Raw genomic sequence first — 56,548 nt, forward strand, 5'->3', positions numbered from 1 at the left:
ACGCCGCAGGCCGGCTAAATCCTGGAACGGTTAGACCGTTTATGCGCAAAAGGCAGGTAACCATGCCTTAAGGGCATATCCATGACGTCGCTATTGCCGGCAACGCCGCTCAAAAGTCTGCAATCGCAGCGCCAGGGTCGTCATGGCGTGATATCGGCCTGTCAAAGCCCCTGTTTACGAGGCCAATGTAGTGTTCCAGGCTGCAACGCCGGCGGCTTGTGCAATCGCGCCCGGACTCTAGAATCGGCGCCATCAAGCAGTTACCCCGCCTTTCGATAATGGAGTTTCGATCATGATGAATGCCATGCAGATGCAGATGCCGATGAACAGCCAGATGCCGATGATGCCGATGATGGGCATGCCGATGATGATGGCGACCATGGAATGCGAAATGATGGCCGACGCCATGATGTGCACCATGAAGCCTGCGGCCGGCATGGACATGGCCATGTTCAGGAACAACGCCGAAATGATGGCGATGATGATGAACTGCGGCATGCCGATGATGATGCATTGCGCCAACATGTCGATCATGTGCATGTCCGAGAGCGGCATGGCGATGATGAACATGATGGGCGGCATGAACATGCCCATGATGATGCCGATGGGCATGCCCATGCCCATGATGAAGTGCATGGTGACCTGCACCGTCGAAGCCGATTGCATGAAGTGCATGATGATGCCGATGCCGGGCATGACCATGGACATGATGAACAACGCCTGCATGCTGCTGATGAAAATGATGAACGACTGCAGCATGCCGATGATGATGAGCTGCAACGGCATGCCGATGATGTGCTGCACCTGCTGATTGCACGCTGAGCAATACCAGAACCCCGCCGGTGCAGACCGCCGGGGTTTTTTCAGTCCAGGCGCTCGGGGTGGGTGATCACCAGGTACGCCACCGCCTCGCTGTCGGCCGGGTTGTAATAGCGGTGCGGCTGGTCGGCGTAGAACAGGATCGAGTCGCCCGGAGACAGCAGATAGCGTGCCTCGTTGACGCTGATCTGCAGCACACCCTGGGCCACGACCAGATTTTCCTGCACGCCGGCAGCATGCCCCTGAGAGACTTCCTCGCTCAGGCCGCGCAGGCGGATTTCATAGAATTCGCTCTGGCGCGAACGGTCGAACGGAAACAGCGCACGGCTGACAAAACTGCCATCAGGACTGACCAGGCGCTTGCTCTGTTGCGCCGGCAGCAGTTCCACGCCTTCGAAGGCACGGGTCTCCAGAAAAGCGGCCACCGAAACCTTCAGCCCCTTGGCAATCTTGCACAGCACCTTGATCGACGGCACGCTGCGTCCGGATTCGATCTGCGCCAGCATGGCCCGGCTGACCCCGCTCACGCGGGCCAGGGCATCCAGCGACAGGTAGCGCTTGCTGCGCAGACGCTGCAGGTTCTGGGCAACGCGCTCACCGATCAGGTCATCGTCAGCGGTTGCGCACTCGCTTGCCGGCGGCGTTTCGAGCGGCGCCGCCATGGCCCTGCGCAGCAGGCTCATGGCCAGACCTTGGCAACATCCGGGCAGGGATCGGCGTGCATCGCCGCCCACGTGACAAGGTTAGCCCGGGCGCTGTACATCGCCCACATCAGCTCGGCCTGACGCTGTGCTTCACGGCGTTTGCGGTAGCGGGTGAGGTCGAGAATACGGGCAGTGGCTTGCATGGCAGTCGCTCGGTGCGGGGTAAGTGACCTCACAGTAGCGATTTACCGATAGTCCTAGAAATACTGAATTAACATTTGGTAATTCCATTAAGGAATTAAAGCCGTCTGACGCTTTTCCCGGCAGGACGGGTCGGGCAGCGATCCACTGCAATCGGGAAATACGCCTTCGTGCCCTGATCTTGCACAAGGCGGCTGAACAGAAATCAGGCTTATGCTTATGCGATAAAGTTATTTATTTTTATATATATAACTTCATTAGGCTATATGCAACCGGCCAAAAGCCATCCTTCGCATGCCTGCCAAGCCTTTGTAATGACTCTTGATTATCCGTTTATCCTCAGCACTCTCCCGGCCTTTGTAAAAGCCGTCGGTGTTACCTTGCAAGTGGGTCTGATCGCGATCTGTACCTCCTTGCTGGTTGCGCTGCTCAATAACGTCATTCTGATGTTTCGCACCCCGGTGCTGTATCGCCTGATCGGCCTGTATGTCGAACTGGCGCGCAACACCCCCTTGCTGATCCAGCTGTTCTTCATCTATTTCGCGCTGCCGACCCTGGGTATCAAGGTTTCAGGCTTCAGCGCCGCGATCATTACCATGACTTTTCTGGGCGGTGCCTACCTGACCGAGGTCCTGCGCGCCGGAATCGAGGCGGTGCCTGCAGCGCAGCTGGAGTCGGGCCGGTCCATCGGCCTGTCGGACTGGCAACTGCTGCGTCATGTGATCCTGCCCCAGGCCGGCCTGCTCAGCCTGCCGGCCTTGTTTGCCAACTTTATCTTCCTGCTCAAGGAAACCACGGTGGTCTCGGCCGTGGCGGTGCCGGAGATTCTCTACACGACCAAGAGCTACATCGCCCTGTACTACAAGACCTACGAGATGCTCACGGTGCTGACCCTGATCTGCGTATTGCTGTTTCTGCCCTTGTCGCTGCTGCTCAGCCGCCTGGAACGGAGGTTGCAACATGGCCAGTTCGGGTCTTGAGCTGCTCTGGGTCTCGCTGCCACTGCTGGCAGAAGGCGCGGCCCGGACCTTGTCGATTTCGGCGCTGGGCATTGTGTTCAGCACCGCCGGCGGGCTGCTGTATGGCTCACTGAGCACCCTGGGCATCACCTGGCTCAACGCTGTGCTGAGGGTGTACCTAGAGCTGTTTCGAGCCATTCCGGTGCTGGTATGGCTGTACCTGCTGTTTTTCGGCCTGCCGATTTTCTTTGGCTTGAGCATCCCCAGCTTCTGGTGCGCGGTGCTGGTGCTGAGCCTGTGGGGCGCCAGCGAAGTGGGCGAGGTGGCCCGTGGTGCGCTCAAGTCATTGCCCCGTGGTCAGCGTGAGGCCGGGCTGTCGATCGGCCTGTCGGCGGTGCAGCTGTATGGCCATGTACTGGTACCCCAGGCGCTCAAGCGCATGACGCCGCCGACCATCAATATCTACACGCGCATCATCAAGACCAGCTCACTGGCCGTGCTGATCGGGGTGGTGGACGTGATCAAGGTCGGCCAGCAGATCATCGAGCGCACCTACGAATCGGTGCTGATCTACGGCGCTCTGTTCCTGTTTTTCTTTTTTATCTGCTACCCGCTGTCGCTCGCCTCGCGCGTGCTGGAGCGGCGCTGGACACAAGCATGAGCGCATTGATCGAGTTCAAGGGTTTCAACAAGTTTTTCGGCAGCCATCAGGTGCTCAAAGAGGTCGACCTGCAGGTCGCGACCGGCGAAGTCATCGTAGTCCTGGGCCCCAGCGGTTGCGGCAAGAGCACGTTGCTGCGTTGCCTCAATGGCCTGGAGCAGGCCCAGGGCGGCGAGCTGTATTTTGCCGGACGGCAACTGCTGGCTCCCGGCACTGACTGGCGCAAGGTCCGCCAGGACATTGGCATGGTGTTCCAGAGCTACCACCTGTTTCCACACATGACCGTGCTTGACAACATCCTGCTCGGCCCGCTGAAAGTACAGCGCCGCTCGCGCCAGGAAGCTTTGGCCCAGGCCGAGGCATTGTTGGCGCGGGTCGGTCTGGCGGACAAACGCGATGCCTTTCCCCGGCAGTTGTCAGGCGGCCAGCAGCAACGTATCGCCATCGTCCGTTCGTTGTGCATGAATCCCAAGGTCATGTTGTTCGATGAAGTCACCGCCGCCCTTGACCCGGAGATGGTCAAGGAAGTACTGGAGGTGATCCTCGACCTGGCCCGGGGCGGCATGACCATGCTCATCGTCACCCATGAAATGGGCTTTGCCCGCGCCGTGGCCGACTGCATCGTGTTCATGGAAGCCGGCCGCATCCTTGAACAACGCGACCCCGAGTCTTTCTTCACCCATCCTTCGAGCGCACGTGCGCAGCAGTTTCTGGAGAAGTTCTCTTACGTTGAAAACCTGCCGGGCAAGCACACCGCGCCCAGGACAGCTGTCAATTGAAAGCCCCCAGAGCCCAAGGAAATCGCATGACCACTGCCATGTTTAAAACCGCTCGATCCCTGTTCCTGTTGCCCCTTTTCGGACTTGGCCTGCTGGCCGGCTGCGGCAATGGCGAGCCGCCAGCCAAACCGGCGGCGACCACGCCCGTCGCCGCAGTGGCACCGGCCAGCTACCTGGACAAGATCAAGGCCCGCGACAAACTGATCGTTGGCGTGTTTACCGACAAGCCGCCCTTTGGCTTTGTCGATGAGAAAGGCCAATACGCCGGGTTCGATACCGACATTGGCCGTGAATTGGCCAGGTCGTTGCTGGGCGACGCCAGCAAGGTCGAATTCGTCGCGGTGGAGCCGGCCAGCCGCATTCCGTTCCTGCAAAGCGACAAGGTCGATATTATTCTGGCCAACATGACCGTGACCCCCGAGCGCAAGGAAGCGGTGGACTTTACCAACCCCAATCTGAAAGTCGCCGTCCAGGCTTTGGTGCCGGACAACAGCCCGGTGCAAAAGCTCGATGACCTGGCCGACAAGACCATTATCGTCACGACCGGCACCACCGCTGATGTGTGGCTGACCAAAAACCACCCGGACTGGAAGCTGCTCAAGTTCGAGAAGAACTCCGAGTCTCTTCAAGCCCTGGCCAACGGTCGTGGCGATGCCTACGCCCAGGACAATCTGGTGCTTTTCAGCTGGGCCAAACAGAACCCCGGCTACCGCACCCTGCCAGAGAAACTCGGTGGCGAGGCCCCGATTGCTCCGGCGGTAAAGAAAGGCAACATCGAACTGCGCGACTGGGTCAATGGCGAACTGGCCAGGCTCGGCCAGGATAAATACCTGCTCAAGCTCTACGACCAGTATGTGCGCAAGGAACTGGCCGCTGACACCAGACCTGAAGATGTGATTGTCGAGGGTGGTAACTGGAAAGGTTGATAATCAGGTCGGTCAATGCGGTGTGAGGGCCGCTTTAGCCGGGCGAGGGTGCCAGCACCCTTTCGTGCGCACCCGGCTTTCCAGCCAAAGCGGCTCGCCACCCGACCGGTCCGCTACGGCAATACCCCAAGCACCGACCAGATGCGCCTTGTGTCGACATCGGCATTGACCAGTTCACCCAGCAGCTCGCGCAGCGGTTTGTTACCCCATTCGATGCCACGGTCGATCAGATAAGGCACCGGGCTGTGCGGCTCGATCCTGGCCAGGTAAGCGGAAATTACCTTCAACTGCTGATAGGCCGCTTCGCGTGATTGCGGTGTGCCGGCCGGCAAGGGTGCAGGTGCAGCCGCTGCGGGTGCGGCGACGCTGGCCGGCACTGGCACGGCGACAGGCACCGGCTCGGGTTCCGGGACGGGTTCGGGGTGCATGGACAAGAATTCCTGTTGGGCCTGGCGCTGAAGCTCCAGGGCGTGCTGCAAGGCAATGAAACTGGGGGCATCCTCGCCCAGATGCTGGTCGCTCCAGCGGTTGAGACGCTCCAGGTTGACCAGGCAAATGGTCAGCATCTGGATCTGTTGGGCAATGTCGCGCGCAGGCACTTGCAGTACCGCCTCGGCCCATTGGCGCAAGAGGTCTTCGGCTTGCTTGGCTTCGGCCTGGATGCGCTTGTTTTCACTGGTGTTGCGCCGCAGCTTTTGCGCATGTGTCCACTGCGCCAGGGTCAGGCCTTCGACATCGCGGGCCTGGATCACCAGCATGGGCATGCGCACATTGAGGACTTCACTGTAATTGCGTGCAGCCCACGCCAGCGGCGGCGCGAGCCAGCTGGGGTCTGCATCTTCCGAGCGGGGATACAGGTGGCCGCCGTAGCGCTCGCCCAGTTCGACAAGCAACTCCAGCGCCACGCACAGGCCCGTCAGCCGGTAACGCTGCAGCCAGGCTTCGCCCAGCCACACCGCGACCATCAGGTCTTTGCTGCGCCGGCGCAGCAGTTCGCTGGCCAGCAGTTCGACCTTGGGCCAGTTGCTGCGCTTGAGATCATGCTCCCACACGCCTCGTGGCAGGCTGGCGTCGTCTTCACGGCGCGCCTCGCGCAACCGATCGACTTCATTGGAGTCCTTGAGGCTGTGCCCGGCGGGTTCATCGCCGGGAATGGCCGCGAGCAGGTCCGGCAGCGCCTCGCGCAGGCTGTCAAGGGAAAGGGCGTCGGTCATGGTGTGAACTCGGCAGTGGTGGTCGTCAGGGCAGGCAACGGGTCGATGGTCGGGTAGGGCGAAGGTGGTATGCGCACCGGCAATTCACTCAAGGTCAACGGCTGTTTGCCGCCGATGGCCTTGAGCGAAAAGCGCATGAACATCAGGGCGCCGGCGTTACGGCCCGACGTCTGCAGCGGCAGTTGCAGGGCCAGCGGCCGGTCGCCATCACCTTGTGAGGTAAAGTGGTTGATCGCCTGATTGGCGCGAATCATGCGCAGCAGCGCCCAAGGCCCCTCATAAGACCAGCGGGCGCTCAGATCGGTGACCGCCAGGGCCGTCTGGCGTGGGTCATCCTGCGGGCGCTGATTGCTGCCCTGGGCCCAGCGCAGGGTCAGGCTTACCGGCTCGCCGACCGTCCAGTTGGCGTGACTGATCGCTTCGGCCGGGTAGCTGACCAGGCGCGGGCCGGTTTCCAGGCTCCAGTCGATGATCTGGTCGGCGCCACGTTCTTCTTCACGGTCGCTGCGCCAACGCACCTCCAGGTCCATGCCGCGCAAGCCTTCCTTGTCGCGAATCAGCAGCGGTCCCAGCCAGGCGCGTGCTTTTTGCAGGTTGAATAGAAACTCGGCTGCAGCACCACTGTTGCTCGACAGGCTGTCGGGCAGGCCCTTGTAGGCATCGGGCAGGTACTTGTCCGTCAGCTCGAGGAACTCGCGCACCCGGTCGGGGTTGGCATCCACCAAGCTTTCCTTGTTGCTGAACGGAAAGCGTCCGGCCAGGTAGGTGGTGAAATACACCGACAGCTGTTGCCAGGCCACCGCCGAGGTGTAGTTTTGCAGGGCCGAGCAGCGCAGGCGGGCCTGATCCCAGGAGGTGCGGGCCAGCACCGAGAAACGCCCGGTTTCCTGAGGTAGCAACGAGGTGGTGAGCAGCGTGCTGCAGTTGCTCATGTCCATTTCGTTGAATTCGTGGGTCACCAGTTGCTGGTACATCAAGGCCGGGCTGGTAGGGTTTTGCTCGCTGAATTTTTTCATCGAGCGCACGGTGTCGCCGATGCTGTCGACCAGGTCCAGATCACTGCCCGACAGAAACTCGCGTTGGCTGGCAAGCCATTCGATGGACGGGTTGATCTGGCTCAGCGCATCGATGATCAGGGTGTACTGGCGACTCATGGATTGTTTGAGCGACGCCACGTCCGGTTCGCGGTAACTGCGCAGGGCCAGGTTGCGTGTGCCGTCCCAGCGGCTGAAGTCGATGGGCGAACGCAATACCGGCAGGTTCTGCAGATCCTCGACAGTGCGCCTCAACTCATTGAGGGCACGGGTGTTGAACTCCTGGCGCAGCAGTTCGACCTGGCGGTTATCACCGACATCGGCCACCGCCTGCAGCAGTTGCAAGGCTTTGTCCAGGGGCAGGTCGAAGCTCTGGCCGATGCTGCTACTCCAGTTGCGTGTCGTGTCGGCACGGGTCGTCAAGCGTTGCCACATGGCCACATCCACAGCCCAGCGTGCCGAGGCCAGCAGGCCCTTGCGATACACCGGTGGCAACTCGGTTATTTGTTGATTGATAAAGTTCTGGTAGCTGGCGTAGTACTGCAAGACCGCTGCCACGCCATTGCTGTCGATATTGCGCAGACCCTCCGCAGATTTGATCTGCGGGTTGGTCTGACTCATCGCCGCCTGGATGAAATCCTCGCGCATCAGGATCTGGATGCTCTGGTCGAGTTTCTCCAGGTTGGTTTGCAGCTCCAGGCTGCCACTGCTCTGCTGGCGCAGAATGCCTTGTTGCTGATCGCCGCGTTCCAGCCAGCGGTCATAAAAGGTTCGCTTGGTGACCTTGGCGTAGTTTTCGACCTGATCGACCGCTGCCGGGCCGATCAGGCTGCTTTGCCGGGCACGCTGCATGACTTCCTTGTAGCCGGAGGTCAACTCCACCGAACCGTTCTGGCTCCAGGCGGCGCTGGTCTGGGTCAACAACAGGCGCAGGCGGTCGATGGACGCATCGATTTCTTCCAGTTCAGCCAGGCTGGCGCGCTGGCCGGCTTGCAGCTTGCCCAGGTTGTTGGTGAGCACCTTGGCCAGTTGGCCGAAGTCGGCACTGGCAAACAGCGTGTCGAGCCATACGCGCATGGCGTCCTGGTAGCGGCGGGCGACCTGGTTCTTGATCGGTGTCAGGTCCAGTGGTGTGGCCAGGGGGCGCTCGGGTTCGTTGAGTATGCGCTGGTATTGGCTGTCCAGCGCCAGGTTGCGCGGTTGCAGGGCCATGCCGAACAGTTCGTTGGCCAGCAGGCTGGCTTCGTCCAGCGGCCGCTCGCTCAGCTCGAGGCCTTGATTGAACAGGTTGCTGCGTCGCTCCAGATTCTGCGCGTCATCGACGAGACGTGTTGCTTGCAGCCAGGCATCGTCACTGTTGCCCGTGTTGTTGGGGGCAATGCCCTGAGGCATCCCGAGCTGATTCAGGTCGTTTTGCAGGCGCTGGCGAAGGGGGCCGAACAATTGTTCCCGGGCGCGCTCTTGCAGGGTCTGCTCCAGGCGCAGGTCCAGGCCGTAGAAGCGCGAGCCGGGCAGTACGGCTGTGCTCAATTGCCAGCGTGGTGTCGCCTCGAGCAGGTGCCAGAACCCCTTGATGCGCTGGCGTGCGACTTCGTCGTCCTGGCCTTGTGCGACCAGTCCACGATTCTCATCGAGCATCCGGGCCAGGCGCTCGGCATCGTTGCTGCGCACATTCCACATCCAGGCCATGCCCAGCAACCAGATCACCCCGAGCACCAGCGCACTGGCGCCCAGCACGCGCTGCCAGCGTTCACGCAATTGCAGGATGCGGCTGATCGGCTGCGCCAGGCCTTGTTCGGCAACGATACGCTGGCGCCATAGACGTCGGGTGAACAGGGGAGGCTCGGCAGTGCGCTCGTTTTCATCGGCAAACGGATCGGTTTCATCCGGACGCTGGGCGTGCGCCACGGCATTGCCGGCCACACAGAAATAAATCCCTCGCAGGCAGGGTGCCTCGCCCAGGGCATTGCCCTGAAAAACCGGATCGCACAGGGTTTGCAGAGGGTCGTGCAGGTCCTGCAGGTGCTGCGGCAGCCGGTAAAGATCCGGATTGATCTCGCCGCGCAGGGTGCCCAGTTCGACGATCAGGCTTTCCAGCGTGTGCTGCATCTGGCCGACCGCCTGGGTGATCCAGTTCGGGTGCCAGGCGGTCTGCACGCTGTGGGGCGAGGTCCAGCCCAGCGGCAGGTCGTGGGTGCTGGTGGGCAGCACATTGATCAGGTTCACCAGCCCGTGCACCGCTTCGCCGCCACCAAACACCATGTACACCGGCAGACTCAGCCCGAGGCGCTGTTGCAGGTCGATGAATTTGCGCCGCGCCGCCTGGGCAATGTTGACGCTGTGCTGATCGTCGAGCAGGCGTTCTACATCGCTGAGCCAGATCAGTGCATCCAGCGGGCGTCGCGCCCGGCTTTGCAGTAACAGGCCGACCAACTGACGCCACAGCTTGAGTTGCACGCTGGCGTTTTCGCCATGATTGAACAGGGCGGCGGGGACCACCAGCACCGCACCGTCGGGACCGTACCACCAGCGCCCGAACCAGGCCGGGCGCGCCGTGCTTTGCAGGCCCCAGCCTTGCAGCAGGGGGGTGGCCAGCTCGTCATCGCCGACCATCAGCAGCCAGGGCGTTTCGTAGCGGTCATTGACGCCCAGGTTGAGTTCCCATTCGCGCACGGCCTGGTAAAAGCTGCGGCTGGCGCCGCTCAGGTGCACGGCGCAGAACCGCCAGACGAAGAACGCCACGATGGCCAGCAGCACCAGGCCGGCCACGATCAGGTCCATGTAGTTGATCAAAGGCTCTGCTCCGTCGCAGGCGGGGTCAGCCTGAGCGTCAGGCTGGGGTCGACGCGCTGTTCGATGTTCCACCACATGCCTTGACCCAAAAGGATCAGCAGGATCAGTCCCAGGCTCAAGGCCAGCGCCAGCCGGTAGCCGTCGGGCAGGCTGCTGCGTTGTGGCAATTGCTGGGCAGGGCGTGCACCCAGTTGCTCCATCTGCGCCTGGACGTCATCAAGTGACGGCGGGCGCTGGTAGATGAACGTGAACAGGGCACGACGCCATTTCTCATGCAGGCCCTGGCCGTTGCCACTGCGCAACCGGCCCTGGAAGCCCAGGTTCAGGCACAACAGGTAGACCCGGGCCAGGTCACGCTGGGCCGGGTCGCGGGTGTCGAGCAGCTTCTTGATTTTAACGGGGACATGATCGCCGGCCATGCGGGTCTTGAACAGCCGGCTCTCCATCGGCTGCTCGATCCACAGCGATTGCCCGGCCCATGAGTTGAACAGCAGGAACTCATCGACCAGTGCCACGAAGGCCGACAGCGTGTCCTTGGCCTGGTCGCCATGGGCTTCGCCGACGGCCGCATAACTGTTACGCCACAGGCGGCGCGAGATCAGGCTCAATTGCTCGGCCACACGAGCGACCTGGTCTTCGACTGCCAGGGTGTCAGGCAGGTCCTGCCAGAACACCAGCCACTCGATCCAGGCCTTGTTGAGTGCCGCGCTCAACGGTGCGCTGTCGTAGGGAGTGCCGTGCAGCGATGCGTCATTCTCAAACATGTGCGGTCAATCCCTGAGGCAGTTCAGTCCGGTTGGCTTTTGTCGAGCATGACGATTTCAACGGGCGCGACCTTGGTGCCGTTCGGCGGCATGTACAGGCACAGCTCATGATCGGGGCGAAACCATTGGCCCTGGGCATCCACGGTGAACAACTGGATGTTTTCGTCGACCCCATAGGCCACCTGGTCCTGGCGCTGCAAGGGCCGGAACGCCAGGCCGCCGCCGCGCTGGCGCTGCAGCACGGGCAGGTGTTCGCGCGAGGCAATGTTGGCCTGTTCCAGCCATTCGCGCGCCGCCTGAGGGGCCGAGCCGGACGGCATGCGCAGGCCCATGACCAGGTGCTGGGCCGCTTTGCGGGTGTCGGTGAGGGTGATGAAAAAGACATTCTGGGTCTTGCTGAACGGACGCCGGTCATAGCCGCTGCGGATGATCTGCACATGTGACTCCAGCCATTGCAGCACTTCGTCGAAACCGGCCTGCAGGTCTTCGAAGTCCAGCGGTGCGAAGGCACGTACGCCCAGTTCCGGTTGCAGGCTGGCCACGGCACCGGCCATGCCGGTCAGTTGCAGGTACAAGGAGGCCGGTGTGGCAACGCCGGTTTCCAGATTGGCCTGCAACTCCGGCAGGCGTGCCCATAGCGCGGTCATCTGCAGGCGCAGTTCGGCACTGTCGTTATGCTTGCCGAGTTCATGGGCCTGGCGCCAGCGACCGCTGAGGAACTCGCATTTGCGCCGCACCAACTGGCACAGCTCGGCGATGCGCGTGCCAATGGGGGAGTCAGGCAGCAATAACGGGCAGGGCGGCGTGTAGGGCAACAGGCTGATGGTGTTGTCTTCGCAGCCCAGGCGCAGCAGCGGCAGGCACACCGAGTCCGAACGCCCGGCGGCCAGCACCAGGCGCAAGTGCGGGCGCCAGACCGTGACATTTTCAGGGTGCAGACCGCAGCTCAGGTCGAGTACGCCTGCGGTGTTGTCCGACCGCAGGCGGCCTGCCAGCGAAACCAGTTGGCCTGCGCTCCACAGGGGATCTACGGCCAGGTACACCAGCAGTTGGCGCTGGTCACCGAAATCCTGCGGGGTGATTTTCAGTTGCGGAGCAAAACCCTTGTCCTTCACCGGGTCGAAATCCACCAGCAAGCCATCGGGCAACACCGCGTTGAGCGCCTTGATCTGTACGGTGCCGGTGCCGAGCGCCAGGCTGTCGATCTGCAGGTGCCGCACGCCCCAGTACCAGGGGCGGGCATTTTCTGCCAGTTGGGCACTCAGGCCTTCGGCGCGCAAGCTCTGCAACTGGAAATGCTGGGGCAGCAAGTGCATGCCATCGCTCCAGCAAACTGCATCCGGGGTACTGCGCATCCTTGACTCCTGGTGAAAATAAACGGCGTTATTGCCCCTTGGCATCCAGCAGCCGCATCTCGCGGTTGCCCAGTTTCAGCCAGATGCTGTGTTGCGCCTGCAGCAGCAAACGGTGCGCACCCGGTGTGCTGTAGCGGGCAAAAATCAACACCCCCTCGGCCTTGCGGCCGTGCAGCGGGATGTTGCTCACATCCAGCAACTGCCCCGGCACCACCTCCAGGCTCCAGATCCGCACACCGCCCGGGTAATCGCGTTGCAGTTGCTGGCGTTGTTCGAACCATTGGCTGGCCGTGGTGGCCTTGAGGCGTTCAAGCATGAGCGCATCGCTGGCGGCTACAAAGTCCAATGCCACCGGGGTGTCATTGTTGGCCTTGAGTTCGACATCGATGCGCACGGTATTTAACTGGACACTGGGCGCAAACAGGCTGCAACCGTTTATCAGAAAAGCGGCCGTTATCACAAGCACTCTTTTCATTGTCAGGAACTTTATTAAATACATACGATTCCAATACAAGTTTTGTAAGAAATGTCTTGCATTCTTATAGCCTTCTTCTAATGTTTTGCACAGCCAGCTTTCCTACGGGATTTCCGCCTGGCAGTCAGAAATTGTCGACAGTGTGTGCCTGGCGCCGACCGGCGAGGCCACCAAAGGAGTAAGGCATGGCAGCGAAACAGGAAAGCAAACAGCATTATCTGGGCCGTAACCGCCCGCCGCGAGTGCAGATTACCTACGACGTTGAAATTGGCAACGCTCTTGAGAACAAAGAGTTGCCATTGGTTGTTGGAATTATTTCCGACCTGTCTGGCGACATTCCAGCCGACAGGGCTTCGCTGGATAAACGCAGCTTCGTCGACATTGATCGCGACAGTTTCGACACTGTTCTGGCAAAGATTCAGCCTTCCTTGAGTTTCAAACTTGACCCTTCGGACAGCGCGGTCATCAAACTGCAATTCAATAGTATCGATGACTTCAGCCCGGAGCGCATTGTCGGTCAGGTCGATGACCTGAAGCACCTGTTCGAGAAGCGTCGCATTCTTCAGGACCTGCTGATCAAGCTCGACGGCAACGAAGCGCTGGACAAGAGCCTGGGGCTTGGCCTGTCGAGCAAAAAGAACATTGCTCAGTTCCAGAGCGAACTCAAGGGCAAACTGCCCGCTCCCAAGGACACGCCGGACACCTCTGCCAGTGGCGCGGACGACAGCAGCGACACGCCTGACAAACAGTCCTAATCCCGATCTGCGCCCATCCACGGAGGAATAATCCATGGCTAATGAGTCCACCGCTTCATCCGAAACCACCCAGACGCAGAACGATCTGTTGCTCGATCGCATCGTCTCCAACATGACCATGGCCGCTGATACCCACCAGCGCCAGGCCGAAGAGTCCCAGGCCCGCGAGATGCTGGAAGTGCTGGCCGATCAGGTCGAAAACAGGCAGCCAGAACCGGGCCAGGACCCACGTCACTACATCAGTGAGCGGATCAAGGAACTCGACGATCAGATCAGCGCCAAGCTCAACCGCATCCTGCATGCCAGGCCGCTGCAAAAGCTTGAAGCGTCCTGGCGTGGTCTGCACCAACTGGTGTCCAACACCGAGACCGGCACCTCGCTCAAGCTGCGCCTGCTCAACGCCACCAAGGAGGAGCTGGCCAAGGACCTGGAAAAGGCCATCGAATTCGACCAGAGCGCTCTGTTCAAGAAAGTCTACGAAGAAGAGTACGGCACCTTTGGCGGCAACCCGTTCAGCGTGCTGATGGGTGACTACGAGTTCGGCCGCAGCGTGCCGGACATCAAGCTGTTGACCAAACTGTCGAATGTCGCCGCTGCCGCGCATGCGCCGCTGATCACCGCCGCCAGCCCGCTGTTGTTCGACCTCAAGAGCTTTGCCGACCTGGGCGTACCGCGTGATCTGGCCAAGGTCTTCGAAAGCACCGCGCTGATCGAGTGGAACAAGTTCCGCGAGACCGAAGATTCGCGCTATGTCTCGATGGTGCTGCCACACTACCTGGCACGCCAGCCCTACGACCCGATCAATGCACCGGTACCGGGCCTGGCCAGCTTCACCGAAAACGTGCACCTGGGTGACGACGCGGTGACCCGTGACGACAAAGGCAATGCCATCAAGTTTGCCGACATCGGCGAGAACAAGACCGACCCGGACAAATTCCTGTGGGGCAATGCGGCCTGGCTGCTGACCCAGCGCATCACTGATGCATTCGCTCATTACCGCTGGTGCGCCGCGATTCGCGGCCCTGAAGGCGGTGGCGTGGTGGCCGGCCTGCCGCTGTATCAGTTCCTGACCACCGCAGGCGACCAGGCGATCAATTGCCCGACCGAAGTGGCGATCACCGACCGCCGCGAGAAAGAACTCGACAGCCTGGGTTTCATTGCCCTGTGTCACCGCAAGAACAGCAACGATGCGGTGTTCTTCGGTGGCCAGACCACCAACAAGCCACAGGCCTACAAGACTTTCGAGGCCAACGCCAACGCGCGCGTGTCGAGCATGTTGCCGTATGTGCTGGCCGCTTCGCGCTTTGCCCATTACCTCAAGGTCATCATGCGCGACAAGGTCGGCAGCTTCTCGACCCGCGACAATGTCCAGAGCTACCTGAACAACTGGATTGCCGACTACGTGCTGATCAACGACAACGCGCCGCAGGACATCAAGGCGCAGTACCCGCTGCGCGAAGCGCGTGTCGACGTCACCGAGGTGCCTGGCCGTCCGGGCAGCTACCGCGCCACGGTTTTCCTGCGTCCGCACTTCCAGCTTGAAGAGCTGACCGCCTCGATCCGCCTGGTCGCCGCGCTGCCGCCATCGGCTGCTGCCTGATTGCGCAGGCCCGCCGATCGTGGCGGGCCATCAACCTCTCTATGCCGTACTAAGGAATACACCCGATGGATGCAATCATTCTGGACCTGGGCAGTACGATCAAAGGCGACTCGCTGATCGAAGGCTACGTCGACAAGATCGAAATCATGTCCTACAGCCATAACGTGGCCATGCAGGTTACCAACGACGTCAGTAACTCGGAGCGTACCTCGGGCAAGCCGCACATCGGTGAGTTCGTGCTGACCAAGTTCATCGACTCTTCCACGCCTGACCTCAACAGCTATTGCTGCTCGGGCAAGCCGATCCCTGAAGCCAAGATCACTATCGGTCGCAACGCTTCGGAAGAGAACGGGCAGATCATGCCGTTCATCGTCTACACCCTGACCAACGTGGTCATTTCCAACGTCAGCGTCAGCGGCGGCACCGGTGGCAAGCCGGTGGAAACCCTGTCGCTGAACTTCACCAAGATCAAGTGGGAGCTGACCACCCAGAAAGACGACGGCACCAAGGAAGGCACGGCAGCCACCACCTGGGACCTGGCGTCCAACAAAATCATCAAGTCCTGACGGCTTGATCGCCTGGCGCCGGCTGGAGTGTTTGCATGCGTGTTGCCCTTTTCGACCTTCTGGCCGGTGGTCAGGCCGCAGATTTCGACGCCAGCGATGCGCGCCGGATCGGCGAATCGGTGCGTCGGGAGCTTGAGCGCCTGCTCAACACCCGTCGCACCGAGCGTGTTCATCGCATCACGCCCAGCGTGATCGATTACGGCATCGCCGACTGGAGCACGCTGTATGCCGACCGCGAGCAGGATCACCGGCAACTGATTCGTGAAGTGCGCAATGCCATCGTGCATTTCGAGCCGCGGCTGGTGCTCGACAGCGTCGATGTGCAGGCTATTCCAGGCCAGCGAACCCGCATGACGGTACGCGCGATCGGGCATGTTCGTGGCCTGGAATCGGCGCCAAGCATGGCGTTTGTGATGAATCTGGGCGACGGTGGCTTCGAGGTCAGGCATGAGCGATTCGATTGATGCCGAACTGCTGGACTATTACCAGCGTGAATTGACCTGGCTGCACCGTGCCGGGGTGGATTTTGCCGCCAGCCATCCGGCCCTGGCCGGCAACCTCAAACTGTCCGCCGCCGGCTCCCAGGACCCGCATGTCGAGCGTCTGCTTGAAAGCTTTGCGCTGCTGACTGCCCGCCTGCAACGGCGTCTGGACGACGGTTACGCCGATTTCAGCAATGCCTTGCTCGAACAGCTCTACCCCTTGGCGCTGCGGCCGATGCCTTCGTGCGCCATCGGCCATTTCGTGCCCGACACCGCCCAGGGCAACATTGCCAACGGTTACCCGCTGGCCCGTGGCACCTCGGTGTTCAGGGCGCCGGACAAGAAACACACCGAGAGCATCTACTTTCGCACCAGCGCCAGCGTGATGCTCTGGCCGATCGTGGTCGATGAGGTGACCCTGCTCGATGCCGATCGCACCCAGTTTCTGACCGGTATCAGCGAAGCGCATTCCTCCTTGTGCCTGCAACTGAGCTGCAGCGGCGAAACCCAGTGGTCACAACTGCCCGGCACCCTGACGCACCTGCGTATTCATTTGTCCGGCTCGCCGATTCACCGGGCCATGCTCTACGACCTGCTCGCCGCCCACAGCATCAAGGTGGTGTGCGCCGTGCCCGGCGGGCCGCCGCTGGTCTTGCCCGAGCATCGGCTGCCCGAGGCGGTGGGGTTTGCCGAGCACGAAAGCCTGTTGCCCGAAGAGGACGGTGTGCACCCGGCGCTGCGGCTGCTGGTGGAATATTTCACCTTTGCCGAAAAATTCGCCTTTTTCGATATTCCGCTGCAGATCCCGGTGCAGACCGGCGAGCGCCTGCTGGTGTACGTCGCGTTCAACAAGCCGCCTGATCGCCGGGTCAGCCTGCAGCGCGAGGACATTGCTCTGGGCTGTGCACCGCTGATCAATCTGTTTGCGCGCACTGCCGAGACGCTGCGCCCGGACGGCACCCACAGCGAGCACTTGCTGGTGGCTGACTCACACCGTGACGACAGCCTGGAAATCCACAGCATCAAGCGCCTGGTGTCCAGCGGGGCCGACGGCATCAAGCCGGTGGCGCCGTATTACGGCGACCAGCACCGTGCCGCGCGCAACGGTCTGTTCTGGCATGCGCGGCGCATCAATGGCCTGCGCGCCAACCGGCCCGGCACCGACCTGATGATCAGCCTGGTCGACAGCCAGTTCCAGCCGGCCCGCGAACTGCCCGGGCGCAGTTTCACGGCCACCGTGCTGTGCACCAACCGTCACCTGGCCGAGACCTTGCCGCCACTGACCCGCCTGCAGTTCGAGAGCAGCGGGCCGGTGGCCGATATCCTGCTGCTCAAGAGTCCCACGCGCCAGTCGATGCCGGACCTGGACGGCGGAGCGCGCTGGCGCCTGGTGTCGCAGCTCAACCTCAACCACACCTCTCTGGTCGAAGGCCCCAGGGCGCTGGCGTCGCTCAAGGAAATGCTGACCCTGCACAACCTGCGTGACGACCCGGCGATCAGCCAGTTGATCAAGAGCATCACCGACCTGCAGACCACACGTGTCGTCGACCGTGTCGGCCCTGATGCCTGGCGCGGCTGGCGCAATGGCCTGGAGGTGCGCCTGACGCTCGATGCCCGGCACGCTGCCGGTCACAGCCGGGTGATGTTCTGCGCGGTGCTGGCCCATTTTTTCGCGCTGTACGCCAATGCCAACTGCTTTGTGCGTACGGTGCTGGTCGAAGGCGATGAGGTAATCAAGACATGGCTGCCCGACAGCGTCCCGACATTGGCACTCTAGGCGCGCTGCTGCGGCAGGTGCCGCAGCGCTTCGAGTTGCTCCAGGCCTTGCAGATTCTCGAGCGCGAGCAGCCGCAGCTGCCGCCGCTGGGCTGCAGCAACGACCCGCAACAGGAAGTGGTGCGCCTGCGCGGGCCCTTGTTGCCGGTCTTTTCGGCCAGCCAGATCACCAGCCTGCGCCTGTTGCCGCGCCTGATCGGTCCCCTGGTGCCGGTGCGTGCACCGTTGTTGCCTCATAACCGTCACCGCCCGCCACGGCTGACCTTGCACACCCCGGTGTTTGGTCTCGGCGGCCCGGACGGTCCCTTGCCCTATGCCTACCAGGAGTGGCTGCAGCAACGGGCACGGGTCAAGGACCGCGGCACCATGGCGTTTCTGGACCTGTTTCAGCACCGGCTGCTGAGCCTGCTGTATCGGGTACAACTCAAGCAGCGCATTGCCTTGCCCTACAGCCGTGGCGAGAATAGCCCGGTGTACCAGCAGTTGCAGGCGCTGTGCGGCCTGGTGCGCCAGCCTGCAGGGATGAAGCCGGTAGTGCCGGAAAAAGCGCTGATTTCCCGCACCGGTCTGCTGGCCAATGGTCGCCGCTCGCTGGCCGGCCTGCAAAGTCTGCTCAGCCATCATTTCGAGATGCGCATTCGTGTCGAAGGCTTTCAGGGGGGCTGGCGCGAGATTCCCGACGCCAAGCAAACCGTACTGGGCCTGGGCGGACGCAATCTGGCCCTGGGCCGCACCGCCTTGTGTGGTTCCCGCGCCTGGGACCAACAGCGCGGCGTGCGCCTGGACATCGGCCCGCTGGAACCTGAGCGGCTCGACAGTTTCATGCCGCACGGCGCTGCCCATCGGGAACTGGCGGCGCTGGTGACCTTCTACCTGGCCGCCGACCTGCATTGCAGCTTGCGCCTGCATGTCCAGCACAGCGGGCGCCTGTACCTGGGGCGTGCGCACGGGCCACAACCGGGGCTGGGGCTGGGCAGCCGGCTGAACCGCGAGCCCCGTCATGGCGCCTACAGTATCGATCTGGACCTGAACGGCGAGGGTGCCTGACATGGACATCGCCACGCTGGTCGCGCAGCTCAATACACATTGCCACCAGGCCCTGGAGCGCGCTGCGCAGCGGGCCTGGCAAAGCAACCAGGCGGTGGTCGAGGTCGAGCACCTGCTGCTCGAGCTGCTGGACATGCCCGGCGGCGACCTGAGTTTCGTGCTGCCGGTGCTGGGTGTGGCCCGCGAGCCGTTGCGGGCTGAAATCCAGCGCACGCTGGAGCGCTTCAAGGATGGCCATCACGCCAGTCCGGTGCTGTCGCAGCCGCTGCTGGGCCTGATCGAGGCCGCCGATCTTGAGGCGCGTACGTTCGGTTTTGCGCGTGTGCGCTCGGCCTTGCTGCTGCTGGCCTTGCTGGATCGTGACGAACAGCGGGTGCTATTGCCCGCCAGCATGCCGTCGCTGCTCAACGTGTCGGTGCATGCGTTGCGCCAGCAGTTGCCGGCCTGCCTTGAACCGTCGGTCGAGTCGGCTGTGCCGGGCCGGGACCTGCCAGGTGCAGGGGCTGCCGATGGCGCCTGGCACGGCTCGGTGCTTGAGCAGTACACCCACGATCTGACCGCCGATGCCCGCGCCGGGCGTCTCGACCCGATCATTGGCCGCGATGGCGAGATCCGTCAGTGCATCGATATCCTGCTGCGTCGCCGCCAGAACAACCCCATCCTGGTCGGGGCTCCGGGGGTGGGCAAGACCGCCGTGGTCGAGGGGCTGGCGCTGCGCATCGCCTGCGGTGACGTACCGCCGCTGTTGCAGGGCGTCATCCTGCGCACGCTGGACCTGGGCCTGCTGCAGGCCGGTGCGGGGGTCAAGGGCGAGTTCGAGAAACGCCTCAAGGGCGTGATCGAAGGCGTGCGCCAGGCCGCCGGCAAAGTGCTGCTGTTCATCGACGAGGCCCATACCCTGATCGGTGCCGGTGCCGCCGAAGGCCAGAGCGACGCGGCTAACCTGCTCAAGCCGGCCCTGGCCCGCGGTGAGCTGCACACCCTGGCGGCCACGACCTGGCTGGAATACAAGAAGTACGTCGAAAAGGACCCGGCCCTGGCCCGGCGCTTCCAGCTTGTGCACGTTGAAGAGCCCGATGAGCACACCGCCGTGCAGATGCTGCGCGCGGTCACCGCCCGGCTGGAACAGCACCACGGTGTCGAGGTGCTCGACAGTGCCATTGTCGATGCGGTCAAGCTCAGCATGCGCTACATCTCGGGCAGGCAACTGCCGGACAAGGCCATCAGCGTACTGGACACCGCCTGCGCGCGGGTTTCGCTGGCCCAGCACGATGTGCCACCGGCCCTGGAAGCCTTGCGCCACCGCCAGACCGCGGCCCTTGATGAACTGCAGCGCCTGCGCCGTGAGCAGGTCACCGGCCAGGACCACCGCCTGCGTATCGAGGCGCTGGAGCGTGAAGAACACGACAGCGGTCTGGCCGTCCTGGAGCTGGAAACCCGCTGGCACCAGGAGCGCAGTGCCGTGCGCGAGCGCGCCGGTATCCGCGAGCAATTGCTGGCCCTGAATGACACGCTCGACCCGGGCCTGATCGATGTCGAACTGGACCTGCGCCTCGATGAACTGGCCGCTCGCCTGGAGCATCTGGACAGTGGCCTGTCGGTGATTCGCCAGGACGACCCGCTGGTGCCCGAGCAGGTGGACTCCAGGACCGTGGCGGCGGTGATCGCCGGCTGGACCGGCATTCCGCTGGGCAAGATGCTCGCTGACGAAGCCTACGCCTTGCGTACGCTGGCGCAGCGTCTGGGACAGCGGGTCATGGGGCAGGGCGTGGCCCTGGCGGCCATCGCCCAACGCTTGCAGGCCTACCGCGCCGGCCTCACCGATCCGCACAAGCCGGTCGGGGTGTTTCTGCTGTCCGGCCCTACCGGTGTCGGCAAGACCGAAACCGCCTACGCGCTGGCCGATGCCCTGTATGGCGGTGAGCGCAACCTGATCAGCATCAACCTCTCCGAATACCAGGAAGCGCACACCGTCAGCCAGCTCAAGGGCGCACCGCCCGGCTACGTCGGCTACGGCCACGGTGGAGTGCTCACCGAAGCGGTCAGGCGCAAGCCCTACAGCGTGGTGCTGCTGGACGAAATCGAAAAGGCCCACCCCGATGTGCTTGAGGCTTTCTATAACGTTTTCGACAAGGGCGTGATGGAGGATGGCACCGGCCTGGTGGTGGACTTCAGGAACACCGTGATCCTGGCCACCAGCAATGCCGGCGCCGAATTGATTCTCGACACACCTGCGACCGAGCTGGACAGCGATGGCTTTCATCTGCGCCTGCATCAGGTCTTGCTGCACACCTTTCGCCCGGCCTTTCTGGCGCGCCTGACCGTGGTGCCTTATCGCCCGCTCGATGAGGCGACGTTGCAAGCCATCGTGCTGGCCGGGCTGGAAAAGCTGCAGGCCCGCTACACGGCCGCGACCGGTAAAGCGTTCAAGGTTGAGCCGCGCATCGTCCATGCGGTGCTTTTGCAGTGCCAGGGCGCAGGGGCACGGGATATCGAGAATGTGTTGATGCGTGAGGTGACAGGCCAGTTGGCGCAGTGGGTGCTGGAGTGACAGCGCATTTTCAGATCGGATCGACAAGGATTGATCATGCATAGCGACTATGAGCAGTTTTACAAAATCGGCAAGAGCCTCAGAGGCTTCAAGGCCGAGCAAGCCAGGTTTGGCGCCTTCCCGCTGCCGACAGACAACACGTTGCTGGCAGCCGAGCTACTGTGCCGCGCCTTCATTGAAAACGATGTGCCCAGGCATTTGGGCGCCATTTGTATTGTCGAGTTGCGCACGCCTTCTGCCATCACCTTTGTCGTGACCGCCTCCGGCGGTGCCAATATCCCTGACAACGCCATTGATCAGTTGCAGTTGTCCTTGCAGGAAGCCATCGGCAGCACCTTTTGCCGAGTAGCCTGTGTGACCTTTGACACAGCGGCTGTTTTTTATTCGCCGTCGCATATCGATACACGCAACTACGTTCTTAATGCCTTTGTGCCACCCAAGGCTACGCCGGAGCTGGCGGACCTGAATGCTGCCATTGATGAAATCAAGCGGCTGCCTAACGGCCTGTTTGGCAGGGACGTCCACGGCAAGCCTATCGGCGGCAGCTTCGATTCGGCAGTCCTGCCGATTCGCCGGTTGCTGGGGTGCGCCGTGGCCTTGCGCTGTGACCTGTTTCCAAAGGCGCAGCAGACCATGGCCAGGCAGAGCATCAAGAGTTTCTGTCAATGGGCAAGCCGTCAGCCGTATGGCGACAGGTGCAACCTGGGTGTTCATGTCGAGGCGTTGTGCATCATGGGCGGCAACCCGAACCAGTATATGTATCGGGATAACCCCAATGTGCCGGTTTCCACCGAAGCTGCCATTCAGAAGCACGTCAACAGTGCCTGGCAATGTGCTGATTCAAGCCGCTTCTGTGCAGAGCCCAAGGCGTTCAACCTGATCGAGGTCCGAGGCCTGAAAGGTGATCTGGCCGGGCAGCTCGCCATGTGGTGGGATGCACGACCCAACCGCTTTTGTACCCCCAATCTTGAAGGCGGTCCCTACACCCAGTTCATGTTGCCTTGTACTTCCTGCCATGCCCGGTCGGCGCAAATGGTAGCAGGGCTTGCGGTGTTCGCCAGTGCAACGGTGACTCGGGACGAACCGATGCAAACCCAGGCCAGCACGGCAACCCGCTTGCGCCGGGGGTCTATCTGAACCTTTCCGGGCTGGATCGACGTGGCGGGTCATCCGCAAGCAGCGCCTGCACCTGCATTCATTGATGGAGACATTGCCATGTCACGCTGGACCAACCAAAACGGCAACACGGCGCCCGACCAGACGGTCTTCACCATGGAGGCCGATCTTTACGGTCCACTTTACGCCGTCCATGGCAAAACCATGGGCGCGACCTGGGCGCATTGCGTACTGGGCCCGGACATTGCGGCACCCGGTGGCGTACAGGTCAATAATCAACCCAGTGTCGGTGGTGAAGGCTGGAGCACTCCCTGGGTCGGCATGGGGTTTCCGGGTCACACCTTCTTGCAGGACGTCGTCAGCTGGAAACGGGGGCACCTGATCAACGGTGAATGGGGCGGTCCGGGCAATGACTGGCGTAACCTGACGATTCTCAGTGCCCAGGCCAACCGTTGGCACACCGGTATCGAAAATCACATTCGCTACTTTCTGGGCGCCTGTCGCAACTATGACCTGAATAACCCGATGCCCAATCATTGGATCGGTGTGGAATATCAGGTGGTCAGATCGATCGATACGTTTGCGATTCCGCCCTCCCATGCCAATGACCTCTACACCTTTGTTCCATCACACATGGTGGTGAGATGGCGAGCCATTACGTTGCCGAAGATTGCCGGAGCCATTCATGTGGTGATTGCACATGCCGTCGCCAATCGGGCGGCATTGCCTGTATTGCCAATCAATTTTGGTCTGTTTGCTCCTTATAATGTGCCTGGCGCGTTGGCGGGTCATCAGGGGGCCGGTAACTACATTGCCGGTGCGCCCTTGTTACACGGGCCCAACGCCAATAATTTCGACCAGGATGTTGAAATCCATAATGTCTGACGCCGGGGTGTTGCCTGCCAGTGCGTCACCAGGCCCCGCACGCTGCGCTCATTGCGTGCCACCCTTATTGCCCGGGATTACCTGATGCCCCGTTTCACCGACACCAACACCAGCCTGTCGTTGACGGCTTCGGCCCTGGCCGCGCTCTATCCAGAGTCGGTCAGTGGCGATGAAGCGCTCAATTCGACGGGGTCGCTGACGCTGCACGGCCAGTGCGATACGCCGTTGACGCTTGCTTCGGCGATTGCCAGCCATGTGACCCTGACCCTGCATAACGATGCCCTGCAGCGACCGCTGGACCTGCTGGTGGCGCAGATCCGCCAGTTGCCTGCCGATGCCACGGCCGACCGCTATCAGGTGGTCCTGCGCCCGTGGTTGTGGTGGCTGACCCTGGCGAGCAATAACCGGGTGTTCCAGAACCTGGCGACCTCGGACATCGTCACCACGATTTTCAAGGCCCACGGCTTTACCGCGTTCAAGCTGTCGCTGACGGCCAGCTACAGCCCGCGCGAATACTGCGTGCAGTACGGCGAGACCGACTTTGCCTTTGTGTCGCGCCTGCTCGAAGAAGAGGGCATCTTCTGGTTTTTCACTCATGAATCGGGGGTTCACACGCTGGTGCTGGGCGACAGCAACGATGCCTTTGTGCAAATCCCCAACGGGCCTGCCGTCAAGTACCTGGGCCAAGGAACGGGCCTGCGCGAACTGCACGGCATTCGCTCCGGGCAGCAGGTGCTGCAGGCGGTGTCCGGGGTGTTCAGCACCACCGACTATGCCTTTGCCACCCCGAGCACCTCGCTGTACAGCCAGGCCCAGGCCAGTGCCGGCCCCTTGGTGATGTACGAACATCCCGGAGGCTATGGCACCAAGGCCCGTGGCGATGCGTTGACCAAACAGCGCATCGACGCCTTGCGCACTCAGCAACAACGCTTTGTCGGTGAAAGCGACTGTCGCTGGCTGGTGCCGGGGCACTGGTTCACCCTGAGCGGGCATGACGACAGCAGCCTGAACATCGACTGGGTGGTCACCTCGGTGGCGCAGGACATCAGCCACGAGCGTTACCTTAACCGGTTCGAAGCCATCCCCAAAAGCGTCAATTATCGTCCGCCACGCCTGACGCCCAAACCGGTGATGCACACCCAGATTGCCAAGGTCGTGGGCAAGGCCGGCGAAGAGATCTGGACCGACGCGAACGGGCGCATCAAGATCCAGTTCCCCTGGGACCGCGACGGTGCGTCCGACGAAAACAGCTCGTGCTGGGTGCGCGTGGCCCAGGGCTGGACCGGCAAGGGCTTTGGCATGCAGTTCATTCCGCGCATTGGCCAGGAAGTGGTGGTCACTTTCATCGATGGTGACCCGGACCGGCCGCTGGTGACCGGCTGTCTTTACAACGGCGACAATGCGCTGCCGTATGCCTTGCCGGCCAACCAGACCCAGTCCGGCCTCAAGACCCAGTCGTCCAAAGGCGGTGCAGGCTTCAACGAACTGCGTTTCGAAGACAAGAAGGACGCCGAGCAGGTGTTTCTGCAGGCCCAGAAAGACCTGGCCATCAACGTCCTCAACGACACCAGCGCCACGGTCGGCCACGATGAAACCCTTACCGTGCAGAACGACCGCACCCGCACGGTGAAGGAGGGCAACGAGACGGTCACGCTGGAGCAGGGCAACCGCAGCGTGACCCTGCAAGCGGGCAGCGACACCCTGGACGTGACAGCCAACCGCACGCTCAAGGTTGGCGGCAACCAGACCCACACCACCAAAGGCAACTACAGCCACACCGTGTCGGGCAATTATTCACTGACCGTCGAGGGCAACCTGACCATCAAGGTCACCGGCACCCTGACCCTGCAAAGCGACGGTGACCTGACTGCCAAGAGCAGTGCCAGCGTCACCCACCAGGCCGGCACTTCGCTGACCAACAAAGCCGGCACCAGCCTCACCAATCAGGGCGGCACCACCTTGACCAACAAGGCCGGCACCAGCCTGACCAATGACGCCGGCGTCAGCCTGACCAACAAGGGCGGCGCCGAGCAGACCGTCGATGGCGGCGCGATGCTGACCATCAAGGGCGGCCTGGTGAAAGTCAATTGAGGGCTGTGTGATGGACAACGTCGTCAAGGTCGACCTCAAGCGCGCCGAAAGCCACCTGCGCACCGCACTGCTTGACGGGCGCCTGGAAGGCCCGGCGCACATCACCGAAACCGGCCGTCCGCAAGCGGCGCTGACCTACCGCAACGGCCAGCTTGACGGGCCGATGGTGCTGTACCACAGCAACGGCGTGGTCAGCGCACGGTTGCATTACCGCCTGGACAAACTGCACGGCCCGGCGCAGTTCTACAGCCCGCAGGGGCCGCTGATCCGCGAGGCGAATTACCAGGCCGGCCTGCTGCATGGCGTAACCAACACTTACTTCGAAGACGGCAGCCTGGCCGCACGCGAGCACTTTCGGCTGGGGCAGATGCACGGCATCAGCCAGCGTTTTCACAGCAACGGCAATGTGGCAGCGCGAATGGAATATGAACGGGGCAAGTTGTTGCAGCGTGCCTGTGAGTTCAGCCGCGACGGACGGCCGCTGGATGCCTACGGCCGGCCCTTGAGGCGCTGGAAGGCCTGGTGGGTGAAGTGGCAGCAGGGACCGCAGTGAAACGGCCCGCTACGGAATCAGCAGCTGGACCTGCCCTGCAAACGCGACCTTGATCACCCCGGCCCACATGCACATCAATGTGCTGTTGGCATCCAGCGCCGGCATCGAGCCCAGCAACATCGTCGGCGCGCCGGTAATCCACGGTGCCACTGTCGCCGGGATGCAGGGCATGGGGGTCGGCACCCCCAGTGCGGCGGCCGTGGCCGCAATCACCATCGGGTTGGCCATGCTCTGGCACATGCCGAACGGCAGGATATTGAGCAGCGGAATGTTGTCCATGATGTTGGCGGCCGGCATGTTGGACACCAGCATGCGGTTGATCGGCAACACCATCAGCATCGAGGGCGCTACACCGAAACTGCATTGCAGCGTGGCGCCGGAACAAACGTGTGGACAGCCCATGGCAGACATTCCCTGTGAACAAAGCCGTGCCGTCATTCTAAGCCGGCCCCGTATCACTCTGCCACGGCAGATTGCCACCCAGGAGAAGAGCGTATGTTCAGTCACATTCAGATCGGCGCCCGTGACCTTGAGCGCCAGATTGCTTTCTACGATGCCGTACTGGCGCCGCTGGGCCTGGTGCGCATGGACGCAGAATCCGACGGCGGTCCCGCCGGGGCCGGCTGGCACACGCCAGGCACGCAGTACCCGCTGTTCTATGTGCAACTGCCTTTCAACGGCTTACCGGCGACCTGGGGCAATGGTGTGCAGGTCAGCTTTGCCGCCGGCTCCCAGGAGCAGGTGCGTGCGGCCTGGCAGGCGGCTATCGAGCAGGGCGGCAGTGATGAAGGCGAGCCAGGGATCCGCGAGCATTATTCGCCGGACTACTACGGCGCATATTGCCGGGATCCTGAAGGGAACAAGCTGTGTTTTGTGCACCGGGACGGGATGTAGCGCCGGATTCCGGACCTGAAATCCGGCTGCAGGAGCGACCCGCGGTCGCGAAAGCCCCTGCATCATTCATGGGCAGATTCGCGACCGTTGGTCGCTCCTAAATGTTTTCGATGCGCGTCAGCCTTGCTTGCCCCTTACCCCGACCACATACACCACCAGTCCCAGCACGGCCATCGCGGCCCCCACATACCCGGTCGAGGTCCAGCCCCAGCCTGCGGCAATGGCCATCCCGCCCAGCCAGGGTCCCAGCGCGTTGGCCAGGTTGAAGGCCGCATGATTGGACGCCGCCGCCAGGGTCTGTGCACCCTTGGCGATGTCCATCAGGCGGGTTTGCAGCACCGGGCCCAGGGCGATCATGGTGCCGACGCAGCCGATGGCCGGCAACAGGGTCCAGATCGAATGCGCCGCAAAGGGAAAGGCCAGCAGCACGACGATTGACCACGCCAGCACGATGCCGATGGCCCGGGCGCCGAAACGGTCGAACAGACGGCCGCCGACGATGTTGCCGATCACCGCGCCGCCGCCAAAGCAGGCCAGGGCGAAGGGGATCCAGCTTTGCGCGGCACCGGCCACCTGCAGCAGGGTCGGGGCCAGGTAGCTGAACACGCAGAACATGCCGGCAAAACCAATGGCGGCAATCAACAACAGCAGGCCGATCTGCGGCTGGCAGAAGGCTTTGAGCTCGTGACGGACACTGCTGGCCTGAGGCTTGTCGCCGGCCGGCAGCAGGCACTGCACCAGGATGCAGGTCAGGCCGGCGAGAATGGCCACGACCACGAACGCATAACGCCAGTCGAGCAACTGGCCCAGCCAGGTGGCCAGCGGGTTGCCGATCAGCATGGCCACGGTCAGGCCCATCAGAACGGTGCTCACCGCCGCGCCGCGCTTGTGCAGCGGGCTGATCGAGGCAGCGGCCAGGGCCGCGACGCCAAAGTAGGCGCCGTGCGGCAGGCCGCTGACAAAGCGCGCGAGCATGGCTCCGTGGTAGTCAGTGACCAGGGCGCTGGCCAGGTTGGCGCTGGCGTAGAACAGCATCAGCGCGACCAGCAGGGTCTTGCGTCGCAATTTGCTGCCCAGCATGGCCAGCACCGGTGCGCCGACAACCACGCCCAGTGCATAGGCGCTGATCAGGTGGCCGACTTGCTGTTCGTTGACCTCAAGCCCGCGGGCGATTTCGGGCAGCAGGCCCATGATGACGAATTCACTGGTGCCGATGGCAAAGCTGCCCATCGACAGGGCCAGCAGAATCCAGAAACGCAGTCCGGCGCTGGGCGCGGTGTTGTTGCCTGTTGACACGAATCGACCTCATTGATAACGGTTAAAAGGCGCTTGTAGGAGCGCGCTTGCCCGCGACCGGCTGCGTTAGCAGCCGTAAACCCTCAGCGTTTCGCAGATTTACAGCCGTAAATCCTCAGCGTTTCGCAGATTTACAGCCGTAAATCCTCAGCGTTTCCGAGATTTCTGCGAGCGCTACGCACTCGGTCGCGGGCAAGCGCGCTCCTGCGACGGCAAAGGTGGGGTTCGGTCACTCATCAGCCTTCTGTAAGGATGCAACCCACCTTTTCCAGCAGTTCATTGATCTGGAACGGCTTGACCAGCATGTCCATGCGCTCGCCCAGAAACATCTGCCGGTTGAGGGCGCCGGCTGCATAGCCGGTCATGAACAGGATCGGCAGGTGCGGGCGCCAGACACGTGCCCGTTCGGCCAGTTCGCGGCCGTTCATGCGCGGCAGGCCGACATCGGTGAGCAGCAGGTCGATCGAGGGATCATGCTGCAGGTGTTGCAATGCGCTCTCGATATCGCCGCACGGTGTACAGCGGTAACCGGCGTCGGCCAGTACTTCGGTGACGAACAGGCGAACCGGAGCGACGTCCTCGACGATCAGCACATGCTCGCCAGCACTTTGGCGAATGGCTGGTTGCGGCACGCGCGTGATGCTTTCAGGCTCTTCGCTGGCCGGCAGCATGATGGTGACTTCAGTGCCACGCCCGGACACGCTGCGAATGCTCGCATTGCCGGCCGACTGGCGGGCGAAACCGTAGATGCTCGACAGCCCGAGCCCGGTGCCCTGGCCCAGCGGTTTGGTGGTAAAGAACGGGTCGAACACCTTGTCGATCAGGGTATGGTCGATGCCGGTGCCGTCATCACGCACGCTCAGGGCCACGTAGGCGCCATCGGCCAGGTTCGGGTCGCCGCTGGAGTGGGCCATGTAGGTGGCGATCCAGATATTGCCTCCCATGGGCAAGGCATCGCGGGCGTTGATCACCAGATTGAGCACGGCACTTTCGAGCTGGCTGGGGTCGACCAGAGCCACAGCGGCATGGGGACTCAGCTCCAATTGCAGGGCGATGCGCTCACCGATGGTGCGCTGCAGCAGCTCTTCAAGCGAGCGCACGCGTTCATTGACGTTGACCGGGCGGGTATCGAGCGGTTGCTTGCGGGCAAAGGCCAGCAAGCGGTGGGTCAGGGACGCGGCGCTCATGGCCGAGCTCAGGGCGGCCTCGGCATAGATTTGCACCTTGTCGAGCCGCGCGTCGGCAACGCGTTTCTGGATCAGTTCCAGGCTGGTGATGATGCCGGTCAACAGGTTATTGAAGTCATGGGCGATGCCGCCGGTGAGGTTGCCCAGGGCGTCCATCTTCTGCACTTGCAGCAATTGCGCCTCGGTGCGGGCACGTTCGGCCACCTCGATCGCCAGTTGGGTGTTGGCGGTGTCCAGTTGTGCAAGGTGCGAGCGTTCACGGTGGCGATGCTCGGTCACGTCCTCGATGAACACCAGGCTCAGGCCCGGCGTGCGATAGGGTGACAGTTGCCATTCGGTTTCGCGCAACTGGCCCTGCACGCGCAGGGTCAGCGAGCCTTGCCAGCGTTCGCCGTCGGCCAGGCGCAGGCGCAGTTCATCAAGCAGCGCGCTCTGGCCGGCGGCAAAACATTCCTCCAGGCCCACGGGGTTGCGATTGTCCTGGATCAACTGGCTGAAGGCGCGGTTGCATTCATGCACCTTCAGTTGCGCGTCCAGCACGGCAATGGGCGCCGACACATTGACGAATATTTCCCGAAAGCGCGCCTCGCTTTCACGCAAGGCATATTCGGTGTCGCGCACCCGTAACAGCGTGCGCAGGGTCGCCAGCAGCACATCCGGGTCGACCGGGTGAATCAGGTAGGCGTCGGCGCCGGCGTTCAGGCCGGTGATGATGTCGCCGGTCTGGATCGAGGCGGCCGAGACATGGATCACCGGCAGCAGGGCGGTGAACGGGTCGGCGCGCAGGCGCCGCACAATGTCGAAGCCGCTCATGTCCGGCAGGTTGACGTCCAGGATCAGCGCATCGGGCTGCTCGGTGTCAATCAGCTCAAGGCCTTCGCCACCGGTGCCGGCTTCCTTGACCAGGTAACCGTGCTTTTCCAGGCGCCGGCGCAGGGCATAGCGGGTGGCGACATTGTCGTCAACGATCAGCAGGCGCGTATCACGCTTCATCGGCGCCATCCTCATCGAGCGCCAGCGGAATGCTCACAAAGAACGTCGACCCGACCCCCGGGGTGCTCTCGACGCCGACCCGGCCGCCAAGCAACGTCGCAAAGCGCTTGCACAGCGACAGGCCCAGCCCGGTGCCGCGCAGGCGCTTCTGCAGCGGCGAGTCGACCTGGGAGAAGTCTTCGAAGAGCGTGTCGTGCAACTCGGACGCGATGCCGATACCGGTGTCGCTGACCGCAAAGCGGATCTGGTTTGCGCCCTCCAGCCTTGCCGAAACCCGCACTTCGCCCTGGGAGGTGAACTTGAGTGAGTTGGCAATGAAGTTGCGCAGGATCTGCGCCAGCTTCTTGTCGTCGGTAAACAGCTGTGGCAAGCCTTTGGGTTCTTCGAAGATCAGGTCGACGTTACCGGTGTCGACGATGGGGCGGAACATGCCGCGCAGGGCCGCGAACAGGTCGAGCATGTCGAACCAGTCCGGGGAAATCGTGATGCGCCCGGCCTCGATCTTGGCCAGGTCCAGCAGGTCGTCGACCATGTTGCTCAGTTCGCGGGTGGCGGTGCTGATGAACGCCACTTGTTTGTGCTGCTCCACGCCCAGCGGGCCGTCGAGTTCATCGCTCAACAGGCTGGTGATGCTCAGGATCGAGCCCAGCGGCGTGCGGAACTCATGGCTCATGTACGACAGGAAGCGGCTCTTGAGGTCCGACGCCTGGCGCAACTGGTCAGCCTGATTGTCGAGTTCCGAATACAGCGCCAGTACACCCTGGTTGGTCTCATCCAGTTCGGCGCGCAGGGCGTCGTTTTCAGCTTGCAGTCGCTTGATCAACGCGGCCTGGTCATTGGCAAGGTCAGTCATGCTGCGTCTCCAGTTTCAGCGCGATGACCGTCACATCGTCGCGGCCGCGGCAGTAGTCGCGGTGCAGGACGGCGGCGATCACCGCAGGGTGGCGATGTACCAGGCCCGGGTAATCGCTCAGGTTCCAGCGTGACTGCAAGCCATCGCTGTACAGAATCAAAAGGTGTTCGCCCACGTGCGGGAAATCGAACGATTGCGCCTTGCGGTACTGCACGCCCACGATGCCCGGGTGCGAGGCCAGGCCCCGGGCACGCTCGGCATTGATCAGGCTGGCACCGATATTGCCGATGCCGGTAAACCTCAGGTGTCCGTCAGCGGCCTGGTATTGCGCGATCGCCACCGCGCCGCCCCGGGTACCGCCCATGGCATGGTGCAGATCGTCCATCAGCAGGGTCGGTGCCGCGAAGGGTGCCTGGGCAAAGGCTGACTCGCCGGCCCGACCGGCCAGTTCGGCGTCGGGCCCGTGGCCGAGCCCGTCGATGACCAGCACGCTGAGGTCGCCACCCTTGAGACTCAGGTGCCAGACATCACCACAGGCCGGATCGTTGTGCAGCGAGTGCTGGCTGACGCCGAAGGCCAGGTCGCGGGCCTTGTCGTCACGTCGGTACAGGCGCGCAAGCACCACCGCACCACGCGCGTCGGCATGCACATCGAACACGTCGGCCAGGCGCGACACCGCGCCCAGGCCGATGCCTTGGGTACCACCGGTGGAGAAGCCATCGGTCAGGCAGGCCGGCAGGTCAAAGCCCTGGCCGCGGTCCACGGCCAGCAGTTCGATGCCGAAACCATTGAAGCGCGGCAAGACGCGCAGGTGCAGCTCGCCACGGGCTGCGTGCTTGAGCAGGTTGCTGGTCAGTTCCGTGGCCACCAGTGCCACACGGCCGGCGTCGGTCTCGTTGAAGCCATGCTCCTGGGCGAGGGCCTGGGCGCTGCGCCTTGCATGGCCGACCTGGCTGCTGTCATCAATCGGCAGGACCCAGGTCAGGGTGCCGCTGAGGGTCATGTCCATCGGGTAATCGTTATGCGGGTGCCCTGGCCGGGTGCGGTGTCCAGTTCGAATTCATCCACCAGCCGCCGGGCACCGGTCAGGCCCAGGCCCAGGCCGCCGCCGGAGGTCCAGCCGTCGGTGAGGGCCAGCTTGAGGTCGGGAATGCCGGGGCCTTCGTCACGAAAGGTCAGGCGCAGGCCGACCCGGGTGCTGTCGTCGAGGATCTGCCAGTCCATGTCGCCACCGCCGCCGTACACCACGGTATTGCGCGCCAGTTCGCTGACAGCGGTGACCATCTTGGTCAGGTCGACCAGGCGCATGCCGCATTCGGTGGCCAGCTTGCGCGCGGTCTGGCGGGCCAGGACCACGTCCTGCTCGACGGCAATCGGCTGGGTACCGCTGCTGCGCTCGATCATCGAAGATTCACTCGCTCGCGCAACCGTTGCATGCCGCGCTCGACGTTCAGCGCAGTGCTGACGCCGGGCAGGTCCATGCCCAGCTCGACCAGGGTGATCGCCACGGCCGGCTGCATGCCGACCAGCATGGTCTCGGCGTCCATGATCCGCGACAGGCCGGCGATGGTGCCGATCATGCGGCCGATGAAGGAGTCGACCATGTCCAGTGCCGAGATGTCGATCAGCACGCCACGCGCCGAAGTCTTGCTGATCAATTCGGCCAGGTCGTCTTGCAGCGCCATGGCCAGTTGGTCATGCATGTCGACCTGAATGGTCACCAGCAGAAACTCGCCCATGCGCAGGATCGGGATCTTGTCCATGGTCAGACTGCTTTGTTGAGATTGATGCCCAGGCGGGTCAACGCCAGCTTCAGGGCATCGGACAGATTGGCCTTGGTCACCACGCCCTGCAGGTCAAGGCCCAGGTGCACGATGGTCTGGGCAATTTGCGGGCGCACGCCACTGATGATGCAGTCGGCGCCCATCAGGCGGATGGCCGTGACAGTCTTGAGCAGGTGCTGGGCGACCAGGGTGTCGACGGTGGGCACGCCGGTGATGTCGATGATGGCGATTTCCGAGCCGGTGTCGACGATGCGTTGCAGCAACGACTCCATGACCATCTGCGTGCGTTGCGAGTCCAGGGTGCCGATCATGGGCAGGGCCAGCACGCCGTCCCACAGCTTGACCACCGGGGTCGACAGCTCCAGCAGTTCTTCCTGCTGACGCTTGATCACCGCTTCCCGGGATTTCTGGAAGGTGGCGATGGTGTGCATCCCCAGGGCATCGAACAGCTCGGAGATTTCCAGAAGCTGCTCGGTCAATTGCGCCGGGTCGTTGCGGTAATGGTCTTGCAGCACACTGAACAGCGGGCCCTTGAGCGCAAAGATGAAATTGGCCGTCTGTTGCGAGTCCATGCCCAGCAGGGCACGGCTGGCCGACAGCTTTTCCAGGAACTGACGGGTGTCAGCCCAACCGGTGGCGGCTGTCTGCGTGCCATGGCCGTCTTGCAGGCCGCTGATCACCAGCTGCAGGAACTCTGCGGTCTGCTGCTGCAGATCCTGTTCCTTGACATTGCGCGTGGCGCCCTTGGCTTGCAGGCCTTTGCGCCAGGCGTCCAGAAGCTGCGGCTGGTTATTCTTGATCGCCTCGATCGTGCCGAGTTGCAGTACTGCCATGAAAGATGCTCCCGAAAAATAAACGCCGACTTTCCCGGAGTAATCGGCGTATGAAACTGACATTGCAGGCTCAGGATAGTTGAGCCCACCGTGCAGCCTGCATGGAAAAATAGCGGCTGTGCTGACTTGTATCAATACGTTGCAGAGTAATTGAATCTGCAGGTCGAGAGAATAGACCTGTCAGGGCGGTCGCGTATTTAAATCAGTAAGTTATAAATGATCCACCGCGCCATTTTATTCAACGGGTCAAGACCTTGTACACCGGACGGCGTGGTGGAACCTCATGGGTCGGTGCCGGTCGGATAGGCCGTGTCCATCTGCCTGCCCTATTCAAGGAACCGCCAATGAATGAAGACGAACGCTATGTCGCCAACAGTATCCGCCTGTGGGTGTGGTCCGGTTTTTATACCGTCGAAGAAATGACCGACATGGTCGACGACATTCTGGAAGACGATTGCGACGATGAAATGCTCAAGGGCCTGATCGAGCCGGAACTACAGAACAAGCGTGACCAGCAGAAAACCTGGCCGACCGTCACGCCCTGTGACCGGCTTGATAGCGTGTTTGAACAGCTTCACGAAGCGGGTATTTGCGCCTTGGGCAATGCCGGTTACACGATGTCTGAGGGTTTTACTGAAATAGCCGAGGCTGTTCACGATGCGCCCGAGGGACACTATCACGGCTTCTGTTTCTATCACGGTCAGGATGTGGAGCGCGCTATAGAAGAAGGCGGTCTGATGATCGCGTTCGGGGCGATGGCCGATGATGCCGATCACAGTCTGCGTGTGGCCCGGCATATCGTCGATGCCCTGCAAGCGGCCGGTTTCGATGTGGCCTGGGACGGCACGATTGAACAACGTATCGATCTGCCAGGGTTTCAGTGGCTGCGCCGTAGCTGAATCCTCAAGCGATCGGCCCCTGTCGCTTGATCAGGCGCACCAGCCACAGGCACAAGCCAAAGGCAATCAGCGCCAGGGCCGTCAGCAGGTGGATGACCGCCTCGCTGCCCCAGGTGGCCATGACATAGCCGCAGGCCAGGGGCGCTGCGGCCTGGGCGAGCAGGGCGGGGCGGGCCATGCGCCCCGACACCACGGCATAGTCGGCTGAATGCACCACCACCATCGGCAGGGTGCTCTTGACGATGGCGCGCAAGCCGTTGCCCACGCCGTAGCAGAGCAGGCCCCAGATCACCAGGTCCTGGGCAAAGTCGACCAGCAGCAGGCCCAGGGCAGTCATGCCGCTGGACAGCAAGGCGGTGAACATCGGCGCCTGGCGCTTGATCAGCAGGTCCCCGACACGGCACAGCACCTGGGCCGGGCCGATCAATGCGCCCAGCGCAATGGCCGACGCCAGGCTGTGACCGCGTGCCTGCAAGACCGTGAGCAGAACGATGGACAGGCACGTCATCAGCGCGGCAGCGATCGCAAACAGCGCCGTCATGCACCCGTAGATCGAGGGCGCAAGGGCCTGTCCGTTGCCAGCGGCAATCTTGGCACGGGGCGGCATCGGCACATGCTCGGCCAGGGCATAGCGGTACAGTGGAAACAGGGTGAACAGCACGATGACGCCCAGCACCGCGCAGGTCGAGCGCCAGCCCATGGCCTGGTTCATGATCGCCAGCAGCGGCCAGATCAGGGTGGTGGTGAAGCCCGAAATCAGCGTGATGCCAACGATCACCGGCCGGGCCTTCATGCCGTACATCGCCCCCAGCGAGGTGAACAGTGCGTCATACAGGCCCGTGGCCATGGCCGCGCCCAGCACGGCCCAGGCCAGCAGGAACACCGGCAGCGACGGGGCGATGGCCAGCAACCCCAGGCCGGCGGCGAGGATCAGGCCGTGGGCCGCCAGCACCTTGCGCCCGCCCACCCGCGCAATCAGCCGACCGCACAAGGGCGACAACAGGGCCGCCACCAGCAGGCCTAGCGAGGCACCGCCCAGCACCCATTGATGCGACCAGCCGGTGTCGGCCGCGATGGGGTCGGCCAGGACGCCGAGCAGGTAGAACGAGCCGCCCCATGAGAGGATTTGCAGCAGGCCAAGCAGGACGATCTTGCGGCGGTTGGGGCGCTGGGGTTCGGTGACGGTGTTCAAGCGGGGTCCTTCGATCACGGTCTGGCGCCGGCAACAGCGCAAAAGGATGGCAGCTTAACGGCTCCAGCCGGCGCGTTACAGGCTGTTACCGGCAGAACGGCTATTGCCCGGTGAACACTCAGGACGCTTGTTGGGCAGGAATGATCGAAATGGTCCCGTTACGCTCGATGATGGCGTAGCGAATCTGCTCAAGACTGACCAGGCCCTGACCGGTGCGTGCCGCCTCCAGCACGTCTTCTTCGGTCACGCGCGCCTCTTGCATGCGCAGGTGCAGCCACTGGCCGTTCTCGACGATGAGGGTCGGCCCGCCGTCCACCACGCGCGCCAGACGCCCGTAACGCCGCTTGAGGCGGGTGAAGCCGACGTCGATGGCAATCAGCGTGGCGATGATCAGAATCGAATTGGTAACCGAGAAGTCGTCGCCCAGCAAGGCTTGTTGGGTGGCCTCGCCGACGATCAACAGCAAGACGAAATCGAAAGTGGTCAGGTCGGCCAGGGAACGGCGCCCGGCGATCTTGAACAGCACCACCAGGACCAGGTACATCACCGCAGCGCGCAAGACGGCATCCATGAAAAGGTGACCTCCGTATCAGGGGTAAATGAACTTGCCGATGTCCAGCTCCGGCCCGTCCTGCAGGCCGATCACGCCGCGATAGCGCCCCACGCCGTTGCTGCGCAGGGTCAGGTACAGCGTGGCAATGCCTTGGGCATCGGCCTGCAGGGCGACCAGCAAGTCCTGGCCACGGCTGCGCGAAGGTGCCGGCAGCGGGTACATCGTTTCGATGGAATACCCTCGCAGCAACTCGCCGCCCACCACCACGTAATGAATCTTGCCGGGCGCACTGTGCGTAGAGATCACCAGGTCTTCCTGGGCACCATTGCGGCTGAAGCGCTCATACTCGACCTGCAGGCGTGCGTCTGCGGTGCGGGCCTGGACATGGCTGAGCGGCCCTTTGGAAAACAGACCGGCCAGGGCCAGGGCGATCAGCACCAGCAAGGCCAGCCAGCCGACCCGCTCGAAGCGCCAGAACCTGCGCTGCAAGGCCATGTCTTCCCGGACCGGTTCCTGCCGGTTGGCAAACTCGTTGTGGTGCATGAGCGATTCCTTGCGCATCCGCGCTGTTTTCATGCAGACCACAGCAAACCTGGGCTTGCTCATTTTTTCGTGCGCCGGGCGTCATGTCGTGCCTGCGTCTGCGCTTTGCTGCAATCAGACAATGCAGACCTGCGTATTGACGCCGGTGTCTGGCCCTGTCGAAATGGCCCGCCTGTGCCGTACCGATCTGAAGCGCGAGCCTGAGTGCTGCGCCTGCTTCGACCCGAATATGAGTGAACACCTCCATGATAGAAGTCACCGAAGTTTCCATTGCCCGGCTGCGCGCCGCGCTTGAGGCCGGCCAGACCACGGCGGTCGGGCTGGTCAAGGCGTACCTGGCCCGTATCGAGGCCTTTGATGGTCCGGGCACGGCCACCGCCCTCAATGCCGTGGTGGTGCGCAACCCCGAGGCGCTCGCCGAGGCCGAGGCCAGCGATGCCCGCCGTGCGCGCGGCCAGGTGCTGGGGCCGCTCGATGGCATTCCCTACACCGCCAAGGACAGTTATCTGGTCAAGGGCCTGACCGCGGCATCCGGCAGCCCGGCGTTCAAGGACCTGGTGGCGCACAAGGATGCTTTCACCGTCGAGCGCTTGCGCGCTGCCGGTGCCATCTGCCTGGGCAAGACCAATATGCCGCCCATGGCCAATGGCGGCATGCAACGCGGCGTTTATGGCCGTGCTGAAAGCCCCTATAACGGCGGTTACCTGACCGCCCCCTTTGCGTCGGGCTCCTCCAATGGCGCCGGCACGGCCACGGCCGCCAGTTTCGCCGCCTTTGGTCTGGCCGAAGAAACCTGGTCGAGCGGGCGCGGGCCGGCGTCCAATAACGGCTTGTGCGCCTATACACCTTCACGCGGGGTGATCTCGGTGCGCGGCAACTGGCCGCTGACCCCGACCATGGACGTGGTCGTGCCCTATGCGCGGACCATGGCCGACCTGCTCGAAGTGCTCGACGTGGTGGTGGCCGACGACCCCGACACCCGTGGCGATCTGTGGCGCCTGCAACCCTGGGTGCCGATCCCGAAAGCCTCGGCGGTGCGCCCGGCGTCCTACCCGGCGCTGGCAGCCGGCCCCGGTGCGCTGGCCGGCAAGCGGTTCGGCGTGCCGAAGATGTTCATCAACCAGGACCCGGAAATGGGCACCAGCGAGGCTCCCGGCATCGGTGGCCCCACCGGCCAGCGCATCGACACGCGGCCAGCGGTGATCGACCTGTGGGCGCAGGCCCGCCAGGCGTTGCTGGCCGCCGGTGCCGAGGTGGTCGAGACCGATTTCCCTCTGGTGTCCAACTGCGAAGGCGACCGCCCGGGCGCGCCGACGGTGTTCAATCGCGGCCTGGTTTCCAAAGCCTTCATGCACGATGAGCTGTGGGAACTGTCGGGCTGGGCCTTTGACGACTTCCTGCGGGCCAATGGCGATCCGGCCCTGAACCGCCTTGAAGACGTCGATGGCGCGCAGATTTTCCCGCATGACCCTGGCACCTTGCCCAACCGCGAAGATGAACTGGCGGCGGGCATGGACGAGTACGTGAACATGGCCAAACGGGGCATTACGCCCTGGGACCGCATTGCCACATTGCCGGACGGCCTGCGCGGCCTTGAACAGACGCGACGCCTCGATCTGGAAGAGTGGATGGACCGTCTGCAACTGGACGCGGTGATCTTTCCCACCGTGGCCGACGTGGCGCCTGCCGACGCCGACGTCAACCCGGCGTCCAACGACATTGCCTGGCGCAACGGGGTCTGGGTCGCCAATGGCAACCTTGCCATCCGCCATCTGGGCGTGCCGACCGTGACTGTGCCCATGGGGGTAATGGCCGACATCGGCATGCCGGTGGGCCTGACTTTCGCCGGGCGCGCCTATGACGACAACGCGTTGCTGCATCTGGCCTCGGCCTACGAGGCCACCGGCAACAAACGCCGGGTGCCGCCGCGCACGCCGCCGCTGGCATAGGAACGGGCAGGGTGGTGCGGTCGTGCGCACCACCGATCCATTTCCATTTGCCAGCATGGGGCCGGCTGGTTACTGTGCGCCCATCCAGTGCCCCTTTGCCGATGGTTGAACCGCGCCGTGACCCTTCCAAGCCCTTTACCGCCATTGCCCGGCGCTGAGCCGGTGCCCGCGCGCTACACCGTCGCGGTGCGGGCCTTGTGCGAGTTCACGGCCAAGGCCGGTGACCTGGACCTGCGCTTTACCCCGTCACCCACGGCGCTTGAAGGCATGCTCGGGCACCAGACCGTGGCCACCCGGCGCGGCGCGGCCTATCAGGCCGAGGTGTCGCTGACAGGTGAGCATGGCGCCCTGACCGTACGCGGCAGGGCCGATGGCTACGACCCGATCCTCAACCAGCTTGAGGAGGTCAAGACCTACCGTGGCGAGCTGGACGCCATGCCCGAGAACCATCGCCAGTTGCACTGGGCGCAGGTCAAGGTCTATGGCTGGCTGTTGTGCCAGCAACGCCAGTTGCGCGAAGTGACGCTGGCGCTGGTGTATTTCAATGTCGCCACCGAGCGCGAGACGCTGATCCGCCAGCACGTCAGCCGTGATGAACTGCACGCGTTCTTCGTGCGCCAGTGCGACCTGTTCCTGCACTGGGCCGGGCAGGAACTGGCGCACAACGGCGCACGCAACCGGGCGCTGACCGACCTGAGCTTTCCGCACGAGGCCTTTCGGACCGGTCAGCGGGTTTTGGCCGAGTCGGTCTATAAAGCCGTGAGCACCGGCCGTTGCCTGATGGCCCAGGCGCCGACCGGCATTGGCAAGACCCTGGGCACCCTGTTTCCGTTGCTCAAGGCCATGCCGGTGCGTGGGCTGGACAAAGTGCTGTTCCTGACCGCCAAGACCCCCGGCCGCCAACTGGCCCTCGATGCCCTGGCAACCCTTGGCCTGCATGCACCGGGCCTGCCATTGCGGGTGCTGGAAATGGTCGCCCGTGACAAGGCCTGCGAGCACCCGGACAAAGCCTGCCATGGCGACTCCTGCCCGCTGGCCCAAGGGTTCTACGACCGTTTGCCGGCGGCCCGGCAGGCCGCGGTGCAACAGCCGTGGCTGAGCCAGGCCGGGGTGCGCGAGGTGGCGCTGGCGCATCAGGTGTGCCCGTATTACCTGAGCCAGGAGCTGGCACGCTGGGCCGACGCGGTGATTGCCGACTACAACTACTGGTTCGACCTGAACGCCATGCTGTTCGGCCTGGCCCAGCTTAACCAGTGGCAGGTCGCGGTGCTGGTGGACGAAGCGCACAACATGGTCGACCGCAGCCGACAGATGTACAGCGCCAGCCTTGACCAACAGGCGCTGGCCGAGGTCATCGGCCAAGCACCGGAGCCAGTGAAAAAGGCCTTGCAACGCCTCAACCGGCAATGGAGTGCCTTGAACAAGGCCCAGCCCCGGCCTTACCAGGCCCATGCGCAGTTGCCTGGCAAATGGCTGGCCAGCCTGACCGGCTGCATCACCACATTGGGTGACTACTTCAATGAACACCCGCAGCAGGTTCATGCCGCCGCCTTGCAGGGGTTGTATCTGGAGATGATCGGCTTTACACGCATTGCCGAGCTGTTCGATGAGCATTTCATTTTCGACGTTCTGGTGCGCGACATCGGCCGCCAGCGCAGCCGCTCACGCCTGAGCCTGCGCAACGTGGTGCCGGCGCGTTTCATTGGCCCGCGGCTGAATGCGGCGCGCAGCACGGTGCTGTTTTCCGCGACCCTGACGCCACAGCGCTTCTACACCGACCTGCTGGGTTTGCCGGGCACCACGGTGTGGATCAATGTCGAGTCGCCGTTTCATCACGAGCAACTGCAAGTGAACATCGTCAGTCGCATTTCGACCCGCTACACCCACCGCCAGGCATCGCTGGCGCCCATCGTGGCGCTGATGGCCGAGCAGTACCAGACGCGCCCCGGCAACTACCTGGCGTTTTTCAGCAGCTTCGATTACCTGCAACAGGTGCTTGAGCTGATGCGCATCACCCATCCAGAGGTGCCGGTATGGAGCCAGTCCCGGGGCATGAGCGAGGCCGAGCGTCAGGGGTTTCTGCAACGCTTTACCCCCACCAGCCAGGGCATCGGCTTTGCCGTGCTGGGCGGCGCCTTCGGTGAAGGTATCGACCTGCCGGGCGCGCGGCTGATCGGCGCATTCATTGCCACCCTGGGGCTGGCCCAGCTCAACCCGGTCAACGAACAGTTCAAACAGCGCATGGCCGGGTTGTTCGGTGACGGCTACGATTACACCTATCTGTACCCCGGCATCCAGAAAGTGGTGCAGGCTGCAGGCCGGGTGATCCGTACCCAGGATGACCGGGGCGTAGTGATGCTGATCGATGATCGCTTTGCCGAACCCAAGGTGCAGCGGCTGTTCCCGTCCTGGTGGCGGCTGCACTAGCTTTTTTAGGGAATCAAAATCGGGCATAACAGTCGAAGTGCCAGTAAACTGCCGCTGGTCTGGTTTTTTCCTACGTAACCAGCCGCTATTTCTTATTTAAATGGAGGTTGCATGAGTCTGAGTCCCCTCGCCGGAAAGCTGGCCCCTGAGCATTTGCTGGTCGATATCCCTCGGCTGGTCACGGCCTACTACACCGGCCAGCCGGATGCGTCGGTGACCACCCAGCGTGTGGCCTTCGGGACTTCCGGGCATCGCGGCACCTCTTTTGAATTGAGCTTCAACGAATGGCACGTCCTGGCCATCAGCCAGGCGATCTGCCTGTACCGCCAGAGCAAGGGCATCGACGGCCCGCTGTTCCTGGGCGCCGACACCCACGCGCTGTCGACCCCTGCCAGTGCCACGGCCCTGGAAGTGCTGGCCGCCAACGGTGTTCAGGTGATGATCGCCGTCGGCGACGAATACACCCCGACACCGGCGGTGTCCCATGCCATCCTTTGCTACAACCGTGGCCGTACCAGCGGCCTGGCCGATGGCATTGTCATCACGCCGTCGCACAATCCACCCCAGAGCGGCGGCTTCAAGTACAACCCGCCCAATGGTGGCCCGGCCGACAGCGATGTCACCAAGTGGATCGAGAACAAGGCCAACGAACTGCTGGCCGAGCAGGTCGTGGGGGTGTCGCGCGTCAGCCATGAAAAGGCCCTGCGGGCCGACACCACCCATCGTCACGATTACCTCAATACCTATGTTGCTGACCTGAAAAGCGTCATTGACCTGGATGCGATTCGCCATTCAGGCCTGAAGCTGGGCGTCGATCCGCTGGGCGGGGCCGGTGTGCGCTACTGGCAGGCCATTGCCGAGCACTACAACCTGGACCTGGATGTGGTCAATCCGCACGTCGATCCGACCTTCCGCTTCATGAGCGTCGACTGGGACGGCCAGATCCGCATGGACCCGTCTTCCAGCCATGCGATGCAGAGCCTGATCGGCCTCAAGGACCGTTACCAGATCGCCTTCGCCTGCGACCCGGACCACGACCGCCACGGCATCGTCACGCCCACGGGCGGCCTGATGACGCCAAACAGCTACCTGGCGGTGGCCATCGATTACCTGTACCAGAACCGCCCGCAGTGGCGCGCCGATGCCGCTGTGGGCAAGACCGTGGTCAGCAGTGGCCTGATTGACCGGGTGGCTGCGCGCCTGGGCCGCACGCTGTATGAAGTGCCGGTGGGCTTCAAGTACTTTGCCCAGGGCCTGTACGAAGGCTCGCTGGGCTTTGGCGGCGAAGAAAGCGCCGGGGCGTCGTTCCTGCGTCGCGATGGCAGCGTCTGGAGCACGGACAAGGACGGCCTGATCCCGGCGTTGCTGGCGGCCGAAATGACCGCCACCAGCGGCAAGAACCCCAGCGAGCGTTATGCCGCGCTGACCGCCGAACTGGGCGAACCATTCTCCACTCGTGTCGACGCCAAGGCCAACCCGCAGCAGAAAGCCGCACTGGGCAAGCTGTCGCCCGACCAGGTCACCTCCACCGAATTGGCCGGCGAACCGATCCAGCGCGTGCTCAGCCACGCACCGGGCAACGACCAGGCCATTGGTGGTCTGAAAGTGATGACGGAGAACGGCTGGTTCGCTGCGCGTCCTTCTGGCACTGAAGACATCTACAAGATCTACGCCGAGAGCTTCATTGGCGACGATCACCTGCAGCGCCTGGTTGCACAAGCCCAGACCCTGGTGGACACCGCGATTCGCTAAAACCCATGGGTGTCCGGGCGGATCAGTCCGCCTGGGCACGCTTGAGTCGACGGTTCTTGCAATACCCCCGGATATTCATGCCCGCCAGCAGCACCTGTAGCACGATCAGTGCCCAGGCACTGGCGTGCAGCCCCCAGATCACCCACAGCACATTGCTCAGGCAGAAGCACCAGAAGCCGATCATGCGTCGGCGCGGTGTCTTGCAGCCGGTAAACCAGGCCGCCAGAACGGTAATGGCCATCGCCGGCCATTGCATCAGGTCAATCCACATCGTTGTAGCGCTTACTGACTTTTGCGAGGGCTGTCTTTCCTGGGCTCATCGTCAGGGGTTTTGGGCGCGTGTGTGCCGGGCGCCTGACGCTCGACGGCCGGTTCTTTTTCAAGATCCTGTCGGCCGTCGGGCGTCATGCGGGTTTCCGGGCGTACGTTGCTGCCGTCGGTGCCATTGCGGCCACTGGGATCAGCCGACCGGGTGCCAGGGGGCAATGCCGAGCCACCGGGGGTCATGGGCTGCTGGCCGACGCCAGCCGGAATGTCACTGACAGTCGCCGCGGTGGCGGTGGCTGCCAGGGCAGGGATGGTCAATAGGCAAGCCAGGCCCGCCGTGGCCAGTGCATGACGCAATGAAGTCTTCATGGGTACACCTCTTGATCAAACCCGGGCCGCCTTGAAGGACGGCCCTGATAACGGCCGGATTGACGGTCCGTCTCCCTTGAAAGACCGGCTGAAACCGGCCACTCATGAGCTTGGGAAAGAAAACCGCCCGGCAAAGTTTGATAAAGATCGCTGCGCTGCGACGAATGGACATGATGGAAGGCAGCTCGTTGCTGGCGATGGCTATGGGACAGGCGCAGCAGGTGTGTTGGTCTTGCTAGCCTGATCTTCGGATCGCCTCCCACAGAATTGATGTGACCCTGAATTTCGGGCCTGGCACCAGGCTATGGGAGGCAGCTGGCGATAGCGGCAAGGAATCTGCCGCATTTGTATCGCCTGTCTCATCGAAGTCGCGAGCAGAGCGCCCTCCCGCGGATCATGCATTACGATCAGGCCTGCAGATAAACCACATGCGTATGGGTGTATTCATACAGCCCGTGCTTGCCATCTGCACCGCCCATGCCCGATTTGCGCACCCCGGCATGGAAGCCCTGCATGGCCTCGAAGTTCTCCCGGTTGATGTAGGTTTCGCCAAAGTCAATCTCGCGCATGGCGTGCATCGCCTTGCTCAGGTCGCGGGTATAGAGCGAGGAGGTGAGGCCATATTCGCAGTCGTTGGCCAGGGCGATGGCTTCGTCCAGGTCATCGACAATCTGGATCGGCAGCACCGGACCGAAAATCTCCTTGCGCATGATCTCCATGCTCGCGTTGCACCCGGCCAGCACGGTCGGCTGGTAATGAAAGCCCATGCCCTGGTCGGCCACCTGGCCGCCGGTGATCAACTGCGCGCCCTGGGCCTGTGCGTTGCGCACCTTGGCCGCCACGCTCTCCAGGCCCTGGCGGTTGATCAGCGGGCCCATTTCCACTGTGCTGTCGGCCAGCGGGTCGCCATAGCGCGTGGCAGCCATGGCCGCGCTGACCTTCTCGATGAACTGATCGGCGATGCTGCGCTCGACATACACTCGCTCGGCGCAGTTGCACACTTGCCCGGTATTGATGATGCGCGAGTCACGAATGGCTCGCACCGCCAGGTCCAGGTCGGCATCGGCCAGCACGATGGCCGGTGCCTTGCCGCCCAGCTCCAGGTTGAGCTTGGTGATGTTGGGCGCCGCAGCACTCATGATCCGCGTGCCGGTCTCGACACTGCCGGTGAAGCTGATCATGTCCACCTGGCGGTGCGCGGTCAGGGCGGCACCCACGCTGCCGTCGCCGCAGACCACATTGAACACCCCCGCTGGCAGGTCGATCTCGGCCACCAGGCGGGCGAACTCGAAGCAATTGTTGGGCGTTTCTTCACTGGGCTTGATCACGATGGTGTTGCCGGTGACCAGCGCCGGCGCCATCTTGCGGGCGATCAGGAAGAACGGGAAATTCCACGGCAGAATGCCGGCCACCACACCCAGCGGCTTGCGGAACATGAAGATGTTCTCGCCGGGACGGTCGCTGGTGATGATCTCGCCTTCGATGCGCCGCGCCCATTCGGCCATGTAGTCCAGGTAATCGGCGGTGAAATTCACCTCCACTTCGGCCAGCGCCGAAATCTTGCCTTGCTCCAGGGTGATGGTGCGCGCCAGGTGCGGCACGTTTTCACGAATCTTGCTGGCAATCCTGCGCAGGTAGCCTGCCCGTTCATTGGCCGGGCGGCGGCCCCAGGCGGGTTGGGCGGTGCGGGCCGCCGCCAGGGCGGCGTCGACCTGGCTGGCATCGGAGGCGGGCACCTTGGCCAGCAAGGTGCCGGTGGCCGGATTGAAGACATCCAGGTGCTCGGTGCTGCTGACGAACCGGCCGTTGATGTAGTTCTCGTAGATCGGCAAAGCAGTCATGTTCGATGTTCCTGTTCGATAGGTACGCAAGACTCAGTAGGTGCGCGACGCCGGGCGCTGTTCGGTTGATTCCCGGTAGCGCGCCAGGTTGCTCAGGGCGGCCTGGCGCATCAGGCTGATGTCGATGGCCACGGCGATGAACTGGCACCCCCAGCCTTGATAGCGCCGCGCATCTTCCTCGGCGGGCGCCAGGATGCCGCAAGCCTTGCCGGCGGCCAGGGTGGCGTCGATGGCCTGGCGGATCTTGTCCTGCACCTCGGGGTGCGACGGGTTGCCGATATGGCCCAGCCCGGTGGAGAGGTCGGCAGGACCGATGAACACCGCATCGACGCCTTCGACCGCGGCGATGGCCGCGACGTTTTCAACCCCGGCCCGCGACTCGACCTGCACGATCAGGCACAGCTGTTCGTGCGCGGTGTTGATGTAGTCGGGCACCGCGTCCCAGCGCGTGGCGCGGGTCAGGCCGCCGCCGACGCCCCGGATGCCGTGCGGCGGGTAACGCATGGCCTGCACCAGGGCCCGGGCCTGCTCGGCGGTTTCGACCATCGGGATCATCAGGGTCTGGGTGCCGATGTCCAGCAACTGCTTGATCAGCACCGGATCATGACCGACCGCGCGCACCACGGGCGCCGTGGTGTAGGGTGCCACGGCCTGCAACTGGGCCAGCACCGACGGCACGGTGTTGGGCGCGTGTTCGCCGTCGATCAGCATCCAGTCATAGCCGAAGCTGGCGGTGATTTCAGCGCCGTAGCCGGTGGCGAAACCGGCCCAGATGCCGTACTGCGGCTCACCTTTGGCCAAGGCGGCCTTGAACGCGTTGCGGGGCATGCTCATGAGAGGGTTCCTGTGCAAAAGAATCAGTGCTGATACGGCCGATGCAGCTGGCATTCAGGGTTCAGGTCGACGCCAAAGCCTGGCTTGTCGAGTTTCGACAGGCGCATGCGGCCGTTTTCCGGCACCGGCTCGCCGAGCAGTTGCGGGTGGAACATCGGCACCACTTCATCGGCTTTGGGCGCCATCATCAGAAATTCCGCAAACGGACTGTTGGTGCGCGTGGCCACGAAGTGGTAGCTGTAGACCGACGAGCCGTGCGGCACCACCATGGCGCTGTGGGCGTCGGCCAGGGCCGAGATCTTGATCAGTTCGGTGATGCCGCCGCACCAGCCGACATCGGGCTGGATGATGTCGCAGCAGCCCATCTCCAGCAGCATGCGAAAGCCCCAGCGGGTGGCTTCGTGCTCGCCGGTGGTCACCAGCATGCCGGTGGGCACGTTTTTCTTCAGGGCCGCGTAGCCCCAGTAGTCGTCGGGCGACAGCGCCTCTTCGATCCACTTCAGGCCGAACTCGTGGGCGCCCTGGGCCAGGCGGGTGGCGTAGTTGAGGTCCAGGCTCATCCAGCAGTCGAGCATCAGCCAGAAGTCCTTGCCGACCCGCTCGCGCATCACCGCCAGGTGCTCAAGGTTCTTGCGCAGGCCTTCTTCACCTTCGACCGGGCCGTGGTGCAAGGGCAGTTTGCCGCCGATAAAGCCCATTTTCTGGGCCAGGTCCGGGCGGGCGCCGGTGGCGTAGAACTGCAGTTCGTCGCGCACCGCGCCGCCCAGCAGTTGATGCACCGGCTCCTGGCGCACCTTGCCCAGCAGGTCCCACAGCGCCAGGTCAATGCCGGAAATGGTGTTGATCACCAGGCCCTTGCGTCCGTAGTACTGCGACGAGAAGTACATCTGGTCCCAGATGCGCTCGATGTCGGTGACCTTGGCGCCCTCGACGAAACGCGCCAGGTGTTTTTCGACGATATAGGCCGCCGGTTCACCGCCGGTGGTCACCGCAAAGCCGACATTGCCGTCGCTGTCCTCGACCTCGACCACCAGCGTGCCCAGCACGTTGATGCCGAAGCTGCGCCGGCTCTGGCGGTATTCGGGGTATTTGCTCATGGGGGTGGCGATATGGTCGTCGATCCAGTGACCGTCGCCCTGGTCGTGGTAATCGGCGCCGCCGCCTCGCAGAACGTAGGCGCGAACGTGTTTGATGGTCGGAGTGGCCATGGTGGATGCCTCTTGATCAATGCTGGAAGGTTGGCTGCTTGTGCGGCTGGGCCGTGCGCGGGGCACGAATGCCCATCACCAGCGCGGCGGCGATGAAGGTGGTCACGGCCAGCAGGTACAGGCCTGCCGCCGGGGACTGGAAGGCGCCTTCGGCCCAGTTCTTGAGGATGGGCGCGATGAACCCGCCCAGGGCGCCAAAGGAGTTGATCAGCGCAATGGCGCCAGCGGCTGCGGAGCCGGCCAGAAAGCTGCCCGGAAAGGTCCAGAACACCGGCTGCACGGCAATGAAGCCCGACGCGGCAAAGCACAGGGCCAGAATGCCCAGCACCGGGTTGGCGAAGGTCACCGAGGCGGCGATGCCGAGCCCGGAGACCACCAGAGTCAGGGCGGCCACGGTGCGGCGCTGGCCGGTACGATCGGCGATGCCGGGGATTTTCCAGGCGGCGATCAAGGCGCAGACCCAGGGAATGGCGCCGACAATGCCGACCATCAGCCCGACCTTGGTGCCCAGCAGGCCGGCGACCTGGGTGGGCAGGTAAAAGACCACGCCGTAGACGCTGGCCTGGATCAGCAGGTAGATCAGACACAGGTACAGCACGCTCGGCTGGCACAGCACCTTGAGCAGGCTGCCGTGGCTTTGCTTCTGGCTGTCTTCGGCGTCCAGCACGCCTTGCAACTGGGTGCGCTCCTGTGCGGTCAGCCATTTGGCATCGGCAGGGCGGTTGTCCAGGTAAAAGTACGCCCAGATGCCCACCGCACTGGCCATCAGGCCCTCCACGGCGAACAGCCACTGCCAGCCGTGGCTGCCCAGCACGCCGTCCAGCTCCAGTAGCAGGCCCGACAACGGGCTGCCGAAGATGAATGCCAGCGGTGCCCCGAAGTAAAAGAAACCCATGGCCTTGCCGCGTGCGGCACTGGGAAACCAGTAGGTGAGGTAGAGGATCACGCCCGGGAAAAAGCCGGCTTCAGCCACACCCAGCAGAAAGCGCAAGACATAGAAGGTGGTTTCGTTGTGGGCAAAGACCATGGCGGCCGAGACCAGGCCCCAGGTGACCATGATCCGGCACATCCACAGCTTGGCGCCGACCCGGTGCATGATCAGGTTGCTGGGCACTTCCAGCAGCGCGTAGCCGACAAAGAAGACCCCGGCACCGAAGGCAAACGCGGCATCGCTGATGCCGGTGTCGGCCTGGAAAGCCTGTTTGGCAAAGCCGACATTGGCACGGTCCAGAAAGGCCATGATGTACATCAACAGCAGGAAGGGCAGCAGCCGCCAGGAGACCTTGGCCAGCAATGAGGCAGGGAGAGTGTTCACGTCAGCTTCCTTTTTGGAATTATTCGACTGAGTAACAGCGGATGATCTTTCTTGTGGAACAAACTCTACTGCGTACCTATGATGCATGACCAATCGAAATTAGCTGTTGGCCGATACCTTGAGGGTATCGGTCTAAAGAGGGTTGCATGAGCGATCACCACCTGTTTGGCCGGCTGCGCTACAAGCATTTGCAGATGCTGATGATGCTCGGCTCCAGCCTCAACCTGCACCGCGCCTCGGTGAGCATGAACATGTCGCAGCCGGCCGCCAGCCGCATGCTGCAAGAGATCGAGGACATGTTTGGCTGCGAGCTGTTCGAGCGTTTGCCGCGCGGCATGCAGCCCACGGCGCTGGGCCGCGAGCTGCTGCGCTTTGCCGAGGCGGCGCTGAGTGGCCTGGATCGCTGCGCGGCCGACCTGGCGGCGCGTCAGCAGGGCGGCTATGGCTACCTGGCGATCGGCACCATCATGGGCGCCGCACCGGACCTGGTCATGCATGCGGTGGCCGAAATCAAGGCGCTCAACCCGCGCCTGCGCCTGCGCATCATGGGCGACACCAGTGATCAGGTCGTGCAGTTACTGGAGCAGGGACGGGTGGACATTGCCGTGGCCCGGCGTGACTTGAGCAATGACCGCGAACAATACGAGTTCGAGCCCCTGGGCAACGAGCAACTGATTGCCGTGGTGCACAGCGGCCACCCGTTGGCCGACAGGCCGGTACTGCACTGGCACGAGCTGGTGAGGGATTGGCCATGGATTCTGCAACCGCAATCAAGCCCGGCGCGGGTGGCCTTCGAACAGGCACTGCTGCGCCATGAACTGCCGATGCCGGCGGACATCATCGAATGCAGTTCGGTGTACTCGATGCAGCAACTGGTGCAACTGACCGATGCGGTGATGGTGCTGTCGGAGTCGGCCATGCGCGACTACCTGAAGATGGGCCTGGTGACCGCGCTGCCCATCAGCATTGACGCGCAAATGGCGCCGTTCGGGTTGCTGCGGCGTAAAAATGAACCGATCAGTCGGGAACTGCAGCTGTTCATTGATCTGCTGCGCCGGCGCGCTGTGTCGTAGCCCCGATCTGTAGGAGCGACCAACGGTCGCGAAAAGGTCCGCATGATCACAGCGGCATTCGCGACCGCTGGTCGCTCCTACGAAGTCATGCCAGTCAGTCAGGCCTCGGCGCGGGCCTTTGGGAGACAGCAACTGTCTGGCGATGACTATATGACAGGCGCAGCAGGTGTATGGGCCTTGCTGGCCTCATCGTCGGGTCGCCGCCCGCAGCAAGCCGCCTCCCACAGGATTGATGTCGCCCACGGTCTCGTGCCTGGCATCGGACTGTGGGAGGCAGCTCTGCTGGCGATCGGCTGCGCAGCAGTCGTAAGTTTTCAGCGCTAATCAATTTCCGTGAGCGCTTTGCGCTCAATCGCCAGCAAGCCGCCTCCCACGACGTTTTTGAATAAAACTCAATAAAATCAATAATTTATTTTATTTTTGGTAGGAGGGTGATTTGCCGGCCGGCCGTGTGTTGCGCTGGCAGGTTATGAAGGGGTGTCGGTTGGCTTCATCTCGATCACTTCAGACTTGAACGGCTCGTACTGACCCTTGCTCCATAACTGGCTGGTGAACCAGCCGGCGACTTTTTCGCTGGTCAGTTCGTTGTCCTTGCGCTCGATGAACAGCGCGCCGAGGTCGATGGTCTTGGCGAAGTTTTCCTTGTTCAGGACATACTCGCCCATCAGGTTGCCACCCCACGGCGCGTCGGCGTCGACCATGGCAATCGCGGAGTCGCGGTAGAGGAGGGCCGAGGTTGTCAGGCTTTCCGATGCATTCAACAACGAGTCGAGCTGCTCCATTTCCGGGCCGCTCAGTTGGCCGCCGCTGTTGATCGCCTTGAGACTGCCGTCTTCGACAATGGTGAAACTGAAGTTCTTGTCGGCCAGTTCCGGAAACCGTGAGGCCAGGCCGGCCTTGAAGTCAGCGTAGGAAAGCTCAAGCGCGTTATAGGCTTCCTTGTACTGGGCCGCCGCGGCCTTGAAGATTGTGTTTTCAGGGATGCCGGCCCAGGCAGGCTTGATCGGCTGGCCGCTGACGCCGCTGCCGGAATCGGGTTGGTAGAGGGCGGCGGGCGTGATCAGGGTCTTGACGGTGCCGGCGTCCAGCAAGTCGGCTTGGACCTTGATGGACTCGGTCGAGCGGGTCAGGTTGACGGTGGTCGATGGGTTGAAAAGGGTATTGAGCGAGACATCCATCTCATCACTCCATGATTGGTGGGCGTACAGAACTGATCGGCCGTACCGCCGGAAACTGTAATGTCGACTGCTTTTATCCTGACCGGCGGTTCAGGTTCGCACCAGTGAATCAGCGTTGATCTCGGCAATCGAACGGGCACCGGTCAGGACCATGGCCACGCGCATTTCCTTCTCGATCAGTTCCAGCAGGTGACTGACGCCCGCGCCACCGGCCGCGGCCAGCGCATAGATAAAGGCCCGGCCGAGCATCACGCTGTCGGCGCCCAGGGCAATCATGCGCAGCACATCCAGGCCGTTGCGAATACCGGAATCGGCCAGGATGGCCAGGCGGCCCTTGACCGCATCGGCAATCGCCGGCAGCGCCCGGGCCGTGGACGGTACGCCATCGAGCTGGCGGCCGCCGTGGTTGGACACCACAATGCCGTCGGCGCCAAAGCTCACCGCATCGCGGGCGTCTTCGGCGTCGAGGATGCCCTTGATGATCATCGGACCTTGCCAGAACTCGCGAATCCACTCCAGGTCCTTCCAGGAAATGGACGGGTCGAAGTTGGCGCCCAGCCAGCCGATGTAGTCGGCCAGGCCGGTAGGGTGGCCGCGGTAAGCCGAGATATTGCCCAGGTCGTGCGGCCGCCCGTTGAGGCCCACGTCCCAGGCCCAGGCCGGGTGGGTGAAGGCTTGCAGCATGCGCCGCAGCGGCGCGTTCGGACCGCTCATGCCCGAATGCGCATCGCGGTAGCGTGCGCCCGGCACCGGCATGTCGACAGTGAATACCAGCGTCGTGACGCCGGCGGCCCTGGCGCGCTCCAGGGCGTTCTTCATGAAGCCGCGGTCCTTGAGCACATACAGCTGGAACCACATGGGCCGCTTGATCGCCGGGGCGACTTCCTCGATGGGGCACACCGACACGGTCGACAAGGTGAAGGGGATGCCCTTGGCATCGGCGGCCCGGGCCGCCTGCACTTCGCCACGGCGCGCGTACATGCCAGTCAGGCCGACCGGCGCCAGTACCACCGGCATGGCCAGTGTTTCGCCGAGCAATTGCGTTTGCAGGCTCAGGTCCGACATATTGCGCAACACCCGCTGGCGCAATGCGATATCGGCCAGATCGGCGACATTGCGCTTCAAGGTGTGCTCGGCATAGGCGCCGCCATCGATGTAGTGGAACAGGAACGGCGGCAGCTTGCGTTGGGCAACGGCGCGGTAGTCGGTGGAGGCCGAAATGATCATGGCGGGAGCATTCTCTGTTGTTGTTCGCGTTTGGCCACAGTCTAGAGGCAGAGGCCTATAACAGACCATTGCGATTTAGCGAGCAGTCGATACCTTGTGGTTATCGATACACCGGCTCAGTCGCTGAACAGTTCAAACATCAGGTCGCGAAACCACTGGTTGGCCGGGTCCTTGTGGTAGCGCGCATGCCAGAACAGATTGATAGCGATTTCCGGCAGCGGCACCGGCAAGGGCAGGGCGACCAGGTCGAAGGGCACCAGGCAGGTCGAGGCAAAGCGCTCGGGCACGGTGGCCACCAGGTCGCTGCGCTGCAAAATATGCCCCACGGCCACGAAATGCGGCACTTGCAGGCGAATGTCGCGCTGCAGACCGGCGCGGCGCAGGTGCTGCTCGACCTCGCCGTGGCCGGTGCTGGTGGCCGCCACATGGACATGGGCCTGGCGACAGAAATCATCACTGTTCATGGGCTGGCGCGTCAGCGGATGGTCGCGCCGGCACAGGCACACGTAGCGATGGATAAACAGTCGGCGCTGATAGAAGCCATTCTGCAGATCCGGTTGCAGGCCGACCGCCAGATCGACCGTTCCACCGGCCAGTCCTTCGGACAACTGTGCATCGCTGCGTACGGTGGTGACCGACACACCGGGGGCGCGCTGCAGCAAGGCCTCGATCAGGCGCGGCATGAACCAGATCTCACCGATGTCGGTCATGGCCAGGGTAAAGCGCCGCAGGCTCGACGTCGGGTCGAACGCTATCCTGGGCTGCAAGGCTTGCCCCAGCAACGCCAAGGCCTGCGCCACCGGTTTGGCCAGGCTGGCCGCATACGGGGTGGGCTGCATGCCCCGCCCGGTGCGCACGAACAGCTCGTCGTTGAGCGCGGTGCGCAGGCGCTTGAGGGCGTTGCTCATGGCCGGCTGGCTGAGCCCGAGGTGTTCGGCGGCGACCGAGACCTGCTGGTCGATCAGCAGTTGATGCAGCACCAGCAGCAGGTTGAGGTCGAGGTCGCGCAGGTTCATACGGGCCAATTCCAATTCGTAAACATCATGTTGATAGGCCGAGCCCGGATCCAGAGTACTTGTGGGAACGACCCGCGGTCGCGAAAGGGCCGGTAAGCTCAACCTCTTGGGTGCCTGACACTCTGCTTTCGCGACCGTTGGTTGCTCCTGCGGATTTAGTGCCGAGCGCGGATTCCAGGCTGAATGGAATATTCACATCGGTGATAGTTTCTATACGTTTCACTGCATTTATCAATACCGTACCACGGCGCACCATGGGCTCACTCCAAAAACAATCAGCCCGATGGGGGTGCCTTATCATGCAAAACCCTTCTTCCTTGCGCGTTGCCATTGTCGGTGGCGGTATTGCCGGTGTGGCGCTGGCCATCGACCTGTGCCGCCATGCCCACCTTGATGTCCAGCTGTTCGAAGCGGCGGCGGCCTTTGGCGAGGTCGGTGCCGGGGTGTCGTTCGGTGCCAATGCCGTGCGCGCCATTGCCGGTCTCGGGATTGCCGAGCCTTACCGGCAGATTGCCGACCAGACCCCTGCGCCCTGGCAGGATGTGTGGTTCGAATGGCGTCGTGGCGCGGATGCCGGTTACCTGAGCGCCAGTGTCGCCGCCGGTGTCGGTCAGTCCTCGGTGCACCGCGCCGACTTTCTCGATGCACTGGCGGCCCAGTTGCCCGAAGGCATTGCGCAGTTCGCCAAGCGCGCCGCCGGTGTCAGCCAGGCCGACGACCATGTGCGCATTGCCTTTACCGACGGCACCACGCATGAATGCGACCTGCTGATCGGGGCCGATGGCATCAAGTCGTCGATTCGCGACCATGTGTTGACCGGCCTTGGCCAGCCGCTGGCCAGCCCGCGCTTCAGCGGCACCTGTGCCTATCGCGGCATGATCGACAGCGACACCCTGCGCGCTGCCTACCGCGCCCGGGGTGTCGATGAGCATCTGCTGGATGTGCCGCAAATGTACTTGGGGCTGGACGCGCACATCCTGACCTTTCCGGTCAAGCAGGGCCGTCTGATCAACGTTGTGGCCTTCATTTCCGACCGCAGCCAGGCGCAACCGGTGTGGCCGCAGGATCAGCCCTGGGTGCGCACCACGACCCAGGAGGAAATGCTGCAGGCCTTCAAAGGCTGGGGGGATGCGGCGCGGATTCTGCTCGAATGCATTCCATCGCCGACCCTGTGGGCCTTGCATGAACTCGATGAATTGCCCGGTTACGTGCACGGTCGCGTCGCGCTGATCGGCGATGCGGCCCACGCCATGCTGCCGCACCAGGGTGCCGGCGCCGGGCAAGGACTGGAAGATGCCTGGCTGCTGGCGCGGCTGCTGGCCGACCCGCAGGTGCTTGAGGCGTCGTTGCCCGAGGTGCTGGCGGCCTATGACGCCATCCGCCGGCCGCGTGCCTGCCGCGTGCAGCGCACCTCGCACCAGGCCGGTGAGCTGTATGAACTGCGCGAGCCGCACACCGCCGCCGATGAAGGCCTGCTGGCGCAAACCCTGGCCGAGCGTTTCGCCTGGCTGTGGGAGCACGATTTCGACAACGAACTGCGCCAGGCCCGGCAGCGGCTGGGCTGGTTGCAAGCCGCCTGACCCAGCACCTGACGGTTTCATAACAACAATAAAGAGCCATGCCATGCGCACAATCAATGTCACCGCCCTGCTGGACGGGGTTCGTTTCAATGCCTTTCATGCTCGCGTGCTGCTGTGGTGCGCGCTGATCATCATCTTCGACGGCTACGACCTGGTGATCTACGGGGTGGTGCTGCCCTCGCTGATGGCCGAATGGGGCCTGAGCGCCATGCAGGCCGGGGCGCTGGGCAGTTGCGCCTTGGTGGGCATGATGATCGGCGCACTGTTTTTCGGCTCGTTGTCCGACCGTATCGGCCGGCGCAAGACCATTGCCTTTTGCGTCATCCTGTTCAGCGGTGTCACGGCGCTCAATGGCCTGGCGCAAAGCCCGGAAATGTTCGGCCTGTGCCGCTTCATTGCCGGGCTTGGCATTGGCGGGGTGATGCCCAATGTGGTGGCCTTGATGAATGAGTATTCGCCCAGGCAATCGCGCAGCACCCTGGTGGCGATCATGTTCAGCGGTTATTCATTGGGCGGCATGTTGTCGGCGGGGCTGGGCATGTGGCTGATCCCGCTATGGGGCTGGCAGGCGGTGTTCTATGTGGCGGCCATTCCCTTGCTGGCGCTGCCGTTGCTGGTCCGCCAGTTGCCCGAATCGATGAACTACCTGCTGCGCAGCGGTCAGACCGAACGAGCCCAGGCCATTCTGGAACAGGCGGTGCCGGATTACCGCCCTGCGGCGGGCGATGCGCTGGAGCAGGCCTCGGGCCGGCATGCCAATGTGTCGATCGGTGAGCTGTTTCGCGAAGGCCGCACGTTGAACACGTTGATGCTGTGGCTGGCGTTCTTCTGCTGCCTGCTGATGGTCTATGCACTCAGTTCCTGGTTGCCCAAGCTGATGAGTGGTGCCGGCTACGGCCTTAACTCCAGCCTGACCTTTCTGCTGGTGCTCAATGTGGGGGCGATCATCGGCGCGATCGGCGGCGGCTGGCTGGGCGACCGGGTCGGGCTGGGCAAGGTGCTGCTGGGGTTTTTCACTTGTGGTGCGCTGGCCCTGGCGCTGTTGTCGTTCAAGGCGCCGCTGGCGGTGTTGTACCTGCTGGTGGCGATTGCCGGGGCCTGCACCATCGGCACCCAGATTCTGGCCAATGCCTGCACCGTGCAGTACTACCCGGCACAGATTCGCAGCACCGGGCTGGGTTGGGCGATGGGCATCGGCCGCACCGGTGCGATCATTGGCCCGCTGCTGGGCGGCGCGCTGCACGCCTCAGGCTTGCCGCTGCAAGTAAGCTTTCTGGTGTTCGCCTTGCCAGGGGTAGTGGGCGCGCTGGCGGTGCTGGTGTTCCTGTTCAACACGTCCGGCGCGCCGCTGACAGCTGTAAAAGCTGCCAGCCTGTAGACGCGGGCTGGGGCGTAGGAGCGCGCTTGCCCGCGACCGAGTGCGAAGCGCTCGCAAAATC

Annotated in this window: 53 protein-coding genes (1 of these 53 cut by a window edge); 25 read left to right on the forward strand and 28 right to left on the reverse strand. The window is 63.0% G+C overall.

The annotated features are described in order from the left end of the window. Position 1, forward strand: a 1-nt sliver of a protein-coding gene (locus DGA31_RS03910; RefSeq protein ID WP_109511607.1) for an AraC family transcriptional regulator. Its footprint begins 908 nt before the window's first position; only 1 of the gene's 909 nt is visible here; its start codon lies off the left edge, out of view; the stop codon is cut by the window's left edge — 1 of its three bases falls inside, at position 1. A 251-nt stretch (positions 2–252) separates the two neighbouring features. Here DGA31_RS03910 and DGA31_RS29855 read toward each other — a convergent pair whose 3' ends face one another. Genes DGA31_RS29855 through DGA31_RS29950 form a run of 3 tightly spaced genes read right to left on the reverse strand, consistent with a single transcriptional unit; the run spans position 253 to position 1,666 of the window. Then, complete coding sequence (locus DGA31_RS29855; protein WP_161959141.1) at positions 253–804, reverse strand: hypothetical protein; 552 nt, start codon at positions 802–804, stop codon at positions 253–255. Between the two features lie 59 nt (positions 805–863). Continuing rightward, the gene (locus DGA31_RS03920; RefSeq protein ID WP_161959149.1) at positions 864–1,481 is read right to left on the reverse strand and encodes a helix-turn-helix domain-containing protein; all 618 of its coding nucleotides are present in this window, start codon (positions 1,479–1,481) and stop codon (positions 864–866) included. A gap of 17 nt (positions 1,482–1,498) precedes the next feature. Further along, positions 1,499–1,666 (reverse strand): hypothetical protein, encoded by a 168-nt coding sequence (locus DGA31_RS29950; protein ID WP_193551489.1) that lies wholly within the window; start codon positions 1,664–1,666, stop codon positions 1,499–1,501. 312 nt (positions 1,667–1,978) lie between these two features. Here DGA31_RS29950 and DGA31_RS03925 point away from each other — a divergent pair, with 312 nt between their 5' ends. Genes DGA31_RS03925 through DGA31_RS03940 form a run of 4 tightly spaced genes read left to right on the forward strand, consistent with a single transcriptional unit; the run spans position 1,979 to position 4,989 of the window. Beyond that, on the forward strand, positions 1,979–2,644 hold the full coding sequence (locus DGA31_RS03925) for an amino acid ABC transporter permease (protein WP_109511834.1): 666 nt from the start codon (positions 1,979–1,981) through the stop codon (positions 2,642–2,644). Then, complete coding sequence (locus DGA31_RS03930) at positions 2,625–3,284, forward strand: amino acid ABC transporter permease (RefSeq protein ID WP_056839574.1); 660 nt, start codon at positions 2,625–2,627, stop codon at positions 3,282–3,284. The genes DGA31_RS03925 and DGA31_RS03930 overlap by 20 nt, the downstream gene beginning before the upstream one ends. Beyond that, positions 3,281–4,063, forward strand: coding sequence for an amino acid ABC transporter ATP-binding protein (locus DGA31_RS03935; RefSeq protein WP_109511609.1), 783 nt, complete (start codon positions 3,281–3,283; stop codon positions 4,061–4,063). Before DGA31_RS03930 ends, DGA31_RS03935 begins: the two co-directional genes overlap by 4 nt. Before the next feature lie 26 nt (positions 4,064–4,089). Beyond that, on the forward strand, positions 4,090–4,989 hold the full coding sequence (locus DGA31_RS03940) for a transporter substrate-binding domain-containing protein (protein WP_056839572.1): 900 nt from the start codon (positions 4,090–4,092) through the stop codon (positions 4,987–4,989). A 113-nt stretch (positions 4,990–5,102) separates the two neighbouring features. Here the strand turns inward: DGA31_RS03940 and tssA are convergent, their stop codons facing one another. From tssA to DGA31_RS03965, 5 genes are read right to left on the reverse strand one after another with little or no spacing between them, the layout of a single operon-like run. After that, positions 5,103–6,203, reverse strand: coding sequence for a type VI secretion system protein TssA (gene tssA, locus DGA31_RS03945; protein ID WP_056839571.1), 1,101 nt, complete (start codon positions 6,201–6,203; stop codon positions 5,103–5,105). Next, entirely contained in the window at positions 6,200–10,030 is a 3,831-nt protein-coding gene (locus DGA31_RS03950) for a type VI secretion system protein (protein ID WP_109511610.1), read from the reverse strand. Before DGA31_RS03950 ends, tssA begins: the two co-directional genes overlap by 4 nt. Continuing rightward, a complete protein-coding gene (locus DGA31_RS03955; RefSeq protein ID WP_109511611.1) occupies positions 10,027–10,794 on the reverse strand; it encodes a DotU family type IV/VI secretion system protein in 768 nt (255 codons plus the stop codon). The genes DGA31_RS03950 and DGA31_RS03955 overlap by 4 nt, the downstream gene beginning before the upstream one ends. 23 nt (positions 10,795–10,817) lie before the next feature. Further along, positions 10,818–12,149: a type VI secretion system baseplate subunit TssK gene (gene tssK, locus DGA31_RS03960; protein WP_161959142.1), complete on the reverse strand. Its 1,332-nt coding sequence runs from the start codon at positions 12,147–12,149 to the stop codon at positions 10,818–10,820. 28 nt (positions 12,150–12,177) lie between these two features. Further along, entirely contained in the window at positions 12,178–12,624 is a 447-nt protein-coding gene (locus DGA31_RS03965; RefSeq protein ID WP_109511613.1) for a type VI secretion protein, read from the reverse strand. A 185-nt stretch (positions 12,625–12,809) separates the two neighbouring features. Here DGA31_RS03965 and tssB point away from each other — a divergent pair, with 185 nt between their 5' ends. The 11 genes from tssB (at position 12,810) to DGA31_RS04020 (ending at position 26,046) form a co-directional block, all read left to right on the forward strand. Continuing rightward, positions 12,810–13,379: a type VI secretion system contractile sheath small subunit gene (tssB, locus tag DGA31_RS03970; protein WP_109511614.1), complete on the forward strand. Its 570-nt coding sequence runs from the start codon at positions 12,810–12,812 to the stop codon at positions 13,377–13,379. Between the two features lie 34 nt (positions 13,380–13,413). Beyond that, positions 13,414–14,979, forward strand: a complete 1,566-nt coding sequence (tssC, locus tag DGA31_RS03975; RefSeq protein ID WP_109511615.1) for a type VI secretion system contractile sheath large subunit — start codon at positions 13,414–13,416, stop codon at positions 14,977–14,979. 65 nt (positions 14,980–15,044) lie between these two features. Next, the gene (locus DGA31_RS03980; protein ID WP_109511616.1) at positions 15,045–15,545 is read left to right on the forward strand and encodes an Hcp family type VI secretion system effector; all 501 of its coding nucleotides are present in this window, start codon (positions 15,045–15,047) and stop codon (positions 15,543–15,545) included. 35 nt (positions 15,546–15,580) lie between these two features. Next, on the forward strand, positions 15,581–16,009 hold the full coding sequence (gene tssE, locus DGA31_RS03985) for a type VI secretion system baseplate subunit TssE (RefSeq protein WP_056839564.1): 429 nt from the start codon (positions 15,581–15,583) through the stop codon (positions 16,007–16,009). Beyond that, the gene (gene tssF / locus DGA31_RS03990; RefSeq protein WP_109511617.1) at positions 15,993–17,804 is read left to right on the forward strand and encodes a type VI secretion system baseplate subunit TssF; all 1,812 of its coding nucleotides are present in this window, start codon (positions 15,993–15,995) and stop codon (positions 17,802–17,804) included. The genes tssE and tssF overlap by 17 nt, the downstream gene beginning before the upstream one ends. Beyond that, entirely contained in the window at positions 17,768–18,850 is a 1,083-nt protein-coding gene (gene tssG / locus DGA31_RS03995; RefSeq protein WP_109511618.1) for a type VI secretion system baseplate subunit TssG, read from the forward strand. Before tssF ends, tssG begins: the two co-directional genes overlap by 37 nt. A 1-nt stretch (position 18,851) precedes the next feature. Further along, on the forward strand, positions 18,852–21,401 hold the full coding sequence (gene tssH / locus DGA31_RS04000) for a type VI secretion system ATPase TssH (protein ID WP_109511619.1): 2,550 nt from the start codon (positions 18,852–18,854) through the stop codon (positions 21,399–21,401). A gap of 36 nt (positions 21,402–21,437) precedes the next feature. Then, positions 21,438–22,538 carry a hypothetical protein gene (locus DGA31_RS04005; protein ID WP_109511620.1) on the forward strand — a complete coding sequence of 367 codons (1,101 nt, stop codon included), beginning with the start codon at positions 21,438–21,440 and terminating at the stop codon, positions 22,536–22,538. 78 nt (positions 22,539–22,616) lie between these two features. Continuing rightward, positions 22,617–23,402, forward strand: a complete 786-nt coding sequence (locus DGA31_RS04010; RefSeq protein ID WP_109511621.1) for a hypothetical protein — start codon at positions 22,617–22,619, stop codon at positions 23,400–23,402. Positions 23,403–23,486: 84 nt separating this feature from the next. After that, on the forward strand, positions 23,487–25,493 hold the full coding sequence (locus tag DGA31_RS04015) for a type VI secretion system Vgr family protein (protein ID WP_109511622.1): 2,007 nt from the start codon (positions 23,487–23,489) through the stop codon (positions 25,491–25,493). Positions 25,494–25,503: 10 nt separating this feature from the next. After that, on the forward strand, positions 25,504–26,046 hold the full coding sequence (locus tag DGA31_RS04020) for a toxin-antitoxin system YwqK family antitoxin (RefSeq protein WP_109511623.1): 543 nt from the start codon (positions 25,504–25,506) through the stop codon (positions 26,044–26,046). A gap of 9 nt (positions 26,047–26,055) precedes the next feature. On the opposite strand, the gene DGA31_RS04025 is transcribed toward DGA31_RS04020, so the two are convergent. Next, positions 26,056–26,448 carry a DUF4280 domain-containing protein gene (locus DGA31_RS04025; RefSeq protein WP_056839557.1) on the reverse strand — a complete coding sequence of 131 codons (393 nt, stop codon included), beginning with the start codon at positions 26,446–26,448 and terminating at the stop codon, positions 26,056–26,058. Between the two features lie 93 nt (positions 26,449–26,541). On the opposite strand from DGA31_RS04025, the gene DGA31_RS04030 reads away from it, so the two are divergent. Then, entirely contained in the window at positions 26,542–26,940 is a 399-nt protein-coding gene (locus tag DGA31_RS04030; RefSeq protein WP_109511624.1) for a VOC family protein, read from the forward strand. Positions 26,941–27,057: 117 nt separating this feature from the next. Here DGA31_RS04030 and DGA31_RS04035 read toward each other — a convergent pair whose 3' ends face one another. The 7 genes from DGA31_RS04035 to DGA31_RS04065 all read right to left on the reverse strand — a co-directional run bounded on the left by DGA31_RS04035 (position 27,058) and on the right by DGA31_RS04065 (position 33,886). Then, on the reverse strand, positions 27,058–28,170 hold the full coding sequence (locus DGA31_RS04035; protein ID WP_109511836.1) for an MFS transporter: 1,113 nt from the start codon (positions 28,168–28,170) through the stop codon (positions 27,058–27,060). A gap of 302 nt (positions 28,171–28,472) precedes the next feature. Further along, a complete protein-coding gene (locus DGA31_RS04040; RefSeq protein WP_109511625.1) occupies positions 28,473–30,416 on the reverse strand; it encodes a response regulator in 1,944 nt (647 codons plus the stop codon). Next, complete coding sequence (locus DGA31_RS04045) at positions 30,406–31,269, reverse strand: sensor histidine kinase (protein WP_109511626.1); 864 nt, start codon at positions 31,267–31,269, stop codon at positions 30,406–30,408. Before DGA31_RS04045 ends, DGA31_RS04040 begins: the two co-directional genes overlap by 11 nt. Then, entirely contained in the window at positions 31,262–32,272 is a 1,011-nt protein-coding gene (locus tag DGA31_RS04050) for an ATP-binding protein (protein ID WP_109511837.1), read from the reverse strand. Before DGA31_RS04050 ends, DGA31_RS04045 begins: the two co-directional genes overlap by 8 nt. Then, complete coding sequence (locus tag DGA31_RS04055) at positions 32,269–32,673, reverse strand: anti-sigma regulatory factor (RefSeq protein ID WP_056839552.1); 405 nt, start codon at positions 32,671–32,673, stop codon at positions 32,269–32,271. Before DGA31_RS04055 ends, DGA31_RS04050 begins: the two co-directional genes overlap by 4 nt. Further along, positions 32,670–33,032, reverse strand: a complete 363-nt coding sequence (locus DGA31_RS04060) for an STAS domain-containing protein (RefSeq protein WP_056839551.1) — start codon at positions 33,030–33,032, stop codon at positions 32,670–32,672. Before DGA31_RS04060 ends, DGA31_RS04055 begins: the two co-directional genes overlap by 4 nt. Positions 33,033–33,034: 2 nt before the next feature. After that, positions 33,035–33,886, reverse strand: coding sequence for an STAS domain-containing protein (locus DGA31_RS04065; RefSeq protein ID WP_109511627.1), 852 nt, complete (start codon positions 33,884–33,886; stop codon positions 33,035–33,037). A 344-nt stretch (positions 33,887–34,230) separates the two neighbouring features. On the opposite strand from DGA31_RS04065, the gene DGA31_RS04070 reads away from it, so the two are divergent. Next, entirely contained in the window at positions 34,231–34,785 is a 555-nt protein-coding gene (locus tag DGA31_RS04070) for a DUF6891 domain-containing protein (protein ID WP_109511628.1), read from the forward strand. Between the two features lie 4 nt (positions 34,786–34,789). Here the strand turns inward: DGA31_RS04070 and DGA31_RS04075 are convergent, their stop codons facing one another. The 3 genes from DGA31_RS04075 to DGA31_RS04085 all read right to left on the reverse strand — a co-directional run bounded on the left by DGA31_RS04075 (position 34,790) and on the right by DGA31_RS04085 (position 37,073). After that, on the reverse strand, positions 34,790–35,977 hold the full coding sequence (locus DGA31_RS04075) for an MFS transporter (RefSeq protein WP_193551490.1): 1,188 nt from the start codon (positions 35,975–35,977) through the stop codon (positions 34,790–34,792). Between the two features lie 118 nt (positions 35,978–36,095). Then, on the reverse strand, positions 36,096–36,548 hold the full coding sequence (locus DGA31_RS04080) for a DUF421 domain-containing protein (RefSeq protein WP_109511629.1): 453 nt from the start codon (positions 36,546–36,548) through the stop codon (positions 36,096–36,098). Positions 36,549–36,566: 18 nt separating this feature from the next. Continuing rightward, complete coding sequence (locus DGA31_RS04085; protein WP_056840152.1) at positions 36,567–37,073, reverse strand: hypothetical protein; 507 nt, start codon at positions 37,071–37,073, stop codon at positions 36,567–36,569. Positions 37,074–37,318: 245 nt separating this feature from the next. Between DGA31_RS04085 and DGA31_RS04090 the strand changes: the two genes are divergently transcribed. From DGA31_RS04090 to pgm, 3 genes are all read left to right on the forward strand, one after another. Further along, entirely contained in the window at positions 37,319–39,022 is a 1,704-nt protein-coding gene (locus tag DGA31_RS04090; RefSeq protein WP_056839540.1) for an amidase, read from the forward strand. Positions 39,023–39,139: 117 nt separating this feature from the next. Next, complete coding sequence (locus tag DGA31_RS04095; RefSeq protein WP_109511630.1) at positions 39,140–41,449, forward strand: ATP-dependent DNA helicase; 2,310 nt, start codon at positions 39,140–39,142, stop codon at positions 41,447–41,449. A 111-nt stretch (positions 41,450–41,560) separates the two neighbouring features. Continuing rightward, positions 41,561–43,201 (forward strand): phosphoglucomutase (alpha-D-glucose-1,6-bisphosphate-dependent), encoded by a 1,641-nt coding sequence (gene pgm, locus DGA31_RS04100; RefSeq protein WP_109511631.1) that lies wholly within the window; start codon positions 41,561–41,563, stop codon positions 43,199–43,201. A 22-nt stretch (positions 43,202–43,223) separates the two neighbouring features. Here the strand turns inward: pgm and DGA31_RS04105 are convergent, their stop codons facing one another. Continuing rightward, a complete protein-coding gene (locus DGA31_RS04105) occupies positions 43,224–43,457 on the reverse strand; it encodes a hypothetical protein (RefSeq protein WP_241509519.1) in 234 nt (77 codons plus the stop codon). 26 nt (positions 43,458–43,483) lie between these two features. After that, complete coding sequence (locus DGA31_RS04110; protein ID WP_109511633.1) at positions 43,484–43,837, reverse strand: hypothetical protein; 354 nt, start codon at positions 43,835–43,837, stop codon at positions 43,484–43,486. Between DGA31_RS04110 and DGA31_RS29515 the strand changes: the two genes are divergently transcribed. Then, on the forward strand, positions 43,836–44,081 hold the full coding sequence (locus DGA31_RS29515) for a hypothetical protein (RefSeq protein ID WP_152034990.1): 246 nt from the start codon (positions 43,836–43,838) through the stop codon (positions 44,079–44,081). The genes DGA31_RS04110 and DGA31_RS29515 overlap by 2 nt on opposite strands. 163 nt (positions 44,082–44,244) lie before the next feature. Here the strand turns inward: DGA31_RS29515 and aldA are convergent, their stop codons facing one another. The 4 genes from aldA to DGA31_RS04130 are packed head-to-tail and all read right to left on the reverse strand — an operon-like array spanning position 44,245 to position 49,035. After that, positions 44,245–45,678 carry an aldehyde dehydrogenase gene (gene aldA, locus DGA31_RS04115; protein ID WP_109511634.1) on the reverse strand — a complete coding sequence of 478 codons (1,434 nt, stop codon included), beginning with the start codon at positions 45,676–45,678 and terminating at the stop codon, positions 44,245–44,247. Between the two features lie 33 nt (positions 45,679–45,711). Continuing rightward, positions 45,712–46,512 carry an aldolase/citrate lyase family protein gene (locus DGA31_RS04120; protein ID WP_109511635.1) on the reverse strand — a complete coding sequence of 267 codons (801 nt, stop codon included), beginning with the start codon at positions 46,510–46,512 and terminating at the stop codon, positions 45,712–45,714. Between the two features lie 23 nt (positions 46,513–46,535). Further along, positions 46,536–47,720 carry an L-rhamnonate dehydratase gene (gene rhmD / locus DGA31_RS04125; RefSeq protein ID WP_109511636.1) on the reverse strand — a complete coding sequence of 395 codons (1,185 nt, stop codon included), beginning with the start codon at positions 47,718–47,720 and terminating at the stop codon, positions 46,536–46,538. A gap of 16 nt (positions 47,721–47,736) precedes the next feature. After that, complete coding sequence (locus DGA31_RS04130) at positions 47,737–49,035, reverse strand: MFS transporter (protein WP_056839524.1); 1,299 nt, start codon at positions 49,033–49,035, stop codon at positions 47,737–47,739. 146 nt (positions 49,036–49,181) lie between these two features. Here DGA31_RS04130 and DGA31_RS04135 point away from each other — a divergent pair, with 146 nt between their 5' ends. After that, the gene (locus tag DGA31_RS04135; protein ID WP_109511637.1) at positions 49,182–50,108 is read left to right on the forward strand and encodes a LysR family transcriptional regulator; all 927 of its coding nucleotides are present in this window, start codon (positions 49,182–49,184) and stop codon (positions 50,106–50,108) included. Positions 50,109–50,575: 467 nt separating this feature from the next. On the opposite strand, the gene DGA31_RS04145 is transcribed toward DGA31_RS04135, so the two are convergent. The 3 genes from DGA31_RS04145 to DGA31_RS04155 form a co-directional block, all read right to left on the reverse strand. Next, positions 50,576–51,286, reverse strand: coding sequence for a hypothetical protein (locus DGA31_RS04145; protein WP_109511639.1), 711 nt, complete (start codon positions 51,284–51,286; stop codon positions 50,576–50,578). A 90-nt stretch (positions 51,287–51,376) separates the two neighbouring features. Then, positions 51,377–52,513, reverse strand: a complete 1,137-nt coding sequence (gene lldD, locus DGA31_RS04150; protein ID WP_056839519.1) for an FMN-dependent L-lactate dehydrogenase LldD — start codon at positions 52,511–52,513, stop codon at positions 51,377–51,379. Positions 52,514–52,629: 116 nt separating this feature from the next. Further along, on the reverse strand, positions 52,630–53,529 hold the full coding sequence (locus DGA31_RS04155; RefSeq protein ID WP_109511640.1) for a LysR family transcriptional regulator: 900 nt from the start codon (positions 53,527–53,529) through the stop codon (positions 52,630–52,632). Between the two features lie 299 nt (positions 53,530–53,828). On the opposite strand from DGA31_RS04155, the gene salA reads away from it, so the two are divergent. Further along, the gene (gene salA / locus DGA31_RS04160; RefSeq protein WP_109511641.1) at positions 53,829–55,109 is read left to right on the forward strand and encodes a salicylate 1-monooxygenase; all 1,281 of its coding nucleotides are present in this window, start codon (positions 53,829–53,831) and stop codon (positions 55,107–55,109) included. Between the two features lie 43 nt (positions 55,110–55,152). Continuing rightward, entirely contained in the window at positions 55,153–56,487 is a 1,335-nt protein-coding gene (locus DGA31_RS04165) for an MFS transporter (protein WP_109511642.1), read from the forward strand. Positions 56,488–56,548: the final 61 nt, after the last annotated feature.

Origin of the sequence: Pseudomonas ovata (genome assembly GCF_003131185.1) — a bacterium.
GTDB classification, from domain to species: domain Bacteria; phylum Pseudomonadota; class Gammaproteobacteria; order Pseudomonadales; family Pseudomonadaceae; genus Aquipseudomonas; species Aquipseudomonas ovata.

Excerpts from the sequence above, each read along its gene's own strand:
- DGA31_RS03920 (WP_161959149.1), bottom strand. The coding sequence starts at position 1,481 with ATGGCGGCGCCGCTCGAAACGCCGCCGGCAAGCGAGTGCGCAACCGCT.
- DGA31_RS29950 (WP_193551489.1), bottom strand. The coding sequence starts at position 1,666 with ATGCAAGCCACTGCCCGTATTCTCGACCTCACCCGCTACCGCAAACGC.
- DGA31_RS03925 (WP_109511834.1), top strand. The coding sequence starts at position 1,979 with ATGACTCTTGATTATCCGTTTATCCTCAGCACTCTCCCGGCCTTTGTA.
- DGA31_RS03930 (WP_056839574.1), top strand. The coding sequence starts at position 2,625 with ATGGCCAGTTCGGGTCTTGAGCTGCTCTGGGTCTCGCTGCCACTGCTG.
- DGA31_RS03935 (WP_109511609.1), top strand. The coding sequence starts at position 3,281 with ATGAGCGCATTGATCGAGTTCAAGGGTTTCAACAAGTTTTTCGGCAGC.
- DGA31_RS03940 (WP_056839572.1), top strand. The coding sequence starts at position 4,090 with ATGACCACTGCCATGTTTAAAACCGCTCGATCCCTGTTCCTGTTGCCC.
- tssA (WP_056839571.1), bottom strand. The coding sequence starts at position 6,203 with ATGACCGACGCCCTTTCCCTTGACAGCCTGCGCGAGGCGCTGCCGGAC.
- DGA31_RS03955 (WP_109511611.1), bottom strand. The coding sequence starts at position 10,794 with ATGTTTGAGAATGACGCATCGCTGCACGGCACTCCCTACGACAGCGCA.
- tssK (WP_161959142.1), bottom strand. The coding sequence starts at position 12,149 with ATGCGCAGTACCCCGGATGCAGTTTGCTGGAGCGATGGCATGCACTTG.
- DGA31_RS03965 (WP_109511613.1), bottom strand. The coding sequence starts at position 12,624 with ATGAAAAGAGTGCTTGTGATAACGGCCGCTTTTCTGATAAACGGTTGC.
- tssB (WP_109511614.1), top strand. The coding sequence starts at position 12,810 with ATGGCAGCGAAACAGGAAAGCAAACAGCATTATCTGGGCCGTAACCGC.
- tssC (WP_109511615.1), top strand. The coding sequence starts at position 13,414 with ATGGCTAATGAGTCCACCGCTTCATCCGAAACCACCCAGACGCAGAAC.
- DGA31_RS03980 (WP_109511616.1), top strand. The coding sequence starts at position 15,045 with ATGGATGCAATCATTCTGGACCTGGGCAGTACGATCAAAGGCGACTCG.
- tssE (WP_056839564.1), top strand. The coding sequence starts at position 15,581 with ATGCGTGTTGCCCTTTTCGACCTTCTGGCCGGTGGTCAGGCCGCAGAT.
- tssF (WP_109511617.1), top strand. The coding sequence starts at position 15,993 with ATGAGCGATTCGATTGATGCCGAACTGCTGGACTATTACCAGCGTGAA.
- tssG (WP_109511618.1), top strand. The coding sequence starts at position 17,768 with ATGGCTGCCCGACAGCGTCCCGACATTGGCACTCTAGGCGCGCTGCTG.
- tssH (WP_109511619.1), top strand. The coding sequence starts at position 18,852 with ATGGACATCGCCACGCTGGTCGCGCAGCTCAATACACATTGCCACCAG.
- DGA31_RS04005 (WP_109511620.1), top strand. The coding sequence starts at position 21,438 with ATGCATAGCGACTATGAGCAGTTTTACAAAATCGGCAAGAGCCTCAGA.
- DGA31_RS04010 (WP_109511621.1), top strand. The coding sequence starts at position 22,617 with ATGTCACGCTGGACCAACCAAAACGGCAACACGGCGCCCGACCAGACG.
- DGA31_RS04015 (WP_109511622.1), top strand. The coding sequence starts at position 23,487 with ATGCCCCGTTTCACCGACACCAACACCAGCCTGTCGTTGACGGCTTCG.
- DGA31_RS04020 (WP_109511623.1), top strand. The coding sequence starts at position 25,504 with ATGGACAACGTCGTCAAGGTCGACCTCAAGCGCGCCGAAAGCCACCTG.
- DGA31_RS04025 (WP_056839557.1), bottom strand. The coding sequence starts at position 26,448 with ATGGGCTGTCCACACGTTTGTTCCGGCGCCACGCTGCAATGCAGTTTC.
- DGA31_RS04030 (WP_109511624.1), top strand. The coding sequence starts at position 26,542 with ATGTTCAGTCACATTCAGATCGGCGCCCGTGACCTTGAGCGCCAGATT.
- DGA31_RS04035 (WP_109511836.1), bottom strand. The coding sequence starts at position 28,170 with ATGGGCAGCTTTGCCATCGGCACCAGTGAATTCGTCATCATGGGCCTG.
- DGA31_RS04040 (WP_109511625.1), bottom strand. The coding sequence starts at position 30,416 with ATGAAGCGTGATACGCGCCTGCTGATCGTTGACGACAATGTCGCCACC.
- DGA31_RS04045 (WP_109511626.1), bottom strand. The coding sequence starts at position 31,269 with ATGACTGACCTTGCCAATGACCAGGCCGCGTTGATCAAGCGACTGCAA.
- DGA31_RS04050 (WP_109511837.1), bottom strand. The coding sequence starts at position 32,272 with ATGACCCTCAGCGGCACCCTGACCTGGGTCCTGCCGATTGATGACAGC.
- DGA31_RS04055 (WP_056839552.1), bottom strand. The coding sequence starts at position 32,673 with ATGATCGAGCGCAGCAGCGGTACCCAGCCGATTGCCGTCGAGCAGGAC.
- DGA31_RS04060 (WP_056839551.1), bottom strand. The coding sequence starts at position 33,032 with ATGGACAAGATCCCGATCCTGCGCATGGGCGAGTTTCTGCTGGTGACC.
- DGA31_RS04065 (WP_109511627.1), bottom strand. The coding sequence starts at position 33,886 with ATGGCAGTACTGCAACTCGGCACGATCGAGGCGATCAAGAATAACCAG.
- DGA31_RS04070 (WP_109511628.1), top strand. The coding sequence starts at position 34,231 with ATGAATGAAGACGAACGCTATGTCGCCAACAGTATCCGCCTGTGGGTG.
- DGA31_RS04080 (WP_109511629.1), bottom strand. The coding sequence starts at position 36,548 with ATGGATGCCGTCTTGCGCGCTGCGGTGATGTACCTGGTCCTGGTGGTG.
- DGA31_RS04085 (WP_056840152.1), bottom strand. The coding sequence starts at position 37,073 with ATGCACCACAACGAGTTTGCCAACCGGCAGGAACCGGTCCGGGAAGAC.
- DGA31_RS04090 (WP_056839540.1), top strand. The coding sequence starts at position 37,319 with ATGATAGAAGTCACCGAAGTTTCCATTGCCCGGCTGCGCGCCGCGCTT.
- pgm (WP_109511631.1), top strand. The coding sequence starts at position 41,561 with ATGAGTCTGAGTCCCCTCGCCGGAAAGCTGGCCCCTGAGCATTTGCTG.
- DGA31_RS04105 (WP_241509519.1), bottom strand. The coding sequence starts at position 43,457 with ATGCAATGGCCGGCGATGGCCATTACCGTTCTGGCGGCCTGGTTTACC.
- DGA31_RS29515 (WP_152034990.1), top strand. The coding sequence starts at position 43,836 with ATGGGTACACCTCTTGATCAAACCCGGGCCGCCTTGAAGGACGGCCCT.
- DGA31_RS04110 (WP_109511633.1), bottom strand. The coding sequence starts at position 43,837 with ATGAAGACTTCATTGCGTCATGCACTGGCCACGGCGGGCCTGGCTTGC.
- aldA (WP_109511634.1), bottom strand. The coding sequence starts at position 45,678 with ATGACTGCTTTGCCGATCTACGAGAACTACATCAACGGCCGGTTCGTC.
- DGA31_RS04120 (WP_109511635.1), bottom strand. The coding sequence starts at position 46,512 with ATGAGCATGCCCCGCAACGCGTTCAAGGCCGCCTTGGCCAAAGGTGAG.
- rhmD (WP_109511636.1), bottom strand. The coding sequence starts at position 47,720 with ATGGCCACTCCGACCATCAAACACGTTCGCGCCTACGTTCTGCGAGGC.
- DGA31_RS04135 (WP_109511637.1), top strand. The coding sequence starts at position 49,182 with ATGAGCGATCACCACCTGTTTGGCCGGCTGCGCTACAAGCATTTGCAG.
- DGA31_RS04145 (WP_109511639.1), bottom strand. The coding sequence starts at position 51,286 with ATGGATGTCTCGCTCAATACCCTTTTCAACCCATCGACCACCGTCAAC.
- lldD (WP_056839519.1), bottom strand. The coding sequence starts at position 52,513 with ATGATCATTTCGGCCTCCACCGACTACCGCGCCGTTGCCCAACGCAAG.
- DGA31_RS04155 (WP_109511640.1), bottom strand. The coding sequence starts at position 53,529 with ATGAACCTGCGCGACCTCGACCTCAACCTGCTGCTGGTGCTGCATCAA.
- salA (WP_109511641.1), top strand. The coding sequence starts at position 53,829 with ATGCAAAACCCTTCTTCCTTGCGCGTTGCCATTGTCGGTGGCGGTATT.
- DGA31_RS04165 (WP_109511642.1), top strand. The coding sequence starts at position 55,153 with ATGCGCACAATCAATGTCACCGCCCTGCTGGACGGGGTTCGTTTCAAT.